Below are 56,323 nucleotides of genomic sequence, written 5' to 3'. Positions count from 1 at the left end.
GGTCTTCCGCGGCGACGACGGCCTCGACGAGCTGACCACCACCGCGACCTCGCGCGTCTGGTGGGTCCGTGACGGGAAGGTCGCCGAGCAGGCGTTCGACCCGCGCGACGTGGGCATCGGCCTGGTGGACGTGTCCGCGCTGCGCGGCGAGGACGCCTCGTACAACGCTGACGTCGCCCGCCGGCTGCTGGCCGGTGAGACGGGTCCGGTGCGCGACGCGGTCCTGCTGAACGCGGCGGCCGCCCTGGTGGCCCTCGACCCCGGTACGGGAACGCTTGAGGAGCAGATCCGGGCCGGCATCGCCCGTGCGGCGCAGGGCGTCGACTCGGGCGCGGCCCGGGGGGCCCTGGAGCGCTGGGTGGCGGCGAGCAACGCGTAGCGGCCGGGAACGCCCCGCCGGGCTGATCGTTTCGAGCCAAGACCCCGGTCCAGCATGCGGACCGGGGTCTTGCGCGCAGGGGATCATGTGGCAGGATGCTGACCAGGTCACGAGTGACAGCGTTTAGGCCCCGGCTTGCTGTCCGGCAACCCTCCTTCCGTGGCGGGGTGCCCCGGGTGATGACCAGGCCGTAGGCAGCGAGGTCTACGGCAAGCGCGGATCCCTCGACACCAGGGGTCCTGGTCTCTCGAGGAGCGTTTTCCGTGAGCAAGCGAATGCGATAGGGCGAATCCGCCCCCTCTTCACCCCTCGGAACAGGGTCACCTCCGCGTACCCGGTTCGCTGCGAGGACCTTCCCGTACCCCGGACGGCCGCAGAGCCGTACCCGCGTACGGGCACACCGAAGCCATTCACCCCTGCCTGCCGGGAGATACCGCCATGTCCGCATCCCTGAACGCCGCTGCCGCCACCACCGTTGCCGTTGCCGTCGACCCCGCCTGTGCCGAGCCGCTGCAGGTCCTCGGCCGGGACGTCACCGTCCCGCTCGTCACCGGCGGCGAGGTCACCTACGCGGCCCTCGACTACGCGGCCAGCGCCCCGGCCCTCCAGCGGGTCTGGGACGACGTGGCGGCGTACGCCCCCTACTACGGCAGCGTGCACCGCGGCGCCGGCTACCTCTCCCAGCTCTCCACCGACCTGTTCGAGCAGAGCCGGGTCACCGTCGCCGGGTTCCTCGACTGCCGCCCCTCCGACCAGGTGATCTTCACCCGGTCCACCACCGACTCCCTGAACCTGCTGGCCGCCGCGCTCCCGGCCGACTGCCAGGTCTTCGTCTTCGAGACCGAGCACCACGCCTCGCTGCTCCCGTGGACGAACGCCCGCGTCACCTACCTCAACGCCCCCCGCACCCCCGGCGAGGCCGTCGCCACCCTGGAGCGGGCGCTCGCCGGCCGCACCGCGTCCGTCGAAGAGGGCTACGGTCCGGCCCTGGTCTGCGTCACCGGCGCCTCCAACGTCACCGGCGAGCTGTGGCCGGTCAAGGAGCTCGCCGCCGCCGCGCACGCCCACGGCGCGCGGATCGTCCTGGACGCCGCCCAACTGGCCCCGCACCACCCCGTGTCCGTCCAGGAGCTGGACGTGGACTGGGTCGCCTTCTCCGGGCACAAGCTGTACGCGCCCTTCGGCTCGGGCGTGCTCGCCGGCCGCGCGGACTGGCTGCAGGAGGCGGACCCGTACCTCGCCGGCGGCGGCGCCTCCCGCAAGGTGGCCCGCCGGGAGGACGGCGGCGTGGACGTCGAGTGGCACACCACCGCCGCCCGTCACGAGGCCGGTTCCCCGAACGTCATCGGCGTCTACTCCATCGCCTCCGCCTGCAAGGCCCTGACGGAGGCCGGCTTCGACAGCCTGGTCGCCCGCGAGCGCCACCTCATCGCGAAGGTCCGCGAGGGCCTGGCCGAGGTGCCCGCGGTGCGCGTCCTGTCCCTCTTCGGCGACGACGCCCCGCGCGTCGGCGTCATCTCCTTCGTGGTCGACGGCTGGAACAGCTCGCACTTCGCCGCCGCACTGTCGGCCGAGTACGGGATCGGCGTGCGCGACGGCCTGTTCTGCGCCCACCCGCTGGTCCGCACCCTGCTGGGCAGCGAGCCGCAGGAGCCGGGCGAGTGCGGTGCGCCGGAGGCCGCTCCGGGGGAGCGCTCGCTGAACGCCATCCGCGTCAGCTTCGGCGCCGGCACCCCCGACGAGCACGTCGAGCGCTTCGTACGGGCGGTGCGGGAACTGGTCGCGGACGGCGCCAAGTGGCGGTACCGCACGGAAGAGGGCCGCTGCGTCCCGGCGGTCTGACCACCCGGCGGGGGCCGTGGAGGCGCCGCGTGCGCCGGGCCGGAGCGACCGGAGCCGCGCGCCGGAGCCGCGCGCCGGAGCCGCGCGGCCCCCGTGAACCGCGCCGCAGGCGTCAGGCGTCCAGGCCGATGGCGAAGGCGGCTTCCAGGTCGTGCTGGGAGTACGTGCGGAACGCGACGTGAGTGTCCGTTCCCTCGACGCCCGGGATCTTGCTGATGCGGCCCGGGATGATGTCCGCCAGGTTCTCGTGGCGGGCCACGCGGACCAGTGCGATCAGGTCGTACGTACCGGTGACGGAGTAGACCTCGCTGACGCTGTCCAGCGCGGCGATGGACTCGGCGATCTCGGGGATGCGGTCCACGCTGGTCTTGATGAGCACGATCGCGGTGATCACGGCTGGCTGTCTCCCTCGGTGGCCGTCGCTGGTCGCCTCACTCTAGTCGCACCCCGGTAGCGGACCCACGCGCAGAGGAAGCCGAGCGAGAAGCCCACCAGGTGGGCCAGGTAGGCGACCCCGGGGCCGCTGCCCGCGCGGTGCGCCGCCACCCACTGGAGGGCGAACCAGAACAGCAGCACGATCCAGGCGGGGAAGCGCAGCGGCAGGAAGAACAGGAACGGGAACAGGCTCGTCACCCTGGCGCGCGGGAGCAGGTAGAGGAAGGCGCCCAGGACCGCGGAGATGGCGCCGGACGCGCCGACCAGGGTCTGGGAGGACTCCGCGTTCGCCGCCGCGTACGCCGCCAGGGCCACGTACCCCGTACAGACGTAGAAGGCGAGGAAGGTGAGTCGGCCCATCCGCTCCTCCGCCATCGCGCCGAAGACGTAGAGGAAGAGCATGTTCCCCAGCAGGTGCAGCCAGCTGCCGTGGACGAACAGCGCGGTCAGCGGGGTCAGCCAGGCGCGGGGCGTGCTCGTGAAGAGCTCGTCCGGGACCACGCCCCAGCGGCGGAAGTAGTCCGTCCCGGCCGCCAGCAGCCCGTCGCCCGTCCCGTAGGAGGGGTTCAGCCCGGAGGCCGGGCTCAGTACGAACACCACACCGCAGCCCGCGATCAGCGCGTGGGTGACCACCGGTCCCCGGGCAGCCTCGCGCAGGGTCCGCCACCTTACGATCATGTGCCAGAGCATGACGCAAGGAGCCCCACCTGAGGCGGTGGCAGGCCGTAGGGTTACGAGCTGCGGTCCGGCGGCCCGCGCAGACGGCCGCGCGGACCGCTTTAATTGAAACAGCTACGAAGGAGAGAGCGGCCTGATGACGGTTCCCCTGCCGACCGACACCACCCGGTGGCGCTGCACCCTGTGCGGCAACCTCACGCGGTTCGACGTCACCCGCTCGTCGAAGGTCGTGGAGTACGTCCACCTGGACCTCGCCGGGGAGCCCAAGGTCGAGGAGCGGGAGGTGGTCAATGAGACCATCGAGTCGGTCCGCTGCCGCTGGTGCAACGCGGTGGACCAGATCGAGCTCGTGGACAGGCCGGGCGCGGACTCCTGACGGAGCCCCGCCCACAGGTAGATCACGGTAGGGGTGACGGATTGTGGAGCCAGCAAGCGGCGCTGAGCCGGCCGACGCGGCCGGCGACGCCGCCGAGGTGCTCGACCGCCCGCTGCCGGAAGGCGTGCGGCGCCGGGTCGTCGCGCTCGTCTCGGACGCCTTCGGCGGACTGACGGTCGCGGACCTCCCGGCGCAGCTGCGCCAGTACGCCCGCTTCACCCCGACCCGGCGCGCCAAGTTCGCGGGCACCGCCATGGCGGCCGCGGTCGAGACCGACGGCGTGTTCCGCGGCAGGGTCGCCGAGAAGCTGCGCGAGGCCCAGGCGGACCTGGCCGGGGCGCTGGAGTCCGGCGCCCCGCCCGCCGCCGCCGATCCGCTCGACGTGGCGGCGGCCGCCTACGTCCTGCGCCCGGCCGGCTGGGTCAAGCTGGTGGCCGCCGCGGGCGAGGAGGCGCACCGCGCCGACGCCGAGCGGGCCGACGAGGAGACCCGGCGCGAACTGGACCGGCTCCGCGAGGAGCTGTCCCACGTACGGGAGCTGCAGCGCTCGGGCGGCGAGCAGGTGCGCACCGAGCTGGAGGCCTCGCGCAAGGAAGCGGAATCGCTTCACCGCAAGCTGCGCAGTGCCCTGAGCGACGTCAAGCGCGGCGAGGCGGCCCTGCGCAAGGTGAACGCGGAGGTCGACGGGATCCGCGGCGAGGCCGCCACCCGGGTGGCCGCCGCCGAGAGCGAGACCCGGCGCCTCAAGTCCCGTCTGGCGGAGGTGGAGACGGCGCTGGAGACCTCGCGCCGGGCCACCCGCGAGGGGCGCAGCATCGAGGACATGCGGCTGCGGCTGCTGCTGGACACCGTGCTGGACGCGGCGGCCGGGCTGCGCCGCGAGCTGGCGCTGCCGCCGGTCAGCACCCGGCCGGCGGACACCGTGGACGCGGTGGAGCCGGGCCGGATGACGCCGAAGGACATCGCGGCGCGCGCACTCTCGGAGACCGATCCGGCGCTGCTGGACCAGCTGTTGGCGCTGCCCCAGGCGCATCTGGTGGTCGACGGCTACAACGTGACCAAGACGGGCTACCCGACGATGCCGCTGGAGAAGCAGCGGCTGCGGCTGCTGGGCGGGCTGTCGATGCTCGCCGCGCAGACCGGCGCGGAGATGACCTGCGTGTTCGACGGGGCGGAACTGGCGGCCCCGGTGCTGCTCGCACCGCCGCGCGGGGTGCGGGTGCTGTTCTCCAAGGCCGGGGTGACGGCGGACGAGCTGATCCGCCAGCTGGTGCGGGCGGAGCCGACGGGCCGGCCGGTCGTGGTGGTCTCCACGGACCGGGAGGTCGCCGACGGGGTGGCCAAGGCCGGGGCGCGGCCCGTGACGTCCGCCTTGTTGCTGAAGCGGCTTTCGCGCGTTTCGTAACCCCTGGGTTGAATGCCGGAATTGATGGAGGGCCGGGAGAACGTACCGTCAAGTCCTCGGCACACAGCGTGCGCTGTAGGTAAAGAAGCTGGTCGGGGACCAAGTTTTTTCTCTGCGGGATTTGAACTGATCACAGCGAGGTCACTATGGTCTGTTCAAACCTTCGTGCGGTAGGTCACTCATCCGGGGTGACGGCGGAGGCGCTGCCGAGTTGCGTCCTTCGGCGGCTCGAGGAAGAAGGAGCTCGCCTTCGTGGCGTCCCACCGTCGACCCAAGCAGCCGACCCGCGCTCGCGTGACCGTACTGACCGCCACGGCCGCCGCCGCCGTCGCCCTCTCCGCCCAGGGCGCCTCGGCCGCCCCGGCGAAGCCGGGCAAGGACGAGGTCAAGTCCCAGGTCGACGCGCTCTACGAAGAGGCGGAGCAGGCCACCGAGAAGTTCAACGGGGCCAAGGAACGCCAGGAGAAGCTCGAAAAGGAGATCGGGCAGCTCCAGGACCAGGTCGCGCGTGGACAGGGCGACCTCAACGAGCTGCGCAGCACGCTCGGTTCGATGGCCAGCGCCCAGTACCGGGGCGGCGGCATCGACCCCTCCCTCGCGCTCTTCCTCTCCGCCGACCCGGACAGCTATCTCGACAAGGCGGCCTCCCTCGACCACCTGAGCGGCAAGCAGGTCGAAGCCGTCCAGAAGATCCAGGCCAAGCAGCGCAGCCTCGCGCAGCAGCGCCAGGAGGCCTCCGGCAAGCTGGCCGACCTCGACGCGACCCGCAAGGAGCTCGGCGAGAAGAAGAAGGTCTCGACGGACAAGCTCGCCGAGGCGCAGGCCCTCCTGAACACGCTGACGGCGCAGGAGCGCACGCAGCTCAAGGAGGAGGAGACCAAGGCCAGCCGCAGCGCCGGCGAGCGCGTGGACCTCGGCGACGTGAAGCCCTCCGGCCGGGCCGGCGCCGCTCTCGCCGCCGCGAGGACCAAGCTGGGCACCGCGTACGTCATGGGCGCCACCGGCCCCAGCGCGTACGACTGCTCCGGGTTGACGCAGTGGGCCTACAAGCAGGCCGGCGTCAGCATCAGCCGCACCACGTACACGCAGGCCAACGACGGCAAGCGCGTCAGCCGCAGCGAGCTCCAGCCCGGTGACCTGGTCTTCTTCTACGGAGATCTGCACCACGTGGGCCTCTACGCGGGCAACAACATGACGCTGCACGCCTCCAACCCGCGCGGCGGCATCAAGTACGAGTCGATGGACAACATGCCGTTCCAGTTCGGCGTCCGCGTCTGACCCTCCCGGCCGGGGACGCGCCGCGGACCGCCCATCCGGGCGAATTCAGAGGTCGCCCCCCGACCGCACGCCCCGCCGGTGACCTGCGTCTCCTGCGGGGCGTCGCCATGTGCGCCCTCCGGAGGTCGTTGGCCGGTGCGTGGTCGCGCCGCTACTGTCTGCCAGCGCGGAACCCGGTACACGGCCGTCCACGGGGGGCGGACCCGGGTCCCGCTCAGCGGAAGGGAGCGGTTTCACGTGGCGTCCCATCGCCGGCCCGGCCCCAGCGGCCTCACCGGCCTCGAACGGAACACGAAGGTCACCGTCCTGACCGCCGTCGCGGCGACGGCCGCGGTCGCCCTGGCCGGAGCCCCCGCCGGCGCGGCCCCCGGCCTCCCGCACGAACCCCCGGCCGGCAGCCGCGCCCAGGTCGACCGGCTCTTCGAGGAGGCCGAGCAGGCCACCGAGCGCTTCAACGAGGCCGGGGAGAAGGCCGGCCGGCTGCGCTCCGAGGTCAACCGGGCCCAGGACGCGATCGCCCGCGGCCAGGACCGCATCAACACCATGCGGGGCGTCCTAGGCGCCTTCGCCGGGGCCCAGTACCGCGGCGGCTCCATCGACCCCGCCCTCGCGCTGATGCTCTCCGAGGACCCCGATGACTACCTCGCCCGCGCCGCCGTACTGGACCGGCTGACCGGACGTCAGGCCCGCCAGCTCGACGAACTCCGCGAGGAACAGCGGCGGCTCGGCCAGGAACGCCGGGAGGCCTCGCGCAAGCTCGGCGAGCTCGAAGGGCTGCGGGCCGACGTGGCCCGGCACAAGCGGTCCGTCACGGCGAAGCTCGCGGCCGCCCGGAGGCTGCTCAACGCCATGCCCTCCGGGGAGCGGGCCGACTTCGAGCGCGCCTCGCGCTCCGGCGGGCGCGCCGAGGGCCTGCCCGACCCGTCCTCGGCCGGCCCCTCCTCGGGCCGCGCCGCGACCGCCGTGATGGCGGCCCGGGCGGCGGTCGGCCGGCCGTACGTGTGGGGCTCCACCGGCCCCTCCGGCTTCGACTGCTCCGGGCTGATGGTGTGGTCGTACCGGCAGGCCGGGGTCTCCCTGCCGCGCACCTCGCAGGCCCAGCGGCACGCCGGCCGGCAGGTGCCGCTGTCGCAGGCGCAGCCGGGCGACCTGGTGACGTACCGCTCCGACGCCAGCCACGTCGGCATGTACGTGGGCAACGGCCAGGTGGTGCACGCCCCGTATCCCGGGGCCCGCGTGCGCTACGACCCGGTCGGCATGATGCCGGTGTCCTCGGTGACCCGCCCCTGACCGACGCCGGGCGGCCCGTGCGGGCGGTCCGTGCGTGCGAGCGGTCCGTGCGTACGATCGGCTGGTGTCCCCGGGTCCCCGCGCCGTCCGTGTGCTGCCGCTCCTGCTGTGCCTCCTGCTGTGCCTGTCGCCGGTGGCCGGGTGCGGTGGGCGGCCCCCGGCCGGCGGCGCCGAGCGGGACGTCCGGCGGGCCGTGGCCGACTGGTCGCGGGTGCCGCCGGAGCGGCTGGCCGGGATCCCGCTGGAGGGCTGGGCGTACGAGGTCCGCTCGGTGCGGCTGGACGGCGCACGGGCCCTGGTGCGGGCGGAGCTGCGCTACCGGATCTCCGGCTACGACCCGGCTCCGGACGGCTCCGCCCGTGAACTCGAACTCGCCGGGGACGGCGCGACCTGGCGGGTGCTGGCCGACCGGCCCGCCCCCGGCGCGCCGCGGCAGCTGTGGGACCAGGGGCCGGTGTCGGTGGTCCGGGGCGCGCACGCCCTGGTCCTGGGCGGCGCCGGGCAGGACGCGGACGTCCTGCGGGGGATCGCCGCCGAGGCCGACCGGGCCGTGCCCGCGGCGGGCGCGGCCTGGCCCCGGCCGTGGGCGGGGCGGGTGGTGGTGCTGGTCCCCGGCTCGCTGGAGCGGATGGCGGAGCTGCTGGGCCGGCCGGCCGACGCGTACCGCGGGCTCGGCGCCGTCACCACCGGGCGGGTGGGCGGGGGACCATCCCCCGCCGACCGGGTGGTGGTCAACCCGGAGGGGTACGCGGAGCTGAGCGCGGCCGGCCGGCGGATCGTGCTGACCCACGAGGTCACGCACGTCGCCACCCGGGCGGCGACCTCGGCCACGACCCCGCTGTGGCTCTCGGAGGGCTTCGCGGACTGGGCGGCGTACCGGGGCGGCGGCACCACCCCGGAGCAGGGCGCTCCGGCGCTGGCCCGGGAGGTGCGGCGGGGCGGGCCGCCGGGGGAGCTCCCGCCGGACGGGGCCTTCGCCTTCGGCGGCGAAGCGGAGGCGGTGGCCCGCGCGTACGAGGGCGCCTGGCTGGCCTGCCGCCTGATCGCCGGGCGGTGGGGCGACGCGGCGCTGGTCGCCCTGTACGAGCGGGCGGGGCGCGAGCCGCTGGGGACGGCCCTGCGGGAGGTGCTCGGAACGGATCCCGAAGGGCTGCTGAAGGCCTGGCGGGAGGCCCTGGACAACGAGCTCCGCCGCCCCCCGGGGAGGGTCCGGTAGGGTCGCTGGCGATGCACAAGACGCTGATCGTCACCAACGACTTCCCGCCGCGCCCGGGCGGCATCCAGGCCTTCCTGCACAACATGGCGCTGCGGCTGGATCCCGACCGGATCGTCGTCTACGCCTCGACCTGGAAGCACGGTGCGCAGGGTCGCGAGGCCACGGCCGCCTTCGACGCCGAGCAGCCCTTCCAGATGGTCCGGGACCGGACGACGATGCTGCTGCCGACCCCAGGCGTGACGCGGCGGGCCGTGGGCCTGCTGCGCGAACACGGCTGCGAGTCCGTGTGGTTCGGGGCGGCGGCGCCGCTCGGGCTGATGGGCCCGGCGCTGCGCCGGGCGGGCGCGCGGAGACTGGTCGCGACCACCCACGGGCACGAGGCGGGCTGGGCCCAGCTGCCGGCGGCGCGGCAGTTGCTGCGGCGGATCGGCGAGGGCACGGACACGCTGACCTACCTGGGGGAGTACACGCGTTCGCGGATCGCCTCGGCGGTGACGGACCGGGCGGCGTCCCGGATGGTGCAACTCCCGCCGGGGGTCGACGAGAAGACCTTCCACCCGGGCTCGGGCGGCGCGGCCGTCCGGGCCCGGCTCGGGCTGTCGGACCGGCCGGTGGTGGTGTGCGTGTCCCGGCTGGTGCCGCGCAAGGGGCAGGACACGCTGATCGAGGCGATGCCGCGGATCCTCGCGGCGGTGCCGGACGCGGTGCTGCTGATCGTGGGCGGCGGACCGTACGAGGCCGACCTGCGGAAGCTGGCCGCCTCCACCGGCGTCGCGGACTCGGTGGTCTTCACCGGGGCCGTCCCCTGGTCGGAGCTCCCGGCCCACTACGGGGCGGGGGACGTCTTCGCGATGCCGTGCCGCACCCGGCGGGGCGGGCTGGACGTGGAGGGGCTCGGCATCGTCTACCTGGAGGCCTCGGCGACGGGCCTGCCGGTGGTCGCGGGCGACTCCGGCGGGGCGCCGGACGCGGTGCTGGACGGCGAGACCGGCTGGGTGGTCCGGGGCGGCTCCGCCGAGGACTCGGCGGACCGGATCACGGCCCTGCTGCTGGATCCGGAGCTGCGGAGCCGGATGGGCGCCGCGGGCCGGGCCTGGGTCGAGGAGAAGTGGCGCTGGGACCTGCTGGCGGACCGGCTGCGGGAGCTGCTGTAGCGCTGCCGTTGCGCTGCCGCTGGGTCTGGCGGGTTTGGCGGGCGTCGGTCGGGCGGTCGCGTCCGCGGCGCCGCTGCGGGGGCTCCGCCCCCGGACCCCCACGCCTCAAACGCCGGCGGGGCTGGATCGGCCCGGGCTCCCACGCCTCAAACGCCGGCGGGGCTGGAGTTGCCCCGGGCTCCCGCGGCTCGCGCGCCGACGGGGCTGGAGTCGCCCCGGGCGCCGCGTGGTGCTGCCGGGCGGAGACGCGTCTGACTGTCTCTCAGATGGGTGGCGGCGCCGTGTATGGCCGGGCGGCCGCAATCCGCTCATGATGCGGCCATGACACCCAATCTGACGCGCCGTCACATCCTCGGACTCGGCGCCCTCCAGACCGCCGCAGCACTCGGCTTCACCCGGATCGGGGCCGCCTCCGCCACCGCCGTGGAGCCGGCCGCCGTACCGTACGCACCGGCCATCGTCGTCGGTTCCGGTTACGGCGCCGCCGTCGCCGCCCTGCGCCTGGGGCAGGCGGGCGTGCGTACCGTCGTCCTCGAAATGGGCCGCCTCTGGGACACCTCGGGGCCCGACGGCAAGGTCTTCCCCTCCACCTCCGCGCCGGACCACCGCTCCATGTGGTTCCGCACCCGCACCGAGGCCCCGCTCGCCCAGTTCCTCTGGCTCGACGTGGTCAACCGCGACATCAGCCCCTACCCCGGCGTCCTCGACCGCGTGAACTACGGCGACATGTCCGTGTACGTGGGGCGCGGGGTCGGCGGCGGATCCCTCGTCAACGGCGGGATGGCGCCGACGCCCCGCCGCTCGTACTTCTCGCAGGTGCTGCCACGGGTCGACGCCGACGAGATGTACGGCACGTACTACCCCCGGGCCCGCGCGATGCTCGGCGTCAACGACATCGACCCGGCCTGGTTCGAGTCCACCGAGTGGTACCGGTTCGCCCGGACCTCCCGCCGGCACGCCCACAACACCGGCCTGAAGACCGTGTTCGTCCCCAACGTCTACGACTTCGAGCACATGAAGCGCGAGGCGGCCGGTACCGCGCCCCGGTCCGCGCTCGCCGGGGAGGTCATCTACGGCAACAACCACGGGAAGAAGAGCGTCGACAAGACGTACCTCGCCGCCGCGCTGGGCACCGGCAACGTCACCATCGAGACCATGCAGCGCGTGGTCGCCGTACGCCCCGACCCGGCCGGCGGCTACGTCCTCACCGTCCGCACCAGCGACCTCGCCGGACGGGTCACCCAGGTCCGGGAGCTCGGCTGCCGGCAGTTGTTCCTCGGCGCCGGCAGCCTCGGCACCACGGAGATCCTGCTGCGCGCCCGCGAGACGGGGGCGCTGCCCGGGCTGGGCGCCGAGGTCGGGCGAGGCTGGGGACCCAACGGCAACGTCATGACCGCCCGCGCCAACCACCTGTGGGACACGGTCGGAGCCAACCAGGCCACCATGCCCGCCCTGGGCATCGACGACTGGGACAACGCCGCGAATCCGGTCTTCGCCGAGATCGCCCCGCTCCCCATGGGCTTCGAGCACTGGATCTCGATGTACCTGGCCATCACCAGGAACCCGGAGCGCGGCCACTTCACCTACGACGCCGCCACCGACTCGGCCCGGCTCGCCTGGCGGCGCGAGCAGAACGCGCCCTCGGTCAACGCGGCCAAGAACCTCTTCGACCGCATCAACCGGCGCAACTTCACCGTGTACCGGCACGACCTCTTCGGGGGGAACAAGGCCTTCGCCGACACCTTCACCTACCACCCGCTGGGCGGCTGCGTCCTCGGCGAGGCGACCGACGACTACGGCCGCGCCAAGGGTCACCGGGGGCTGTACGTCGTCGACAGCTCCCTGATCCCCGGCTCGCTCGGGGTCAACCCCTTCGTGACCGTCACCGCGCTCGCGGAGCGGAACATGGCGCGGATCCTCGCCGAGGACCCGCGCTAGCGAGGAGGCCTCAGCCCCGGTACAGCGCCTCGATCTCGTCCGCGAAGTCCTTCGCCACCACGTTGCGCTTGAGCTTCAGCGACGGCGTGATGTGGCCCGACTCCTCCGTGAACTGGGAGGGCAGAATGCGGAATTTCCGCACCGATTCCGCTTTGGAAACCGCCGCGTTGCCGTCGTCCACGGCCTGCTGGACGGCGGCGACCAGGTCGGCGTCCTCGCGCAGCTCCGCGGCCGTCACGCCGGCCGGCTTGCCGTGCTCGGCGGCCCACCGGCCGAGGAACTCCTCGTCGATGGTGACGAGCGCGGCCACGAACGGCCTCGCGTCGCCGACCACCATGCACTCCGCGACCAGGGCGTGCGCCCGGATCCGGTCCTCGATCACCGCGGGGGCGACGTTCTTGCCGCCCGCCGTGACGATGAGCTCCTTCTTGCGGCCGGTGATCGCGAGGTAGCCGTCCTCGTCGAGGGTGCCGACGTCACCGGTGTGGAACCAGCCGTCGGTCAGCGCCTCGGCGGTCGCCGTCTCGTTCTTCCAGTAGCCGGTGAAGATGTGCTCGCCGTGCAGCAGCACCTCGCCGTCGTCCGCGATGCGCACCACCGAGCCCGGCAGGGGCTGCCCGACCGTGCCGATCTTCTGCTTGTCCCACGGGTTGAAGGTGGTGGCCGCGCAGGACTCGGTCAGGCCGTACCCCTCCAGCACCGTGAAGCCGATGCCGCGGAAGAAGTGGCCGAGCCGCTCGCCGAGCGGGGCGCCGCCGGAGATCGCGTACTCGCCGCGCCCGCCGAGGACCGCGTGCAGCTTGCCGTAGACGAGCTTCGAGAAGAGCTTGTGCTTGAGCTTCAGCCCGAATGACGGCCCGCGCGGGGTGTCCAGCGCCCGGCTGTACGCGATCGCCGTCTCGGCGGCCGCGTCGAAGATCTTGCCCTTGCCGTCGGCCTGGGCCTTGGCGCGCGCCGAGTTGTAGACCTTCTCGAAGACGCGCGGCACACCGAGGATCAGCGTCGGGCGGAAGGACTGCAGTTCGTCGGTCAGGTTCTTGATGTCCGGTACGCAGCCCAGCCGGATCGGCGCCAGCACGGCCGCCACCTCCACCAGGCGTCCGAAGACGTGCGCGGCCGGGAGGAAGAGCAGCACCGAGCACTCGCCGGTCTTGAAGAGCGGGCTCAGCCGCTCCACCGCGTTGCCGCACTCGGCGAAGAAGTTCCGGTGGGACAGCACGCAGCCCTTGGGGCGGCCGGTGGTACCCGAGGTGTAGACGATGGTGGCCGGGTCGTCGGCGTTCGCGAGACCGCTGCGCTCGTCGGCCTCGGCGTCGGAGACGGCGGTCCCCGCGGCCTTCAGCGCGTCCAGGTCGCCCCGCTCGATCTCCCAGACTTCGCGCAGGTCCGGCAGCCGGTCGCGCAGGGAGGCCACGGCGTCGCCGTGCCCGGGGCTCTCGACGACCGCCGCGACGGCGCCGGAGTCGCCGAGGATCCACTGGATCTGCTCGGGGGAGCTGGTCTCGTACACGGGGACGGTGACGCCGCCCGCGCTCCAGATCGCGAAGTCGATCAGCACCCACTCGTAGCGGGTGCGGGAGATCAGGGCGACCCGGTCTCCCGGGCGGATGCCGGCCGCCATCAGGCCCTTGGCCGTCGCCCGGACCTCGGCGAGGAACTCGGTGGCGGTCACGTCCTGCCACCGGCCGTCGACCTTGCGGCTCATGACGGCGGTGTCGGGATGCTGAGCGGCGTTGCGGCGGATGAGATCCGTCAGGTTCCCGTCCGACGGGACCTCGTACAGGGCCGGAAGACTGAACTCGCGCAAGACTGCTGCTCCTCTGGGCGCCATCGCCACTGTGTGGACCGACCGGACGTTACCCACCGGTAGTGGGTTCCGGATAGAGGGAACCGGCCAGATGTTCCCTGCGTCACATGACGCGCACGTGTCCTGCCGACAGTAGTCGACCCCCCTGACGACTCGGAAGTAACCGCAGGTCCGGACCCTCCGCCGGTTCCCCTACCCCGCGCCCCCGGGCGCCCCTAGGGTGGCGGCATGGGTGGCAGGAAAAGCGGTACACGAGTCCACGTCGTCAGCGACGTCCACGGCAACACCGAGGCCCTCGCCCGGGCGGGGGACGGCGCCGACGCGCTGATCTGCCTCGGTGACCTCGTGCTCTTCCTCGACTACGCCGACCACTCGCGCGGCATCGTCCCCGACCTCTTCGGCGTCGAGAGCGCCGACCGGATCGTCGAGCTGCGCACCGCACGCCGCTTCGAGGAGGCCCGGGCGTTCGGCCGCGAGCTGTGGGCCGGACTGGACCGCGAACAACTGATCGAGGACGCGGTGCGCCGCCAGTACGCAGGAATGTTCGCCGCCTTCCCCACCCCCACGTACGCCACCTACGGCAATGTCGACATCCCGGGTCTGTGGCCGGAGTACGCCGACCGCCCCGGCCTCACCGTGCTCGACGGGCAGCGGGTCGAGATCGGCGGCCGCGTCTTCGGCTTCGTGGGCGGCGGGCTGCCCTCGCCGATGCGGACCCCGTACGAGGTGGACGTCGAGGAGTACGCGGTCAAGGTGGAGGCGCTGGGCGAGGTGGACGTGCTGTGCTCGCACATCCCGCCCGAGGTGCCGGAGCTCTGCTACGACACCGTCGCGCGGCGCTTCGAGCGGGGCAGCGAGGCCCTGCTGGCCGCCATCCGCCGCACCCGCCCCCGGTACGCCCTCTTCGGGCACGTGCACCAGCCCCTGGCCCGGCGGATGCGGATCGGGGGCACGGAGTGCGTGAACGTCGGCCACTTCGCGGCGACCGGGCGGCCCTGGGCCCTGGAGTGGTGAGCGGGGCCCGGGGGCGGCGAGCCGCACGGTGACCGCCGCGGCGGGTGGCCGGTAGGGGAGGTGCTGGAGTGGCGGCGCCCGCACGCGCGGTAGCCTTCGAGCGGCGGCCCGAGGCCGCACACTTCCTCGAACACTCCCCGGAGGAGCGACCGCGATGGCGGAACACACCAGCTCAAGCATCACGATCGAGGCCTCGCCGGCCGACGTGATGGCCGTGATCGCCGACTTCGCCCGCTACCCCGAGTGGACCGGCGAGGTGAAGGAGGCCGAGGTGCTGGCCACCGACGCCGAGGGCCGCGCCGAGAAGGTCCGGCTGTTGCTCGACGCCGGCGCGATCAAGGACGACCACACCCTCGCCTACACCTGGAAGGGCGCGGACGAAGTCAGCTGGACCCTCGACAAGTCGCAGATGCTGCGCCAGCTCGACGGCTCCTACCTGCTGGCCCCGGTGGACGGCGGCACGCGCACCGAGGTCACCTACCAGCTGACGGTGGACGTCAAGATCCCGATGCTGGGCATGATCAAGCGGAAGGCCGAGAAGGTCATCATCGACCGCGCGCTGGCGGGGCTGAAGAAGCGGGTCGAGTCCACCTGACCCCCTGCGGGGACGCGTCCGCCGGGGCACCGCCCCCGGGCCCGGGGCCTCCTCCGGCAGCCGGGGGCGCAGGCTCCTGGGGCTCCGCCCCAGACCCCGCGCCTCAAACGCCGGCGAGGCTGGGTGTCCCGGCCGGGGATCCATGTGCCCGCCTGGGCGGGATGTGCCGGGCGTGGGCTGGATTGCCCGCAGGGCGATTCCAGCCCCGCCGGCGCTTGAGGCGCGAAGACCACCGAACCGGAGTAGCCGCACCATGCGCACCCTGCTGATCACCGGCCCCGGCGGGGCCGGGCGGACCACCGTGGCCGCCGCCACCGCCCTCGCCGCCGCCCGGCAGGGGCAGCGGGTGCTGCTGCTGTCCGGAGACCCCGGCGACCCGGTGGCCGCCCTGGTCGGCGGGCCGGCGGGACCGTCCGCCGAGGTCGTGCCCGGACTGCGGGCGGTCCCCGTGGCCGCCGGGTTCCGCGTGGCCCGGGTGGACTCCGGCGAGGAGTTCCGCGACGAGCTCGTCGCCCTCCAGGAACGCGGCTCCGCCCTCCTCGGCATGGTCGGCGCCCGCCCCCTCGGGGCCGAGGAGCTCACCGAACTGCCCGGCGCCGAGCAGTTCGCCCTGCTCCGCGCCCTGCGCCGGGCCGCCGCCGCTCCCGGCACCGACCTGGTCGTCGTCGACATGCCGCCGCTGCACCAGACCGTGGCCACCCTCGCCCTCCCCGCCCAGCTGCGCCGCTACCTCGCCCGGCTGCTCCCCGCCGAGCGGCAGGCGGCCCGCGCCCTGCGCCCCGTACTGGCCCAGCTGGCCGGCGTCCCCATGCCCGCCCAGTGGCTCTACGAGGCCGCCGCCCGCTGGGACGAGGAGCTGGCCGCCGTCCAGGCCGTCGTCGAGGCCGGCACCACCTCCGTCCGGCTGGTCGCCGAGCCGGGTCCGGCCGCCGGCTCCGCCCTGCGCACCGGAGCCCTCGGCCTCGCCCTGCACCAGCTGGGCACCGACGACCTCGTCGCCAACCGGCTCGCCCCGGCGGACTCCGCCGACCCCTGGGCGGTGTCCGTCGCCGCCCAGCAGCAGGCGTTCCTGCGCGAGCGGGACCCGGCCGTCCCGCTCCGGGAGCTGCCCCATCTGGGCCGCGACCCGCAGGGCCCGGACGACCTGGCGGAACTCTGCGCCCTGGCCGGTGGCGGAGGCCTCGCCCCGGGGCGGCCGGGCCGGGAGCACCGGGCCTGGCCCGTGGAGGACCGGCGCGCCGAGGACGGCGTACTCGTCTGGGCCGTACGGCTGCCCCACGCCCGCAAGGACGACCTCGACCTGATCCGCCGCGGTGACGAGCTGCTGCTCACCGTGGGCCCGTACCGCAGGATCGTTCCGCTGCCGTCCGCGCTGCGCCGCTGCACCGTCTCCGGCGCCGCCCTGGCCGAGGACGTGCTCCGCGTCCGGTTCACCCCGGATCCCGGACAGTGGCCGCGTACGTCCTGAAACCCGTACCGCCGTTCGGGTAACGTCGAAGGTAACCAGTACCGCCGCCCCGCAGTCGCAGCAGGAGAGTCCGCCATGAGCGAGGCCACCGACCGCCCCACCGACGACGACGCCTGGGCCAAGGCCTGCGCCGAGGACCTCGCCGCCGAGAAGGAGCGCCTGCGCGGGCAGCACGGCACCCGCGCGGGGACCACCGGAACCGCCGCGGAGGAGCTGTTCAGGCTCTTCGACGCCGTCGCCGACAAGGTGTCCGGGCTGAACAATCCGCTCCTCGGCGTCGCCGCAACGGGTGCCGTACGGCAGTTCGTCAACCAGGCCAAGACCGCCGCCCAGCCCGTCATCGAGCGCAACCCCGAGGTCTTCGACCACCTCGCGGCCGCCGGATCCGAGCTGCTCGCCGCCTACCGCTCCGCCGTCGGGGACCACGAGGCCCGCTGGACGCGCAACGAGCCCCCGGCGCCGCGCCGCGAGCCCGACCCCCGCGACGAGGGCCCCGACGCGGGCCCGGCCGAGCGGATCGATCTCGACTGAACCTCCGCCACCCTCGGGTACCGTTGCCCGTGGCGGGGTTTGACCGGAAACCGAGGGACTAATGGGACTCACCATCGGCGTCGACATCGGCGGCACGAAGATCGCGGCGGGCGTGGTCGACGAAGAGGGCACCATCCTTGAGACGTACAAGGTGCCCACCCCGCCGACCGCGGACGGGGTGACGGACGCGATCTGCGCCGCCGTCTCCGAAGTCAGCAGCAGCCACACCATCGACGCCGTCGGCATCGGCGCCGCGGGCTACGTGGACGACAAGCGCGCGACGGTGCTCTTCGCGCCGAACATCAACTGGCGGCACGAGCCGCTCAAGGACAAGGTCGAGCAGCGCATCGGCCTGCCCGTCGTCGTCGAGAACGACGCGAACTGCGCGGCCTGGGGCGAGTACCGCTTCGGCGCCGGCCAGGGCCACGAGGACGTCATCTGCATCACCCTGGGCACCGGCCTGGGCGGCGGCATCATCATCGGCAACAAGCTGCGCCGCGGCCGCTTCGGCGTCGCCGCCGAGTTCGGGCACATCCGGGTCGTCCCCGACGGCCTGCTGTGCGGCTGCGGCAGCCAGGGCTGCTGGGAGCAGTACGCCTCCGGGCGCGCGCTCGTCCGTTACGCGAGGCAGCGCGCCAACGCCACCCCCGAGAACGCGAAGTTCCTGCTCTCCCTCGGCGACGGCACCCCCGAGGGCATCGAGGGCAAGCACATCAGCCAGGCCGCCCGGCAGGGCGACCTGGTGGCCGTCGACTCCTTCCGCGAACTGGCCCGCTGGGCCGGCGCGGGCCTGGCCGACCTGGCCTCGCTGTTCGACCCGTCGGCCTTCATCGTCGGCGGCGGCGTCTCGGACGAGGGCGACCTCGTCCTCGACCCGATCCGCAAGTCGTTCAAGCGCTGGCTGATCGGCGGCGCGTGGCGACCGCACGCGCAGGTGCTCGCCGCCCAGCTGGGCGGGAAGGCCGGCCTCGTCGGCGCGGCCGACCTCGCACGCCAGGGCTGAGCCCCTCCTTTTGCCGTGACTGCCCGCCGCGCCCCCTGGGGGAGCGGCGGGCAGCTGCGTATCTTGCGGACATGGACCTGCTGCCCGCGCTGCCCAAGTCTCTTACGGAGCCCGACGGTTCTGCCGTGATCCGGGTACTCGGCTACAACATCCGCTCGCTGCGCGACGACGAGGAGGCACTGGCCCGGGTCATCCGGGCGTGCGCGCCGGACCTGGTGTTCGTCCAGGAGGCGCCCCGGTTCTTCCGGTGGCGCAAGCACGCGGCCCGGCTGGCCGCGAAGTGCGACCTGGTGGTGCTGGGCGGCGGAGCGACGGCGGCCGGGCCGCTGCTGCTCTGCTCGCTGCGGGCCTTCGTGGAGCGTACGGACGACGTACTGCTGCCCCTGACCCCGGGCCTGCACCGCAGGGGCTTCGCCACGGCCGTCGTCCGGTTCGGGGCGGCCCGGGTCGGGCTGGTCTCCGCGCACCTGTCGCTGGACCGGGCCGAGCGGGTGGACCAGGCGGGACTGCTGATGGACCGGCTCGCGGCGATGGACGTCCCGTACGGGATCGCCGCCGGCGACGTGAACGAGACCCCCGACGGGCCGGCCTTCGGACGCCTGGCCGCGGGCCTTCGGGACTGCCGGACGGTGGCGCCGTGGGGCGGGGAGCACACGTTCCCGGCGCGGGGCGCGGAGCGGCGCATCGACGCGGTCTTCGTGACGGGGGGCGTGGAGGTGCTGGCCTGCGGGGTCCCGGCGGGGCTGCCGGGGGTGGAGGCCGCGGACCTGGCGGCCGCGACCGATCACCTGCCGGTGCTGGCGGTGCTGCGGCTGCCGGCGGTGCGGTAGCCGGGGGCCCGGCCGAGGGGTGCGGTGCCCGCGTCGGTGCCGGGGTCTGGTGCGGGGGCCGCTGCCGGGGCTCCGCCCCGGACCCCGCGCCTCAAACGCCGGCGGGGCTGGAATGGTGCGCCTCCGGGGCCACCTCGCCAACGCCGGCAGGACTGGACGGTGCACCGGCGGGGCCGGAGTGGTGCGGCTCAAACGCCGGCGGGCTCGCCTCGCACGCCGGCGGGGCTGGATGGTGCGTCGGCGCTGGAACGTGCGCCGGGGCTCGGGTGGTGGCGGGCGGGGGCGGTGTGGGTGCTGCCCTCGCCCGCCGGGGGACTAGACGACCGCGCCGCGGCCCGGGTCGTCGTCCTCGTCGTCATGCGCCATGCGCCCCACCAGCGTCGCGAAGCCGCCCAGGAAGCCGCCGATGCCCAGCGTCGTGAGCCACCAGGTCATCTCCCACTGCAGCAGCACCGCCAGGAGCAGCAGCACGGGGCCGCCGACCACCGCGAGCCACGCGAACTTCGACGTCGTGTCCGACGGCGGCAGCTCCGGCTCCGGGGGCACGAAGTGGCCCTCCCCGGCCGCCGTCAGGTCGTCGTCCCCGGGCTCCGCGAGCGAGTGGTCCCGGGGGCCCGCCCCGCCCACGCCCGGCGCGAACACCACCGAGCTGCCCAGCGACGCCGCCGCCGGGGGCTCCGCGGCCGGGCCGGGGCCCGGGTCCGCCGACGGCTCCGGCTTCGGGTCCGCCGCGGACCCGGCCGCGGACTCCGCGTTCGCGTCGGTCTTGGAGCCGGTCTTGGACTCCGTCTTCGACCCCGCCTCGGGAGGCAGCGGCTTCACGTCCTCCTCCGGCAGCAGCAGGTTCTCGATCGGCTTGAACGGCCGGGCCCCCGGCGGGTCCGGCGGCTCCTGCCCGTACCCGGCGACGATCGCCGCCCACGCCGCCTCCTCGTCCAGCGGCGGAACCCCGCCCGACTGCTCCTCGTGCTCAGCCACCCGCCTCCGCCCCCTCCCTGCCCACGCTCTTCGCCAGCCGGCCGACGAACGCAAAACTGTCCGCGAAGATCCGCTCCGCGTCATGGTCCAACGTCGCGACGTGGTAACTCTGTTCCAGCAGGGTCTCGGTGACGTCCGTCGAGGAGACCCGCGCCAGGATGCGCGCCGAGTCGGCGGGCGGTACGACGTGGTCCTGCGGGCTGTGCAGCAGCAGCAGCGGCTGCGTCACCTGCGGCAGCTCCGCGTCGACCAGCTGCAGGAACTTGCGCAGCGAGTGCGCGGCGTGCGTCGGGACGCGGTCGTACCCGACCTCCTCCGAGCCCGGCTTCGCGATGTCGCTGGCGATGCCCGGCGTCGACCGGATGAAGTGCCTGGCCACCGGCAGGGCGACGGCGAGCGGGTCGTGGACCTTGTTGGCCGGGTTGACCAGGACCAGACCGCTGATCGCGTCCCCGTGCTTGGCCGCCAGCCGCAGGCTCAGCGCGCCGCCCATCGACAGCCCGAAGACGAACACCTGCGCGCACCGGTCCAGCAGCTCCCGCAGCGCGCGGTCCACCTCGGCGTACCAGTCCTGCCAGCCGGTGAGCTGCATGTCCTGCCAGCGCGTTCCGTGCCCGGGCAGCAGCGGCAGCGACACCGTGAGGCCCCGCCCGGCGAGGTACTCGGCCCACGGGCGCAGCGACTGCGGGGAACCGGTGAAGCCGTGGCAGAGGAGGACGCCGACCTCTCCGCCCTCGTGGCGGAACGGCTCGGCTCCAGGGAGGACGGGCACCAGGGTCTCCTTGATCATGATGTACGTCGGGTGGGGGCGTTGCTCTGTGTGACTTCACCGTACGCGACGGGGGTGGTACCGACCAGGGTCGTCGGGCCGCTCCCGGCTGAGCCAAGGGATAAGGTCTGTTCGACAGACACAGGAAGGCTTTCGAGTTGATCTACGGCGCAATGAAGTTCTCCATCGGCGGTTCGCTGAAGCTCGCCTTCAGGCCGTGGGTGGAGGGCCTCGAGAACATTCCCGCGGAGGGGCCGGCGATCCTCGCGAGCAACCACCTGTCCTTCTCCGACTCCTTCTTCCTCCCGGCCGTGCTGGACCGGAAGGTCACCTTCATCGCGAAGGCGGAGTACTTCACCTCCCCGGGCGTCAAGGGCAGGCTGACGGCCGCCTTCTTCAAGGGCGTCGGGCAGCTCCCGGTGGACCGCTCCGGCGCGCGCGGGGCCGGCGAGGCCGCGATCAAGAGCGGCGTCGACGTCATCGAACGCGGGGAGCTCTTCGGTATCTACCCGGAGGGGACGCGTTCACCCGACGGCCGCCTCTACCGCGGCAAGCCCGGAGGCCTGGCCCGTGTGGCCCTGGCCACCGGAGCGCCCGTGATCCCGGTGGCGATGATCGACACCGAGAAGATCCAGCCGCCCGGCAAGGTGGTCCCCAAGCTGATGCGCCCGGGCATCCGGATCGGCAAGCCGCTGGACTTCAGCCGCTACCACGGCATGGACGGCGACCGCTTCATCCTCCGCTCGGTGACCGACGAGGTCATGTACGAGATCATGAAGCTCTCCGGCCAGGAGTACGTCGACATCTACGCGACGGCGGCCAAGCGCCAGATCGCCGACGCGGAGAAGGCCGCGAAGGGCGACAAGAACGAAAAGGGCGACAAGGGCGCGCAGCCCGAAGGCAAGACCGAGTAGCGGCGGGCGGAACCGCCCGCGGGGGGTGGGGAGATGGCGAAGCGCGAACGCGTCGTGCGCATGTCGGTCGAGCAGCCGCTGTGGCGGGCCCTGACGGCCTACCGGCTGCTGACCATGGTCTACGCGGTACTGCTGTTCGCCGCCTCGTACCGGCAGTTCACCCGCCCCGCGGTCGCCATCGGCTACCTCTGCGTCCTCGCCGTGTGGACGTTTGCCACCTCCCCGCGGGTGGCGAACGCCGCCAGCTGCACCAAGCGATTCCTCGGCGCCGACCTCACCGTCGCCCTCGCCGGGATCCTGCTCACCCCGCTCGCCGACAGCCACGAGCGGATCGCGGGCGGCGGCCCGACCCTGCCCTCCATCTGGACGGCCGGTTCCGTCCTCGCCTTCGCCATCAAGGGCGGCTGGCGCTGGGCCGGGTTCGCCTCCACCTTCGTGGCCGCGGCCAACATCGTCATCCACGGCGGCGAACCCACCCGCGACACCCTGCACAACGTCCTGCTCGTGTGGGTCGCCTCGATCGCCATCGGCTACGTCGTCGAGGTCGCCCGGGCCAGCGAGGCCACCCTCGCCCGCGCCCTGGAGATCGAGGCCGCGACCCGGGAAAGGGAGCGCCTCGCCCGCGACATCCACGACGGCGTCCTCCAGGTCCTCGCCATGGTCCAGCGCCGCGGCACCGAACTGGGCGGCGAGGCCGCCGACCTCGGCCGGATGGCGGGGGAGCAGGAGATCGCCCTGCGCACCCTGGTCTCCAGCGGGCTGGTGCACCCCTCGCGGGTCTCCCGAGACGGGGCGCTCGGCGCGCTGGTGGACACGTACGAGGTGGAGGAGCCGGGCGACGGCGGCGAGCTGGACCTGCGTACGCTCCTGGCCCCGCACGCCGGTTCGCGGGTGAGCTTCGCCGAGCCGGGCACTCCGGTGCCGCTGCCGGTCCCCGCGGCGAAGGAGCTGGCCGCGGCGGTCGGCGCCGCCCTTGACAACGTGCGCAAGCACGCGGGGGACGGGGCCCGCGCCTGGATCCTGGTCGAGGACTGGGGCGACGAGGTGGTGGTGACCGTACGGGACGACGGCCCGGGCATCCCCGCCGGGCGGCTCGACCAGGCCGAGGGCGAGGGGCGGATGGGGGTGGCCCTGTCCATCCGGGGCCGGCTGCGCGACCTCGGCGGCAGCGCCGAGCTGGTGTCCGTCCCCGGGCAGGGCACCGAAGTGGAACTGAAAGTACCCAGGGGGAGGACGGACGAGAGATGAGCGAGCGCACCGACGTGAACGAACCGAACGCACCGCACGGGATCCGGGTCATGGTGGTCGACGACCACCCGATGTGGCGGGACGCGGTCGCCCGCGACCTCGCCGCCGCGGGCTTCGACGTGGTGGCGACGGCCGGCGACGGACCCGAGGCGGTCCGCCGGGCCCGCGCCACCACGCCCGACGTGCTGGTCCTCGACCTCAACCTGCCGGGCATGCCCGGGGTGCAGGTCTGCAAGGAGCTGGTCGGCGCCAACCCGGCGCTGCGGGTCCTGGTCCTGTCGGCCAGCGGCGAGCACGCGGACGTGCTGGAGGCGGTGAAGTCCGGCGCGACCGGCTACCTGCTGAAGTCCGCCGGCGCCCAGGAGCTCATCGACGCGGTCCGCCGCACGGCCGCCGGCGACCCGGTCTTCACGCCGGGCCTGGCCGGTCTGGTGCTCGGCGAGTACCGGCGCCTGGCCACCGACCCGGCACCGACCGCCTCCGACGAGCCGAAGGCGCCCCAGCTGACCGACCGGGAGACCGAGGTGCTGCGGCTGGTGGCCAAGGGGCTCTCGTACAAGCAGATCGCGGAGCGGCTCGTCATCTCGCACCGCACGGTCCAGAACCACGTCCAGAACACCCTGGGCAAGCTCCAGCTGCACAACCGGGTGGAGCTCGTCCGGTACGCCATCGAGCGCGGCCTCGACGACGCCTGACCGCCTCGAACGGAGCACCGCACGGGGCGGCGTACGGCGTACTGGTGTCCCCGTGCGGGTGAACGGACGGCACAACGACCCTGTGTTCCACGGGAATCGACCCCTCCAGGACCCTTGCTGTGACCTGTGTCACCACTAGCGTGACCGCCATGGCGAAGGGAGAACCCATGAAGGTCGGAGTGCTGACCGGCGGCGGCGACTGCCCCGGGCTCAACGCGGTGATCCGGGCCGTCGTCCGCAAGGGCGACCAGGAGTACGGGTACCGGTTCATCGGCTTCAGGAACGGCTGGCGCGGAGCCGTCGACGGAACCGCGGTGCCGCTCGACATCCCGGCCGTCCGCGGGATCCTGCCCCGCGGCGGCACCATCCTGGGCTCCTCGCGCACCAACCCGTTCGAGACGGAGAACGGCGTGCGGGCCATCAAGGACAACCTCGCCAAGTACGAGGTGGACGCGCTCATCGCCATCGGAGGCGAGGACACCCTCGGGGTCGCGGCCCGGCTGTACGACGAGTACGGCATCCCCTGCGTCGGCGTCCCGAAGACCATCGACAACGACCTCTCCGGAACCGACTACACCTTCGGCTTCGACACCGCCGTCGGCATCGCGACCGAGGCCATCGACCGGCTGCACACCACCGCCGAGTCGCACATGAGGGTCCTGGTCTGCGAGGTCATGGGCCGGCACGCCGGCTGGATCGCCCTGCACTCCGGGCTCGCGGGCGGCGCCAACGTCATCCTCATCCCCGAGCAGCGCTTCGACGTCGACCAGGTCTGCGCCTGGGTCGCCTCGCGGTTCAAGGCCAGCTACGCGCCGATCGTCGTGGTCGCGGAGGGGGCCATGCCCAAGGACGGAGACCTGGTCCTCAAGGACGCCACCAAGGACTCCTTCGGCCACGTCCGGCTGTCGGGGGTGGGTGAGTGGCTGGCCAAGGAGATCGAGGCGCGGACCGGCAAGGAGGCCCGTACGACGGTGCTCGGGCACATCCAGCGTGGCGGCACCCCCAGCGCCTTCGACCGGTGGCTCGCGACCCGCTTCGGGCTGCACGCGATCGACGCGGTGCGCGACGGGGACTTCGGCAAGATGGTCGCGCTCCGGGGGACGGACATCGTCCGGGTCCCGATCGCCGAGGCCACGGCGAAGCTCAAGACGGTGGACCCCGAGCTGTACCGGGAGGCCGGTGTCTTCTTCGGCTGACGTGGGGCGGCGCCTGCGGATCATGGGTCGTAAAGTGACAAACGGCCCATGATTCGACGTACGGGAGCAAGCGTGGAGATCCTGGCATTCGGTGTGACCGCCGACGAGAGGCCGCTCCTGGAGCGCGCCTTCGCGGGGCAGCACGAGGTCCGCTGCCTCGACGTCTTCCTCAGCGAGGACACCGCGCCCATCGCGGCGGGGTACGAGGTCATCTCCTCCAGCGTGAACGCCGACCTGAACGGCCGGGTGCTGCGGACCCTGGCGGCGGGCGGGACGAAGCAGATCGCCCAGCGGTCCACCGGCTTCAACAACATCGACCTCGACGTCGCGCTGCAGCTGGGCATGACGGTGAGCCGCGTCTCGTACTACTCCCCGTACTCGGTGGCCGAGTTCGCCTGGACGCTGGCGATGGCCGTGAACCGCCGGATCGTCCGGGCCTCCATCCGGACCCGGGACTTCGACTTCCGGCTGAACGGGCTGATGGGCCGGGACCTGCACGGCCGTACGGTGGGCGTCCTCGGCACCGGCAAGATCGGGGAGGCGTTCACCCGGATCGCGCACGGCTTCGGGATGAACCTGCTCGGCTGGGACGTGGCGCGCAACCCCGCGTGCGTCGAGCTCGGCATGAAGTACGTCGAGAAGGAGGAGCTGCTCGCCTCCTCCGACCTGGTCAGCCTGCACGTGCCCCTGCTGGACGCCACCCACCACATCATCGACGCGGACGCGCTGCGGATGATGCGCGACGACGCGATCCTGGTGAACTCCAGCCGGGGCGGGCTGATCGACACGGACGCGCTGGTCACGGAGTTGCGCGCGGGCCGCTTCGCGGGCGTGGGGCTCGACGTGTACGAGGCCGAGGCGGGGGTCTTCTTCCTGGACAAGTCCCTGGAGGCGGTGGAGGACGACACGCTCGCCCGGCTCGTCACGTTCCCGCACGTGCTGGTGACCTCGCACCAGGCGTACTACACGAGCGACGCGGTGGGGCAGATCATCGACACCACCGTCGCCAACGTGGCCGACCACCTGGCGGGCCGCCGCTCGGAGAACACCCTCGTCGCCCCGTACTGACCGGTGTCCCGCCGCGGCGGGACACCGGCGGGTACCACCTCGCCCGCCGGGTCGGAGTGGCGCACCAGCGTCGCCCCGACCGGCACCCGTACCGTGCCGTCGGCGGGGATGTCGGCGGCAGCCGCCGGAACAGCCGCGCTCCCGGATCTGGCGGAAGGGGACGAGGGCGAGGGAGGGGAGCGTGCGCACCGGAAGGTCGGCGAGGCGGTCGACCTCGTGGACCGGGCCGAGGAGCACCTCGACGGTGTCGTGGTCGCGGCCCGGGGTCCGGCGCCTGAGCAGGGCGAAGGGCGGGCCGGAGGCGTCGAGCAGCCGGTCGAGGCCGAACGGGTCGGGGCCGGGGCCGTGGGGAGACCGGACCGGTCGGGGGCGGACCGGCGGGGGGCGGACCGGCGGAAGTCGGGTCGGCTGGGTTCCATGGCGGGGTGTCCTTCCGGTGGGCTTCCGGGAGAGGGAAGGCCCGCGTCCGCGGAACGCGGAAGGCCGCCCCTCGGGGCGGCCTTCCGCGTCGATCGCGTCGTCTCAGGTACGCGCGAGAAGTGGGCCGCCGGGAGCGGGCCACCACCAGTTCTGGTTCGCGAGTGCGTACATGCGAGGACCCTCACCCACCCCCTGCGGCGGAGGCGAAGAGTCCGCCTCCCGCCGTGTCCGGATATCCGTCTCACGTTGTGGTCGGCGGGCCGGACGCGCCGTAGGACGCCGTAATGTGTACGGGGTGACCGTGAACGCTGAACCCCAAGCCCCCGCCGCCAAGGCGACCTGGCGAGACCTTCCCGCGGCGCAGCAGCCTTCGTACCCCGATGCCGAGGCCCTGCGCGCTGTCGTCGCGGACCTCGAGTCGTATCCTCCCCTCGTCTTCGCGGGTGAGTGCGACCAGCTGCGCGCCCGTCTGGGAGCCGTCGCCAAGGGCGAGGCGTTCCTACTGCAGGGCGGCGACTGCGCAGAGGCCTTCGACGCCGTGTCCGCCGACCACATCCGCGCCAAGCTGAAGACGCTGCTCCAGATGAGCGCCGTCCTGACGTACGCGGCCTCCGTGCCCGTCGTCAAGGTCGGCCGCATCGCGGGGCAGTACTCCAAGCCGCGCTCCAAGGACACCGAGACCCGCGACGGCATCACCCTGCCGACCTACCGCGGCGACTCCGTCAACGGCTTCGCCTTCACCGAAAAGGACCGGATCCCGGACCCCGACCGGCTGAAGCGCATGTACCACGCGTCGGCCTCGACGCTGAACCTGGTGCGCGCCTTCACCACCGGCGGTTACGCCGACCTGCGCCAGGTGCACGCCTGGAACCAGGACTTCGTGCGGTCCTCACCGTCCGGACAGCGCTACGAGCAGCTCGCGCGGGAGATCGACAACGCGCTGAACTTCATGAAGGCCTGTGGCACCGACCCGGCGGAGTTCAAGGCCGTCGAGTTCTACGCCTCGCACGAGGCGCTGCTGCTCGCCTACGAGGGCGCGCTGACCCGCACGGACTCGCGGACCGGCCGGCTGTACGACACCTCGGGCCACATGGTCTGGATCGGTGAGCGCACCCGCCAGCTGGACCACGCGCACATCGAGTTCTGCTCGCAGATCGCCAACCCGATCGGCATCAAGCTCGGCCCCACCACGACGGTCGACGAGGCGCTGACGTACGTGGACCGCCTGGACCCGGACCGCGAGCCGGGCCGGCTGACGTTCGTCGTCCGCATGGGCGCCGACAAGGTCCGCGACAAGCTCCCCGCGCTGGTCGAGAAGGTCACCGCCTCCGGCGCGACCGTCGCCTGGGTCACCGACCCGATGCACGGCAACACCTTCGAGGCGGCCTCGGGCCACAAGACGCGCCGTTTCGACGACGTGCTCGACGAGGTCAAGGGCTTCTTCGAGGTCCACAAGGCCCTGGGCACCCACCCGGGCGGCATCCACGTCGAGCTCACCGGTGACGACGTCACCGAGTGCGTGGGCGGCGGCGACGAGATCTTCGTCGACGACCTGCACCAGCGCTACGAGACGGCCTGCGACCCGCGGCTCAACCGCAGCCAGTCCCTGGACCTGGCGTTCCTGGTCGCCGAGATGTACCGGGACCAGTAGACCGAGCGGATCAGTACGTCATTTCGTACGAGGATGGGGCGCGGATCGATGTGATCCGCGCCCCATCGTCATGCCGGGGGCTTTTAGGGTTGCCTAACTTTGGGTACGGTTAGGTAAGCCTCACCGAACAGGGGATGGCCGCCGAACCACTCCGTTCAGGGAGGTGAACCGCGTGTACGTCTGCTCTTGCTTCGGGATCACCGACAAGCAGGTCAAGGACCACGCGGCGGCCGGGGCCTGCACCCCGCGCCAGATCGCCTCGGCCACCAAGGCCGGCACCGACTGCGGCTCCTGCGTGCGCACCATCCAGGGCATGCTCGGACGCGGCGCGTGCCCGCGCCGGGACCTGCTGGAGAAGGGCAACGCGGCGGCCGTGCTCGCCGCCGACGTGGAGCCGGCGCTCGCGCCGAACCTCGTGGAAGCCGCCTAGCATTCCGTAAGGCCGCAGGTCAGCTGGGCTGCTCGATGAGCTGCGCGATGTAGAGCGGCTCGCCCAGGGACTCGATGAGCTCCAGCTGGGTGTCGAGGTAGTCGATGTGGTGCTCCTCGTCCTCCAGGATGTCCTCGAAGAGACGGGCGGACGTGATGTCGCCCTTCCCGCGCATGACCTCGATGCCGCGCTTGAGGCGGTCGATCGCCTCGACCTCGACCTGGCGGTCCGCCTGGAACATCTCCGTGACCGTCTGCCCGACGCGCACGTGGAAGAGGCGCTGGTAGTTCGGCAGGCCGTCGAGCATCAGGATGCGCTCGGTGATCTTGTCCGCGTGCTTCATCTCGTCGATGGATTCTTCACGCGTGTACTTGGCGAGCTTGGTCCAGCCCTTGTTTTCCTGGATGCGGTAGTGCAGCCAGTACTGGTTGATGGCCGTCAGCTCACCGGTCAGCTGCTCGTTCAGAAACTCAAGGACCTCGGGGTCGCCCTGCATCGCAGAGGCTCCTTCCAGGCAGTGTCAACTATGTGACGGGGCAGGTGCGCGCATCCTTGCACCGCTGCCGGAGGCAGTCCAGTAAGTGCCTCCTTAGTGGGAGTTGCCGCGACTTGCCCGAATCGGGCCAGACCTGGTCATGACCACCCTGTCCCGTCTGTCACCATGGAGACATGGGTCAGCCGGAAAGCCGGGAATCTCCGGGAGCAGAGCAGTCGGAGCTTCCACCGGGGCAGCGGTTGCAGCGGGGCTGGCCGGTCACCCACTACGGCCCCGTACCCAAGTTCAAGCCGGACCGCTGGGAGTTCCGCGTCTTCGGCGCGACGGCCGACGGTGACAAGCACTGCTGGAACCACGAGGAGTTCGCGGCCCTGCCGTTCGACTCGGTCGTGGCGGACCTGCACTGCGTCACGAAGTTCAGCATGCTGGGCGCCGAATGGGGCGGGGTGCTGACCCGTACGATCCTCGATCTGGCGCCCCCGGCGCCGCAGGTCACGCACGTGATGGTGTGGGCCGAGTACGGCTTCAGCTCGAACATGCGGCTGGCCGACTTCGCCTCCGACCGGACCGTCTTCGCCACCCATCAGGGCGGTGAACTCCTCACCGCCGAGCACGGGTTCCCGCTGCGGCTGGTGGTTCCGCACCTGTACGCCTGGAAGGGCCCCAAGTGGGTCCGCGGCATCGAGTACATGACCGCCGACCGGCGGGGCTTCTGGGAGGAACGGGGCTACCACAACATCGGCGACCCCTGGCGCGAGCAGCGCTACTCCTACCAGGAGGAGCCGGGGGACGGCCCCGAGCTGTAGCGGGCTCCACCCTCAGTGGCGGTAGCGGTGGACGACCGCGTGACCCTTGCCGCGGCCGGCACGGACTCCGCGAGGTGGGCGTCCCCCACCCCGGGCCACAGCGCGATCACGCCGTTGTCGATCAGCTTCTGGATGTTCCCGCGCGGGCCCGCCGATCACCCCGACCCGCGGAGCTCCTTCAGCAGCGCCACGTCCGCCGCATGCCCTTCCGGGCCGCCCGGCGTCTCGGTGATCAGCGGTACGCCCGCCATCGCGGGGTGCGTGAACAGCTCCGCGAAGGCCTCCCGGCCGATGTGGCCGCGGCCGATGTTGGCGTGCCGGTCCCGGTGCGCGCCGACGGCCGCCTCCGAGTCGTTCGCGTGCACCAGCTTCAGCCGGCCCTCACCCACCGTGTCCACCAGCAGGTCCAGCGTCAGCTTCGTCCCGCCGGGCTCCGCCAGGTCGTGCCCGGCCGCGAAGACGTGGCAGGTGTCCAGGCAGATCCCCAGCATCGGGTGCCGGTCCAGCGCCTCGAAGTACGGGCCGAACTCCTCGGCCGTCGAGCACAGCGAGGAGCCCTGCCCGGCCGTGGACTCCAGCAGCAGGAACGGGTCGTCCTCGTGCGTCAGCTCGTCGAGCAGCGGCAGCATGTGCTCCCTGATCTGCGCGTACGCCGCCTCGCGCGGGCGGCCCCCGGTGGCCGATCCGGTGTGCACCACGACCCCGAGCGCGCCGATCTCCCGGCCGCGCCGCAGCGAGTGGCGCAGGGACTCCACCGACTTCTCCACGGTCGCCGCGTTGTGCGACCCGAAGTTGATCAGGTACGGGGCGTGCACGTACGCCGGGATCGACCCGGCCGCGCACGCGGCGCGGAACCGCTCGTCCTGCACCGGGTTGCCGGTCGGGGTGGCCCAGCCGCGCGGGTTGGCGACGAAGACCTGCACCGCCTCGGCGCCCATCTCGCGCGCGTAGGCGAGCCCCACCTTGGCGAGGCCGCCGGCGACCGGGACGTGCCCGCCCACCGGGTTGCGCAGGGCGGCGCGGCCCGCCCCGTCCTCGTGCGTCACGTGCTCCACGTACCCCTACAGCCCCTTGGTCCGGATGGTGATGGTGCTGCCCTCGGGGGCGTTCTGGCCGGCGTCCACCGACTGGAGCGCCACCGTGTTGCTGAAGGAGAAGATGGGCCGCTCCACCCGCACCTTGAAGCCCGCGCCCTCCAGGGTCCGGCGGGCCGCGTCCACGTTCTGGCCGGTCACGTCCGGCACCGGGAGCTGGCGGGGGCCCTTGGAGACGGTCAGGGTGACGACGTCCCCGGCCGCGGCCTGGGTGCCGGCGCCGGCCGACTGGCCGGCGACCGTACCGGGCGGGAGGGGGGAGTTGACCTGCTCGTCGGCCGCGGCCGACCGCAGCCCGGCGCCCTCCAGGGCGGTCCGCGCCTGTTCGAGGGGCAGGCCGGCCACGCTCGGCACCTCCACCGGGCGGCCCTTGCTGACCACCAGCGCGACCGCCGTGTCGGGGGCCCGCCGCTCGCCGCCCGCCGGGTCCGAGGCGATGACGGAGCCCTGCGCGACGTCCTGGCTGAAGGCCTGGGCGACGACACCGGGGGCCAGACCGGCCCGGGTCAGCTCGGCCTTGGCCTGCTCCAGCGTCCGGCCCTTCAGGTTGGGCACCGACACGACCTCCGGGCCGCGGGAGACGGTGAGCGTCACCGCGCCGTTGCCGCGGATGCGCCGGCCGCCCGCGGGATCGGAGTTCATGACCGTCCCGCGGTCGAAGACGTCGCTGAACTTCCGGTCGACGCGCTTCACGCCGAGTCCGGCCGCCGACAGCTGCGCCTTGGCCTGCTGCTCGCTCTTGCCGAGGACGTTGGGGACCTGGGTGAACTGGCCCGCGTTGATGTACCAGACGCCCGTGCCGAGGCCGAGCGCGAGCAGCACCCCGGCGATGACGAGGAGCGTCCCGCGGCGCGGGCCCCGGCGCTGGCGCCGTTCGGGCCGGCGCGGGGCGAGCGGGGGCGCCGGGCTCTCCAGCCGCGAGGTGCGGTCCGCGGGCCGCGGCGCGTCCACCGGGCGGGCGATCACGCCGGTGCGGTCCTCGGCGGCCGACCGGCCCTCGGGGCGGGCCCGCGGCGGCAGGGCGTCCAGTTCGGCGTCGCTGAGCCGGGCCCGGGTCTCGCGGGCCAGCCCCAGCAGGGACACCGCGTCGTAGGGCCGCAGCTCCGGATTGCGGGCGGCGGCCTGCGCGACGAGCTCGTCGAGCCCGACGGGAAGCCCGGGTACGGAGGCCGAGGGCGGCGGGACGTCCTCGTGGAGGTGCAGGTAGAGCACCTGCGCGGGGGTGGCGCCGACGTGGGGCTTGGCGCCGGTGAGCATCTCGTACAGGACGACACCGCAGGCGTAGACGTCCACGCGGGTGTCGGTGACGCCGTTCTCGATCTGCTCGGGCGCCAGGTACGAGACGGTGCCGAGGACGGAGCCGGTGGTGCTGGTGACGGCGTCGACACTGCGGACCAGGCCGAAGTCGGCGACCTTGACCCGGCCGTCGTCGCCGATCAGGACGTTCTCCGGCTTCATGTCGCGGTGGACGAACCCGGCCCGGTGCGCGGCGCCGAGCGCGGCGAGGACCGGTTCGAAGATGTCGAGCGCGGCCCGCGGCTGGAGGGCGCCGCGCTCGCGCAGCACGTCGCGCAGGGTGCAGCCGGAGACGTACTCCATGGCCAGGTAGACGTACGGCCCGTCCGTGCCCTGGTCGAAGACGGCCACCACGTTCGGGTGCGCGAGGCGCGCCACGGACTTCGCCTCCCGGATGAACCGGTCGACGAAGGCACCGTCCTCGGCGAGCTGCGGATGCATCACCTTCAGGGCGAGGATGCGGTCGAGGCGGGTGTCGACGGCCCGGTAGACCGTGGCCATGCCACCGGCCGCGATGCGCGCGTCGATGCGGTAGCGGCCGTCGAGTACGCGCCCGACGAGAGGGTCATCCAGGGTCGTGTCCACGCGCCGAGTGTACGAGCGGCGCGCGGTTGCCCGGGCCGCCCGGGGCGGCTTGCAGCCCAGCTGTGACGGATCCGACTGCGGTCCGTCGCCGGGTGTGAGCCCACGGCTACGGAGTCGCGCACCGCCGCGGGGCCGGCAGCCACCGGGCGGGCGCGGCACGGCCGCGGGGCCGCGCCGCCCGTACCGGCCGCGACGAGGCGCCCGGTCAGAAGGCCGGGCGCTCCGGGTCGAGGGCGGCGCGGCCCTCCGCGGGGGACGAGGCCTCGGCGAAGCGGCGCTGCGGGATTCGGCCCGCCCGGCGGGCCAGGCGCCCCGCCGACACCGCGTCCCGCATGGCCGCGGCCATCAGCACCGGCTCCTGCGCCCGTGTCACGGCGGAGGCGAGCATCACCGCGGCGCAGCCCAGTTCCATCGCCAGCGCGACGTCGGACGCCGTGCCGGCGCCCGCGTCCAGGATCACCGGGACCCCGGCCCGCTCGGTGATCAGCTCGAAGTTGTGCGGGTTGCGGATGCCCATCCCGGAGCCGATGGGGGAGCCCAGCGGCATGATCGCCGCGCAGCCCGCGTCCTCCAGCTTCCGTGCCAGCACCGGGTCGTCGTTCGTATACGGAAGGACCGTGAAGCCCTCGTCGACCAGGATCTCGGCGGCGTCCAGCAGCTCGATCCCGTCGGGCAGCAGCGTCCGTTCGTCCGCCACCACCTCCAGCTTGATCCAGTCCGTGCCGAGCGCCTCGCGCGCCAGCCGGGCCGTCAGCACGGCCTCGCCCGCCGTGAAGCAGCCCGCCGTGTTCGGCAGCACCGCGATGCCCAGCCCGGCCAGCACCGACAGGACGGAGCCCTGGACGGTCGGGTCGAGGCGGCGCATCGCCACCGTCGTGAGCTCGGTGCCGGACGCGACGAGCGCGCGTTCCAGGACGTCCAGGCTCGGGGCTCCGCCCGTGCCCATGATCAGGCGGGAGGAGAAGGTCCGGCCGCCGAGGGTGAACAGGTCGTCAGCCATGCCGCTCAGCCCCCCTGGACCGCGGTGAGGATCTCGACCCGGTCGCCGTCGCCCACCGGGGTGGCCGTCCACTGCCCGCGCGGGACCACGGTCTCGTTGAGCGCGGCCGCCACCCCGGAGGGGGCGGCCGTCAGGATGGCGACCACCGCGTCGAGGGTGGTGCCGGCCGCGACCTCGCGCGGCTCGCCGTTGACGGAGATGGTCATGCGTACGACTCCTGACGTGCGGCGGAGAACCGGCGGGGGCTGAAGGGGCGCGCGACCGGGGGCAGTTCGCCCGTGGCCAGCAGCTCCGCCATCACGTCGCCGGTGAGGGGGGTCAGCAGCACCCCGTTGCGGTAGTGCCCGGTGGCCAGGTGCAGCCCCGGCAGATCGGTGGGGCCGAGCAGCGGGGCGTTGTCCGGGGAACCGGGCCGCAGCCCCGCGCGGGTCTCGGTGAGCGGCAGCTCGGTGATGCCGGGCACCAGCTCGTGGGCGTCGCGCAGGAGCTCGTAGACCCCGCCGGCGGTGACGGTGGTGTCCCAGCCCAGTTCCTCGCTGGTGGCGCCGATGACCAGCTCGCCGTTCTCGCGCGGCACCAGGTAGACGTGGCTGCCGCGGACGACCGCCCGTACGGTCCGGGACAGGAACGCCCCGTACACCGCGGGCACCGTGAGCCGCAGCACCTGTCCCTTGACGGGCCGCACGGGGGCCGTGACCTCCGCCGGCACGCCCTCCAGCCGGCCGCTGAACGAGCCCGCCGCCAGGACCACCTGGTCGGCGAGGAGCTCCGTGCCGTCGTCGAGCACGGCGCCCGTCGCCCGGTCGGCGCCGACCAGCAGCCGCTCGGCCCGCGCCCGGTGGACGGCCACCCCGGCCCGCTCGCAGGCGGCCAGCAGTGCGGCCGCCAGCCGGCGCGGATCGACCTGGTGGTCGCCGTCCACGCGCAGGCCGCCGCGTACGCCGGGGGCCAGCATCGGCTCCAGGCGGCGGCACTCGCGTCCGGTGAGCCACTGCGACTCCAGGCCGCAGCGGAGCTGCAGGGCGTGCAGCTCGCGCAGGTGGAGCCGGTCGTCGGAGTCGAGCGCGACGGCGAGGGTGCCGCAGGCCCGGTAGCCGATGTCCAGGCCGCCGCTCGCCTCGGCCAGTTCGGCCGCGAACTCCGGATAGCGGGCGGCGGAGGCGAGCCCGAGGCCCAGCAGCGCCTCCTCGCCGTAGTGCAGCTCGGTGACGGGGGCGAGCATGCCCGCCGCGACCTGGGCCGCGCCGCCGCCGGGCGCCGGGTCGGCGAGCACGGTGGCGAGGCCGCGGCGGGCCGCCCGCCAGGCGGTGACGAGTCCGATGACGCCGCCCCCGATGACGAGGACGTCGGATCCCTTCCGGGACGTTCGAGATGAGTGCATGGGCGTCCAGCCCCTCCCTTCGCCGGCATGACCCGGATCAGGTTCGTACGGTCGGAGGCCGCCCAGCCTCCCTCTCAGCCCGGTGCGCCCGGACTCCCGCGATAGGTACGCCTGCCAGACTAACCCCGGGCCGGACGGCGGGTAAGGCGGCACCTGTTCCTGATGGGCCGTCAGAAGATTAGGCTGGCCGCGTGAGCGAGCAGACGGAACAGACACAGAGCGGCGTCGTCATCGTCGGCGCCGGAATGGCCGGCGTGCAGACCGCGGTCGCCCTGCGGGATCAGGGCTTCACCGGCCCCGTGACCCTGCTGGGGGCCGAGCCCCACCAGCCCTACGACCGCCCCCCGCTGTCCAAGGCGGTCCTGCTTGGCAAGGCCGAGGACTCCGCCTTCGACGTCGACTTCGAAGGGCTCGGCATCCGGCTCGCGCTCGGCACCGAGGTCACCGGGCTGCGGGCCGCCGACCGCGAACTGGACACCGGGTCGGGCCCCGTCCCGTACGACACCCTCGTGCTGGCGACCGGCGCCGTCCCGCTGACCCTGCCCGGCACCGAGGGCGTCCCCGGCGTGCACCTGCTGCGCACCCTCGACGACGCCGCCCGCCTGCGGCCCGTCCTGGCCGCCGCCGACCGCGCGGTCGTCGTCGGGGCCGGCTGGATCGGCGCCGAGTTCGCCACCGCCGCCCGCGGGGCCGGCTGCGCGGTGACCGTGGTCGAGGCGGCGGACCGGGTCCTGGCCGGAGCCCTGCCCGCCGAGGTCGCCGCACCGATGGCCCGCTGGTACGAGGAGGCCGGCGCCGAGCTGCTCACCGGCGCCCGCGTCGCCGGGATCGAGGGGGGCCGGGTCCTGCTGGCGGACGGCCGCAGCCTGCCGGCCGGCGCGGTGGTCGTGGGCATCGGCGCCCGCCCGGCCACCGGGTGGCTGGCCGGAAGCGGGGTCGAACTGGGCCCCGACGGCTCGGTCACCGCCGACGCCCACCTGCGCACCTCCCTGCCCGGGGTCTACGCGGTCGGCGACTGCGCCTCCTTCCCCTCCGCGCGCTACGGCACCCGCCTCCTCGTCCACCATTGGGACAACGCCCTCCAGGGCCCCCGGGCCGTCGCGGCGAACGTCCTGGCGGGGGAGCCGGCCCAGGTCTACGACCCGGTCCCGTACTTCTGGTCGGAGCAGTTCGGCCGGTTCGTCCAGTACGCGGGCCACCACGCCGGCGCCGACACCCTGCTCTGGCGCGGCGACCCGGCCGCACCCGCCTGGTCGGTGTGCTGGCTGCGCGACGGCGCCCTGGTGGCCGTCCTGGCCGTGGGCCGCCCGCGCGACCTCGCGCAGGGCCGCAGGCTCATCGAGTCGGGCACCGTGCTCGACCCCGACCGGGTCGCCGATCCGGCCGTCCCGCTGAAGTCGACGGCCCGCTAGCGGGCGGCGCCGGTACCCGTTCGGGGCCGCTCGGGTACCGGCCGCCAGTCCGAGGTGGCAGGCTTGTACCCGTGACCGAGATTGACGCAAAGATCGATGCCCTTGTTCCCGCCTGGCTGTACCTCCCCGACATCGCGGAGAAGCTCGACATCGAGGTGACCCGGGTCCGCCAGATGGTCAAGGAAGGGCAGCTGATCGCCGTGCGCCGGGGCGAGAACCGCTCCCTGCAGGTGCCGGCCCCCTTCATCGACGGCGACAAGGTCGTCAAGGGCCTCGTGGGCCTCCTGACCGTGCTGCGCGACGACCGCTTCTCCGAGGAGGAGATCCTGGAGTGGCTCTTCACCGAGGACCCGACCCTGCCCGGCACCCCCGTGCAGGCGCTGAGCGAGAATCGCGGCACGGAGGTGAAGCGCCGCGCTCAGGCGCTCGCCCTCTGACCTGAACCGCATCCGCTCCACCGCGGCGTACGGGCCCCGTGAGGCCGCCCGTACGCCGCTTTCATCACGGGGGGTACACCCATGCAGCTGTCCGACGCCCGGCTCTACCTGTGCACGGACGCCCGCAAGCGGCAGGGAGACCTCCCGGAGTTCCTCGACGCCGTCCTGGCCGGGGGCGTGGACATCGTCCAGCTCCGGGACAAGGGCATGGAGGCCGGCGAGGAACTCGACCACCTGCGGGTGTTCGCCGAAGCCGCGCGCCGCCACGGCAAGCTCCTCGCCGTCAACGACCGCGCCGACGTCGCGCACGCCATCGGCTCCGACGTCCTGCACCTCGGCCAGGGCGACATCCCCGTACCCGCGGCCCGCGCCGTCCTCGGCGGGCAGGTGCTGATCGGCCGCTCCTGCCACGCCGAGTCCGAGGTGGGCGCGGCCGCCGCCGAGCCCGGCGTGGACTACTTCTGCACCGGCCCCTGCTGGCCCACCCCCACCAAGCCCGGCCGGCTCGCCCCCGGCCTCGGGCTCGTCCGGTACGCGGCCTCCCTGGAGCAGGACCGGCCCTGGTTCGCCATCGGCGGCATCGACCGCACCAATCTGGACGAGGTGCTGGACGCCGGGGCCACCCGTGTCGTCGTCGTCCGCGCCCTCACCGAGGCGTCCGACCCCGGTGCGGCCGCCGCGGAGCTCGCGAAGCGGGTCCGCGCCCGCCTGGGCTGACCGGCCGCGTGTCCAAAAACATGTCCAAAAGACGGACACCGCTTCGGAGTGCGCCGCAGCGCGTCTAACCTGCGGGTATGGCCTCTGGTACCGCTTCCACCTGGTCGGACCGCGCACACACGGTCCGCGAGCTCATCGCGTCCGGGCGCTCGTACTCCTTCGAGTTCTGGGCCCCGAAGACGGAGAAGGGCGAGCGCAACCTCTGGAACGCGCTGCGCCGGGTCGAGGCGGTCGGTCCGAGCTTCGTCTCCGTCACGTACGGGGCCGGCGGCTCCACCCGGGGCGGCACCGTCCGCGCCACCCAGCAGATCGCCGCGGACACCACCCTGACCCCCGTCGCCCACCTCACCGCCGTCGACCACTCGGTGGCCGAGCTGCGCAACGTCATCGGGCAGTTCGCCGACGCGGGCATCCGGAACATGCTGGTCGTGCGCGGAGACCCGCCGGGCGACCCCATGGGCGAGTGGGTGGCGCACCCCGAGGGCGTGCACTACGCCGCCGACCTGGTCCGGCTGGTCAAGGAGTCGGGCGACTTCTGCGTCGGCGTCGCCGCCTTCCCCGAGATGCACCCGCGCTCGACCGACTGGGACACGGACATCCGGCACTTCGCGGACAAGTGCCGTGCGGGCGCCGACTACGCGATCACCCAGATGTTCTTCGATCCCGAGAACTACCTCCGACTGCGCGACAGCGTCGAGAAGGCGGGCTGCGAGACCCCGATCATCCCCGAGGTCATGCCTGTTGTGGGCATCAGGCAGCTCGACCGGCTGCCGCAGCTGAGCAACGCGCTCTTCCCCGCGGCCGTGAAAGAGCGCATGCTCGCGGTCAAGGACGACCCGGCCGCTGTACGCTCCATTGGCATCGAGTTCGCCACGGAGTTCTGCGCGCGGCTGCTGTCCGAGGGTGTCCCGGGGCTGCACTTCATCACGCTGAACAACTCCACGGCGACTCTCGAAATCTACGAGAACCTGGGCCTGCACCAGCGGGCCTGATCGGCGGGCCCCGTTTCCGGGCGGTCCGCCGCACCGAGAGGGGCCATGCGTGGGAATGACGGTCCTCTACATCGCGTTCGGCATCGTCGCGCTGTGGCTGCTTGCCGAGGTCCTGATGCAGAACAAGGCCCGGCTCCGCTGGCGCCTGCTCGCGTTCACCGGCTTCCTGGGCGTGGTCGCCGGAGTCGCCCTGCCGTCGGTGCTGGTCATCGGCGCGGGCGCCGCCGCGTTCGCCCTGGGGCAGATCCTGGTGACGCTCTCCTTCCGCAAGGGCTTCGTGGCCGGCTGGGCACTGCGCAGGCGCCGCCCGGAACCCGTACGGCCGTCCGGGCGGCGCAGGTCCGGCGCTCCCCGTCCGCAGCCGGCGCTCCAGGTCACCGCCCTGGAGTACGGCTCCGCGGACGAGTCCGCCGACGGGACCGCGGAGCAGAGCGCGCGGCAGCGCTCCGGATCCGGGGACGAGGACGTCTACAGCCCGGAGCCGGTCCCCGAGGACACCGGGTCCTACGGCATCCAGAGCTTCACGTCACCCGCCGGCGCGGACCGGACGGCCGCCTTCGCCTCGCCGTTCACCACCGCGGAGCAGGACGCCCACCAGTACGCCGCCTCGTACGACCCGGTGGGCCAGTCCGACGGCTACGGGTACGACTACTCCGGCGGCTACCAGACCGGCGGGCAGCAGCAGGTCTACGCCGCCTACTCGGACCCGTACATCGGCACCGGCGGCGCCGCCCCGGCGCAGGCGTACGACTACAGCGCCTACACCCCGTACCCCGACCAGGGGCAGCAGTACTCCATGGACACCCCGCCCGGCGGGGTCTGGGTCCCGCAGCAGCGGACCACCGACCCGGGGGACGGGCCCTACCCGGGCGAGGAGCAGGCCCAGCCGCTGCAGGAGTACCCCTACCCGCAGCAGGGCGGGGAGTACGGGCAGTACCGCTACTGATCCGCGGCCGCCCGGTCACGGGGAGCCCGGTCCCCGGGAGCCACGTCACTGGGAGCCGCGGAACTCGGCGCCCTCCACGATCAGTCCGGCCACCAGGGCCCCCGTCATGCCGGCGTGCGCCAGCCCGCCGCCGGGGTGCGTCCAGCCGCCCGCGAGGTACAGCCCGGGCACGGCCGTGGTGTTCGCCGGGTACAGCAGCCGGCCGCCGGCCCCCGCGAGGGCGGGCGGCGGCACCGAGCCGCCCCGCGCCCCCGTCGCCGCCTCGACGTCGGCCGGGGTGCGCACCTCCTGCCACAGCAGCCGCTCGCGCAGCTCCGGTACGGCCGCCACGGCCAGGTCCAGCAGATCCTCCGGCCGGGGAGCCGCGCCCTCGCCCCCGGCGGGGCACACGGCGGTCACGGTGACCGCCTCGTGGTCCGCGTCGGGCCGGGTCGCCGGGTCGTCCGGCCGCAGTACCGTGGCGAGCAGCCCGGGGGAGTGCACGAGGGTGCGGTGGACCGCGTCCGCGGGGCGGGCGCCGCGCAGGGCGAGCAGGAGCGTCAGCCGGCTGGGCACGCCCTCCCCGCGGGCGGGCACCGCCTGCGGCGGCCGGGGCAGGGAACGCTCCGGGAGCAGCCTCGGGTCGACCGCGCACACCACGGAGTCGGCGGCCGCCTCGGTACCGTCCGCCAGCAGCAGCCCCGCCGCGCGGCCGCCGCGCACCAGGACCTCGCGGACCTCCGCCCCGAAGACGAACTCCACCTTCCGCTCGCGGCAGCGCTCGTACACGGCGGTGGCCAGGGCCCGCATCCCGCCGCGGACGTACCAGCTGCCGAACGTCTGCTCCATGTAGGGCAGTACGGCCGCCGAGCCGGGTGCCCCACCGGGATCGACCCCGTACGAGGCCACCAGCCCGGTCAGCAGCTCGCCCAGCCCGCCGCCGAGCTCGCGCCCGGCCACCTCGGCCAGGGTCGGCGGCCGGCGCCGCAGCAGGCCGCTCCTGCGCAGGGCGGGGTACGGGTCGGCGCCCAGGGCCTGCCGTCCGGCGCGCAGCGGTTCCTCCAGCAGCGGGCGGCGGGTGGCGTCCCAGGCGTCCCGGGCGCGGCCCAGCACGCCGTTCCAGCGCTCTCCCGCACCGGCGCCGAAGGCCCCGTCGAGGGCGGCCGCGACGCCGCCGCGCGAGGCGCCGGGCAGGGTGACGTCGATGCCGGAGGCGGGGATCAGGTGCCGGGCCGCGGGGTCGAGCTGGACCAGGTCGACGCAGGTCTCCAGCGGCCGCTTGCCGGTCTTCACGAACAGGTCGCGGTAGACGGCGGGCAGGTGCAGCAGGCCGGGCCCGGTGTCGAAGGCGAAGCCTTCGCGCTCGTGGCGCCCGACGGCTCCGCCGTACGTGGGGCCGCGCTCGTACACCGTCACCCGGTGCCCCGCCACGGCCAGCCGGGCCGCCGTCGCCATCGCGCCCATCCCGGCGCCGATCACCGCAATTCGTGCCATGCGGCCGAGCCTATCGAGCGAGGTCAGCCGGGTGGCGCGGTGGTGCGGGTACGGACCTCGGCGGCGAGCCGCTTCTCCTCGCGGCGCTGCGCGCGGCGGCGCAGGAAGCGGCGGATGCGGGTCCAGAGGAAGAACAGTATGGTCAGCCCGGCGATCAGCAGGACGGCCGCGATGATCGCGGCGGCCTGCGGGTTGAACATGGCGAAGGTGATGATGCCGGCCACGCCGAGGTCCTCGGCGGTGCTCACCACGATGTTGCTGAACGGCTCGGGCGAGGTGTTGATCGCCATCCTGGTGCCGGCCTTGACGAAATGGCTGGCCAGGGCCGTCGTACCGCCGACGGCGCCGGCGGCGATGTCGGAGAGCGAACCGCTCTGCCCGGCCAGCAGCGCGCCCACGACGGCGCCGGCCAGCGGGCGGATCACGGTATGGGCGGTGTCCCAGACGGTGTCCAGGTACGGGATCTTGTCGGCGACGGCCTCGCACGCGAACAGCACCGCCGCGACGATCAGGACGTCGGTGCGTTGCAGCGACGCGGGGACCTCGTCGGTCAGGCCGGTCGCGCCGAAGATGCCGAGCAGGAGGACCACGGCATAAGCGTTGATCCCGCTGGCCCAGCCGCTGGTGAAGACCAGGGGGAGCACACTCACCGGGTCATCATGCCGCAGAAAGCGGGGACCGGCGGGCACAACGCAGAACAGTGAGGGGACGGCCGCCCGCAGGCAGCCGTCCCCTCACCCTCGTTGTGTGCGGGGCTACTGCCCCTGCTCGTCACGGCGGCGCTGCCACCGTTCCTCGATGCGGGTCATCATCGACCGACGCTGCCGGTTCTGGCCGTGGGCCGAACCGCCTGTACTGCCGGAGACGGGCTGCTCGCCGGGCTTGGGTGCTTTGCGCCAACCGGTGACCACGAGGACCGTGCAGGCCAGCATGACGAGGAATCCCACCACGCTGATCCAGAGCACGTCCTGCCAGATCACACCGGTCATGAGGAGCGCGATACCCACCACAATGCCAGCGACTGCCTGGTACACCCGGCGACGGGTATACGTACGCAGTCCGCTTCCCTCAAGCGCTGTCGCGAACTTGGGATCTTCGGCGTACAGCGCTCGCTCCATCTGCTCGAGCATTCGCTGCTCGTGCTCCGAGAGCGGCACGGGAGTCCTCCTCATCCGTCGGTCGCGGGGGTGACGACCAGGGGTCCCTTTCAGGATAGGCGGGGAATCGCCCCCGTGATACCCGCCCTCTATGCCACGTTCTCAAAAATAGCCCAGCCGCCGCACCACTGCGCGAACGGTACCGCCGCGGGGGCGGTCACTGGGGCGCTTATTCCCCAATGGCGCGTCCACCATGCCGGTCACTGCACCCGATCATACGGGGCCTGCCGCCGGATCGGAGGGTGAGTGCCGACTCCGTCCCCGGAAGATCGCAGATCAGGCCTGCTTCTCGCCCAGGACGTGCAGTTGGGTGGCGACCGCGTGGAAGGCCGGCAGCTCCGCGGCGGCCTCCTCCAGACGCAGCAACGCCTCCACCGCGCCCGGCTCGGTGTCCACCAGGACCCCCGGCACGAGGTCGGCGAAGATCCGTACGCCGTGCACCGCGCCGACCGCCAGGCCGGTACCGCCGACGAGCTCCGAGAGCTGCTCGGCGGTGAAGCGGCGCGGTACCGGATCGCCGGAGCCCCAGCGCCCGGCCGGGTCGGTGAGGGCGGTGCGGGCCTCTGTGAAGTGCCCGGCCAGCGCGCGGGCGAGAACGGCTCCGCCGAGGCCGGCGGCGAGCAGGCTGAGGACACCGCCGGGGCGCAGGGCCGCGACCGCGTTGGCCGCGCCCTCGGCCGGGTCGTCCACGTACTCCAGCACGCCGTGGCAGAGGACCACGTCGTACGCGTCGCGGTCGACCACGTCGAGCAGGCCCTGGGCGTCGCCCTGGACCCCGCGCACCAGGTCGGCCACGCCGGCCTCGGCCACCCGGCGCTCGAGCCCGAACAGGGCGTTCGGGCTGGGGTCGACCACGGTGACCCGGTGGCCCAGGCGGGCCACCGGGACGGCGAACTTGCCGGTGCCGCCGCCGGTGTCGAGCACGTCCAGCACGTCCCGCCCGGTCGCCTTGACCCGGCGGTCGAGCGCCTCCTTGAGGACCTCCCACACCACGGCGGTGCGGAGGGAGGCACGGGGGCGGGAAGTGTCCGACACGGCTGATGGCTCCTCGGCGCGGTAAGGGTGAGCGGTCAGTGCCCCACCCTATTGCCTTCCCCGGCCGGCCAGCTCATCCCGCGTCCGGACGCTCCGGACGCGGCTGCGGCAGGGTCTGCGGGGGTGGCTGGACGGCCAGCATCCGCTCCACCAGCCGCAGGAACATCGACACCGCACGCACGAGGTCGTCCGCGTCCCGGCCGGTCGCCGCGTCCGCTATCCCCGCCTCGGCCCGGGCCCGGCGGTCGGCGCCGGACGCGAACAGGGCGCTCCACTCGGTCAGCTCCGGGGCTATCTCCGGCAGCACCTCCCACGCGCTGCGGATGCGGGGCCGCCGGCGCGGGTGCGCCGGCTCCGGCCGCCCGCGGGCGGCGAGCACGGCCGCGGCGGTGCGCAGCGCGGCGAGGTGGGCGGTGGCGTACCGCTCGTTGGGACGGGACAGCTGCACTGCCTCCGCCAGGCCGTCGCGCGCCTTGGCGAGCAGGTCGACGGCGGCCGGTGGGGCTGACGACTTGCGCAGGACGGGGTGGACAGGGGACGGGGACGGTGTGGCCATGACGAACCTCCTGTCGTTGCGTTGCCCCCATCGTGAGGGGGGCCACTGACAATCGCGCTGACCTGCGGGTACGCGAGTGACAGATCGACAACTACCCCCTGCCGCGCACCTGATGCGGAAGAAGATGCTAGTTTTTGAACTGACCGGTCAGTTCAAAATGAAGGGGGACGGCGTGGACAGCCCGCACGGCGCGTCCGTGAAAGCCGAGGACTTCGGACTCAAGGGACCCCGCGGCTGGGCCTTCCGGGGCGTAGGCGTCGACGCGGCGCCCGGCTCGCTCATCGTGGTCGAAGGCCCCTCCGGCAGCGGGCGGACCTGCCTGCTCCTCGCGCTCACCGGACGGATGAAGGCCACCGAGGGCCACGCCGAGATCGGCCGCCACCGGCTGCCGAAGAAGATGGCCGCGGTCCGCCGCATCGCCGCCCTCGGCCCGGTCCCCGGGGTCAACGACCTCGACCAGGCCCTCACCGTCGCCGAGCAGCTGCGCGAGGGCGCCCTGCTCCAGCGCCGCTACGACGGCCCGGTCCGCGCCCTGCTGCGTCCCCGGGCCGAGCGCAAGGCCCGCGCCCGGGCCCGGATCGACGACGCCCTCGCCGCCGCCGGGCTGGACCTGGCGACGCTGCCGAAGGGCCCGCGCACCTCCGTGCGGGACCTGGACCGGCTGGAGTACGTACGGCTGTCCGTGGCCATCGCCCTGCTCTGCTCGCCGCGCCTGCTGGCCCTGGACGACCTCGACCTCAAACTCTCGGACGCCGAGCGCGCCGAGGCCTGGACCCTGCTCCGCTCGATCGCCGCCCGCGGGACCACGGTCCTCGCGGTGTGCAGCGAGGCCCCGGACGACGCGGTCGTCCTGCGGACCGGCCCCGCGGAGCAGGAGGCGCCCGCCGAGCCGGCCGCCCCCGCCGAACCCGCCGCCGCGCCGCGGAGCCGCCGGGCCGCCGACGACGCCAAGGTCACGTGGGGGGCGGCTGCGAAGAGCGGCGCCGCCTCCGGCGAAGACAGCGACGACGGCGACGGCGACGACGACGGCGAGGCCGGTGCGGACAGCGAGGCCCTCGCGGACAGCGGGGACAGCGCCGACAGCGAGCCGAAGGCCGCCGAGGCCGACGCGGGCCCCGACGCCCGGAGCACCGAAACCAGCACCAGCACCAGCACCAGCACCAGCACCAGCACAAGTACCACCACTACCGGGACCGACGCCGGAAACGACGACACGAAGGGGGCGGACGATGCGATCGCCGAAGCTGGCCGCGCTTGAGCTCAAGCGGTTCGGGCGGGGGAAGCTGCCCCGCGCCGCCCTCGTCGCGCTGCTCCTGCTGCCCCTCCTCTACGGAGCCCTGTACCTGTGGTCCTTCTGGGACCCGTACAGCCGGCTCGACAAGGTGCCCGTGGCCCTCGTCAACTCCGACCGGGGCGCCACCGTCGACGGCAAGCACCTCGACGCCGGCGGCGAGATAACGAAGAAGCTCCACGACAGCAAGACCTTCGACTGGCGCGAGGTGAGTGCCGAGCAGGCGGAGAAGGGGCTGGAGGACGGGACGTACTACCTGTCCCTCACCATGCCCGCCGACTTCAGCGCGAAGATCGCCTCCAGCTCCGGCGAGGACCCCACCACCGGGGCCCTCCAGGTGCGCACCAACGACGCCAACAACTACATCGTCGGCTCGATCTCCCGCACGGTCTTCGCCGAGGTCCGCTCCGCGGCGTCCACCAACGCCTCCCGCGGCTTCCTCGACAAGATCTTCGTCTCCTTCTCCGACCTGCACGACAAGACGGCCGAGGCCGCCGACGGCGCCGACAAGCTCAAGGACGGGGCGGGCAAGGCCAAGGAGGGCGCGAAGGAGCTCGCCGACGGCCTCGACACGGCCAAGGAGAAGACCGGCGAGCTGACCGGGGGCCTGCAGAAGCTCAACACGGCCGCCGCCAAGCTGCAGACCGGCACCAAGGACGTCGCCGACGGCACCCAGAAGGTCGCCGACACGGTCAACGGCGTGTCCGAGAAGGCCAAGCCGTTCCTCAAGGACCCCAAGCAGCTCGCCGCCACCGCCGAGTTGGTCGCCGACACCGCCGGGGTGGTCAACAGCCACTTCGACAAGATCGCCGAGAAGGCCCCGCTCGCCGCCACCCGCACCAGGCAGGTCGCCTCGGGCCTGGACGCGTACTACACGAAGCGCTGCCTCACCCCCGGGGTCGACCCGCTCCTCGCGTCCTGTGCCGACCTGAAGAAGGTCAAGGACGACGCCGCGCAGGCCGCCGAGCTCAGCGGCGACCTCGACACCCTGGTCAAGGGTGCCAACGGCGACCTCAGCACCCTCAAGAAGCAGCTGACCGAACTGGAGAAGCAGGCCCGTCTCGTCGTCGAGCGGGCGCCCGCCCTCGCCAACGACATCGACGCCGCCGTCACCCAGGTGAACGCCCTCAACAAGGGCGCCCACCAGGTCGCCACCGGGATGGCCCAGCTGCACACCGGCCTCGGCTCCGCCCACACCGGCTCCGGCAAGATCGACGCCGGCGTCGGCAAGCTCGGCGACGGCGCGCACAGCCTCGACGGCGGGATCTACAAGCTCGTCGACGGCAGCGGAGAGCTCGCCGGCGGCCTGCACGACGGCGTCGGCAAGATCCCCGACTACGACGAGCAGCAGCGCGACGCCCGCACCGAGGTCATGGCCGACCCGGTCCAGCTGGCCAACCAGTCCCTGCACAAGGCGCCCAACTACGGCACCGGCTTCGCCCCCTACTTCATCCCGCTGTCCCTCTGGGTCGGCGCGATGGTCGCCTACATGCTCATCGCCCCGATGAACCGGCGGGCCCTGTCCGCCGGCGCCTCGCCCTGGCGGATCGCCCTCGCCGGCTGGCTGCCCGTGGCCGGTCTCGGCGCCGCGCAGGCGGGCCTGCTGATGGCCGTGCTCCACTGGGGCCTCGGCCTGGAGATGGCGCGGCCGGCGCTCACCGTCGGCTTCCTGTTCCTGGTCACCGGCTGCTTCGCGGCGATCGTCCAGTGGCTGAACGCCAAGTTCGGCGCCGCCGGCCGCATCCTGGTCCTGGCCGTCCTGATGCTCCAGCTGACGTCGGCGGGCGGCACCTACCCCGTTCAGACCAGTCCCGACTTCTTCAACGCGATCCACCCGTACCTGCCGATGTCGTACGTCGTCGAGAGCCTGCGCCGCCTCATCACCGGCGGGGACCTCGCCCCGGTCTGGCAGGGCTGCGCCGTGCTGACCGCCTTCACCGTGGGGGCGCTGGCCCTCACCGCACTCGCAGCCCGCGGCAAGCAGGTGTGGACCATGGACCGGCTGCACCCGGAACTGAGCCTGTAGCACCGAGCCCGTGGGGGATGTGTCGACCTGTGAGAATCAGCGCCATGGAAAGCAGCAGCACCGGTACGGGCGGCACGGTCACCGGCGGCCGACGTCAGGCCACCCGGCAGAAGCTCTACGAAGCGGCCGTGACCCTCATCGCCGAGAAGGGCTTCTCGGCGACCACGGTCGAGGAGATCGCCGAGCGGGCGGGAGTCGCCAAGGGCACCGTCTACTACAACTTCGCCAGCAAGAACGACCTGTTCGAGGAGCTGCTGCGGCACGGGGTCGGACTGCTGACCGTCTCGCTGCGGACGGCGGCGGAGGAGACCGAGGCCCGGGGCGGCACCCGGGTCGAGGCGCTCGACGCGATGATCCGGGCCGGTCTCGTCTTCATCGACCGCTACCCGGCCTTCACCCAGCTGTACGTGGCCGAGCTGTGGCGGACCAACCGGACCTGGCAGTCCACGCTCATGGTGGTCCGCCGGGAGGCGGTGGCCGTCGTCGAGACCGTGCTGCGCGAGGGCGTCGAGCGCGGTGAGCTGAGCGCCGAGATCGACGTCCCGCTCACGGCGGCCGCGATGGTCGGGATGGTGCTGGTGGCCGCCCTGGACTGGCAGTCCTTCCAGAGCGAGCGGTCGCTGGACGACGTGCACTCGGCCCTGTCCCTGCTGCTGCGGGGCCGGGTCAGCGGAAACCGCTGACCCGGCGGGCCCGGGAGACCGCCCGCGGGCCCGCGGTGCCCCCCGGTCGGCGGTGCCGTCCGGGGGCGGCAGCCCGTACAACTGGTGGGGCCCGCCGCGGCGCCTGAGTACCCGTACCCAGGCAGGAGATGAGTACGCGCGCGGATGGGCCCCCGCCTGCGCGGACGGCAGACTGGGGGCAACGGACAGGAGACCCGGTCCGCACCGCGGACACGGGGCCGCGGAGCGGACCGGGTACCTCCTCCGTGACCGGGCGGGGGACCCGGTGACGCGGTACACGGACGCGGCGGGGCTCGGGGGGATCGAGCCCCGCCGCGTCCGTGCGTTCACGCCCGGTCGCGGCGTCACGACCGGGCCCGGTGCTCCGGGAGCGGACGCCCCCGCACGGCGGCGGGAGCCGGACGCCCCCGCACGGCGGCGGGAGCCGGACGCCCCCGTACGGCTGCGGGGCCGGACCGCGTTCCGCGCGATACCGGCCCCGCCCGCCCACCCTGCGCCGCGGCCTCAGCCGCGCCCCCGCAGGGGCAGCCGCAGCCGGCCGGCCGCCAGCCGCACCGGCGCCAGCCGGGCCGCGACCGCCGAAGCCAGCGCCGCCCGGTGGGCGGACACCGCCCAGGACACCCGGGCCGCGGAGCGCGGCAGCAGCAGCGCCCGCAGCCGCCCGCCGCGGCCGGTCCCGGCCAGCAGCCCGGCCCGTGCCAGCAGCACGTCGTCCGCCAGCCCCGGGTACGGGGCCTGCGCGCCCGGCGGCGCGTACAGCTCCCGCTCCACGGCGCCCGCGACCCGGTGGGCCGCCGCGGCGGCCTCCGGCTCCAGCGCGCCCAGCTCCACGATCCGGGCCGCGGCCCGGCGCGGGGACAGCGCCCCGTCCGGGGGCACGCCCACGTCCCAGGCGGCGTCCCGCAGCTCCCGCCAGGCCGCCGGCACCTCACCGGTGCCCAGCCGGCGGGCCCGCGCCCGGGTCCGCCACAGCAGCGGGAGCAGCGGGAGCCCCAGGACCACCACCGCGGCCGCGACCCAGCCGAGGACGGCGAGCGCCGAGATCCCGCCACCGCCCGAGGAGTTCTGCCGGAGCACCGGGCCGCCGCACTCGCCGAGCCTCTTCAGCTCCGGCGGGCAGTTCTCGGACGCGGACGGCGCCGGCGCGGGCGCCGTCGCGCCCGTCGAGGGCAGCGGCGCGGGCGCCGACGGCTGGGCCACCGGGGCCTGCGGCCGGGAGTAGTCCGGCACCGAGATGCCCGACCGCGGCGTGGGCTCGAACCGGGTCCAGCCCACGCCCTCGAAGTACAGCTCCGGCCAGGCGTGCGCGTCCCGCATCGTCACGTTCACGCTGCCGTCCGACTGCCGCTCGCCGGGGGTGAAGCCGACCGCGACCCGCGCCGGGATGCCGAGCGAGCGGGACATCGCCGCCATCGAGAACGCGAAGTGGACGCAGAAGCCCTCCTTCTCGGCCAGGAAGCGGGCGACGGCCTGCGAACCCGTCCCCGAGGCGGTCTTCGTGTCGTAGCGGAAGCCACCGCTCACGGCGAAGTAGTCCTGCAGCTTCACGGCCCGCGTGTAGTCGTCCCGCGCGCCCTGCGTGACCTGGCGCGCCGTCTCCCCGACCACCGGCGGCAGCGTGTCCGGCAGCTTCGTGTACTCGGCCTGGACGGCCGGGTTCGGGGCGGGGGCGTTCTGCAGCTGCTGGGCCGTCGGCTTCAGCAGCAGGCTCCGTACGGTGTACCGCGCGCCCTGGACGTTCTGGAACCGCTCCTTGCCCAGCTGGTCCCCGACCAGGGTCCGGCCGGTGGGCTCGAAGCGCCACTTGCCGCCGATCTCGACCGCCGTCGCCGGGTACGGCATCGGAAGGTAGCGCTGGCTGTAGCCCTCGGCCGCCGAGACGCTGGTCTGCACCTCCTGCGCGCCCTGGCGGACCTGCTCGCCGAGTCCGGGCGGATTCGGCAGCCGCTCGGGCACATCGGTCAGCGCCCGGCCCGAGGCCTCCCACTTGACCCCGTTGAACTCGTCCAGCGCCAGGATCCGCAGGTACTGCTCGCCCTGCTGGGGGCTGTCCGTCCGGTACTTCAGCACCACCCGGTTGTCCTGCGCGTTCAGGCTGTTCTGCAGCGAGACCAACGGGTTGACCGCCGAGATCGTCCCGCCCGTCCCGCCGCCGCTGCCGTCACCGCCGCCCTGCGGGCCCATCAGCCCGCTGCCGAGCGCGGGCAGCAGCGCGGGCACCACCAGGGCCAGGCCCAGGGCCATCACGCCGATCCGCCGCCCGGTCCGCCCCGGGGCCGTCGCCCGGCCACCGCCCGGTCCCGCGCCGAGGCCCGAGGCGGCCGAGACCCGGCCGGGCGGGGTCCCGCCGAAGACCCGGCCCCACTGCGCCAGCCGGTCGCGGCCCTCGCTCAGCAGCATCATCAGGTACCCGCAGCCCGCCAGCAGGAAGGAGACCCAGGAGGCCCCGCCCCCGCCCGACAGGCCCGCGGCCACCGAGTACAGCGCGAGCAGCGGCAGCCCGGCCGCCGCGGCGGCGCGCATGGTCACCGCCAGCAGGTCCACCAGCAGCCCGATCAGCAGCACCCCGGCGACCAGCAGCAGCCGGATGCCGTCGGTGAGCGGGGCCGGGATCGCGTACTCGCCGACGTCGACGGCGCCCTGCCGGAACAGCGCCCCGAAGTCCGTCACCAGGTAGGCCATCGGGCCGGACCCGCCGGAACCGGCCCTGCCGCCGAAGAGGAGCGCGAGCAGCAGCAGCGACACCAGCAGCTGCGCGGCCACGGTCAGCGACCGCGCCAGCGGCACCCGCCGCGCCCCCGCGCCCACCGCGCTCTGCACCGCCAGCAGCAGCGCCGCCTGCAGCAGCCAGGTCGCAGACTCCACCAGCGGGGCCAGCGACCACGAGGTGAGCAGCGTCGCCAGTGCCGCGAACAGCGTCAGTCTCGCGCGCCCGCTCATCCCCGACCTCCGGTGGTACCCGGGCCGGACGGAGTCCTCCCGGCCTGTCTCCACAGCTCGCCGAAGGCCACCCCGGGCGGGGCGGCCAGCGCCGTCCAGCCCGCGTCGCGCAGCCTGCGCAGCCGTTCCTCCAGGGGGGGCAGCGCGTGCTCCTGCGCCGGACGGCCCGCCCAGGTGGCGGAGTCCAGCACGAAGGCGACGGCGCCCCCGGCGCGCTGGCGCATCCTGGCGGCCAGCTCCGTCTGTACGTCGTCCAGATCGCCGAGGAACGCGACGAGCAGCCCGTCCCCGGCGCCGCCGCCGAAGCCGCTGCCGCTGCCGCGCACCGCGTCGTGGGCCCGAGAGAGACCGGCGCCGTCGGAGTGCCCGACCACGGCGAGGGTGTCCATCATCAGCCCGGCGGCCGTCGCGGAGTCCTGCCCGCCGGAGGCAGAGAACCCGCCGCCGCCCTCGCCGGGCGCCGAGTCGCCGGTGTCCGTGAGGAGCCGCACCGAGAAGCCCCGCTCCAGGAGGTGCACCAGGGCCGAGGCGGCCCCGGACACCGCCCACTCGAACGCCGAGTCGGGACCCGCGCCCTCGAAGGCCAGGCGCCGGGTGTCCAGCAGGACCGTCGCCCGGCTGCGCTGCGGCTGCTCCTCGCGGCGCACCATCAGCTCGCCGTAGCGCGCGGTGGAGCGCCAGTGGACCCGGCGCAGGTCGTCGCCGCGCCGGTAGCCGCGGGGGATCACGTCGTCCTCGCCGGCCAGGGCCAGCGAGCGGCGGCTGCCGTCGCCGTAGCCGGACGCCTCGCCCGCCAGGCGGACCGGGGGCAGCGGCTCGGTGCGCGGGATGACGGTGAGGGTGTCGTACGAGGAGAACGAGCGGGTCAGCTCGACCAGCCCGAAGGGGTCGCTCAGCCGCAGCTGGAGCGGGCCCAGCGGGTAGCGGCCGCGCAGGTCGGAGCGGACCCGGTAGGACACCTCGCGGCGCCCCCCGGGCTCGACCCGGTCCAGCACGAACCGGGGGCGCGGGCCCAGCACGTACGGCACCCGGTCCTGCAGCATGAGCAGGCCGGTGGGGAGGCGGGAGACGTTGTCCAGGCGCAGCTGGACCCGTGCCTCGGCGCCCGCGGAGACCCGCCCCGGGGTGAGCCGGCGGCTGCCGGACACCCGGTAGCGGGTCCGGTGCAGCGCCAGGACGCAGATCAGCGGCAGAACGGCCAGCAGCAGCCCGACCCGGAGCAGTTCGCTCTGCCCCAGTACGTACGCACAGGCGGCGGCGGCGATCCCGGCGGCCAGGAACGAGCGGCCGCGCGTGGTCAGCCCGGACAGCGACGCGCGCAGCCCGCCGGCGCCGCGGCCTTCCTCCGCCGGGCCACCGGCGTCCATCAGAAGCCCCGGATGCCGGCGCCGGGCGGCATCTCGCTGCGGGCGTGCGCCGCGGGCACGGGGGTGCGCTGCAGGATGTCCTGGACGACCTGCTCGGCGGTGCGCCGGTTCAGCTGGGCCTGCGCGGTGGGCAGCAGCCGGTGCGCGAGCACCGGGGAGGCCAGGGCCTGCACGTCGTCGGGCAGCACGTACTCCCGGCCGGAGAGCGCGGCGGAGGCCTTCACGGCGCGCAGCAGGTGCAGGGTGGCGCGGGGGGAGGCGCCCAGGCGCAGGTCCGGGTGGCTGCGGGTGGCCGAGACCAGGTCGACGACGTAGCGCCGGACGGGCTCGGCGACGTACACCTCGCGGACGGCCTCGATCAGCTTGACGATGTCGTGGGCGTGCGCGACGGCCGTCAGGTCGTCGAGCGGGGAGAGCCCGCCGTGCACGTCGAGCATCTGGAGCTCGGCCTCGGGGCTGGGGTAGCCGACGGAGACGCGGGCCATGAAGCGGTCGCGCTGCGCCTCGGGGAGCGGGTAGGTGCCCTCCATCTCCACCGGGTTCTGGGTGGCGACGACCATGAAGGGGGTCGGCAGCGCGTACGTGGTGCCGTCGATGGTGACCTGGTGCTCCTCCATCGACTCCAGCAGCGCGGACTGGGTCTTGGGCGAGGCGCGGTTGATCTCGTCGCCGATGACGATCTGCGCGAAGATCGCGCCCGGCTTGAACTCGAACTCGCGCCGCTGCTGGTCGTAGATGCTCACGCCGGTGATGTCGGAGGGCAGCAGGTCCGGGGTGAACTGGATGCGCTGCACCGAGCAGTCGATGGACTTGGCGAGGGTCTTGGCGAGCATGGTCTTGCCGACGCCGGGGACGTCCTCGATCAGCAGGTGCCCCTCGGCGAGCAGGACGGTCAGCGCCAGGCGCACGACCTCCGGCTTGCCCTCGATCACGCTTTCGACCGACTGGCGCACACGCTCCGCCGTGCTGGTCAGATCCGCGAGGCTCGCTCGGTCGTCATACGTCGTCACCTGGTTCTCCTCGGCCCTTTCCCCGGGCCGATCGCCCTTGGCGCATGACCGGCCCACCCCGAAACACGGACACCGGTTCCGGGGGTTCCCGGAGGGCGTCTCCCCGCATTCTTGACGGCGTTACGGCCTTGTGTCACTCAGGAGCCGGGATCGATCTCCCGCAGGAGGCCGGTGTGCACGTCGAAGACGAAGCCTCGCACATCGTCCGTGTGCGGCAGGAAGGGGTTGGTCCGCACCCGCTGCATGGACTGGCGGACGTCCTGGTCGACGTCCCGGAACGCCTCCACGGCCCAGGCCGGGCGCTGGCCGACCTCGTCCTCCAGCTCGTGCCGGAAGTCCTCGGTCAGGCTTTCGAGGCCGCAGCCGGTGTGGTGGATGAGTATCACCGTGCGGGTCCCGAGGGCCCGCTGGCTGATGGTGAGGGAGCGGATGGTGTCGTCGGTGACCACGCCGCCCGCGTTGCGGATCGTGTGGCAGTCGCCGAGTTCCAGGCCGAGGGCGGCGTGCAGGTCGAGGCGGGCGTCCATACAGGCCACGACGGCCACGTGCAGGACCGGCCGGGCGTCCATGCCGGGGTCGGCGAACTCAGCCGCGTACCGCCGGTTCGCCTCGACTAGGCGGTCGGTGACGCCGGCGCCGGAGGCCTCGGATGTGGGCTTGGCGGGCAGGGATGCGGATGTCGTCATGCATACGACGTTAATGGTCACGCCCGGTCCGGGCAGTTGGTGAGGACGGACAAAGAAGGTCAACCGGCCTTGGTGTGAGCTAACCCACAGGGGCGAGGCGGAGGCGCCCGTACGGGTGATTCACGGCATTTGCCGCTTCCCCTGGAGAGGGCCGCACGGCGCGCGGGGCGGTTCGTTGACCGCGGCGACCGTTGCACTAAAGTGACGCGAACCGGCCGGAGCCCGGCCCTGACCGGCCGCCCGGCCCCCGACGAACACTCCGCGTGCGCGGCGCGTACGCACGGCCCGGCCCCCTCCCGCTCACCGGCCGGCCGGGGCCGGCTTCCCCGGTGCCGCCGGACGGGTACCGCTCCCGAGCGGATGGGGACCCGGCGGTGCGTGCGCGCGGTGCGCCGTTATCTGAGAGGGCGCTTTGACTAGCGAGTCCCGACATGTCCCGGTGATGCTCCAGCGGTGCCTGGACCTGTTGGCCCCGGCGCTGGAGAGGCCCGGGGCCGTCGTCGTCGACTGCACCCTCGGCCTCGGCGGCCACAGCGAGGCCCTGCTCACCCGCTTCCCCGAGGTGCACCTGATCGGCCTCGACCGCGACAAGGAAGCCCTGCGGCTCTCCGGCGAACGGCTCGCACCCTTCGGCGACCGGGCCACCCTCGTCCACGCGATCTACGCCGACCTCGCCGAGGTCCTGGACGGGCTGCGCATCCCGACCGTCCAGGGCGTCCTCTTCGACCTCGGCGTCTCCTCCATGCAGCTCGACGAGGCCGACCGCGGGTTCGCGTACGCCCAGGACGCGCCGCTGGACATGCGGATGGACCAGACGACGGGCATCAGCGCCGCCGAGGTGCTCAACACCTACGCGCCGGGCGAGCTCGTGCGCATCCTGCGCCAGTACGGCGAGGAGAAGCAGGCCAAGCGGATCGTGTCCGCGGTCGTCCGGGAGCGGGACAAGGAGCCCTTCACCAACAGCGCCCGGCTGGTCGAGCTGATCCGCGACTCCCTGCCCCAGGCGGTCAAGCGCACCGGCGGCAACCCCGCCAAGCGGACCTTCCAGGCGCTGAGGATCGAGGTCAACGGCGAGCTGTCGGGCCTGGAGCGGGCGATCCCGGCGGCGGTCGACCGGATCGCGGTCGGCGGCCGGATCGCGGTGCTGTCGTACCACTCGCTGGAGGACCGCCTGGTGAAGCAGGTCTTCGCGGCGGGCGCGACCTCCACGGCCCCGGCCGGACTGCCGGTGGTCCCGGAGAAGTACCAGCCGAAGCTGAAGCTGCTGACGCGCGGCGCGGAACTGCCGACCGAGGAGGAGATCGCCGAGAACCGGCGGGCCGCCCCGGCGCGCTGCCGCGGCGTCGAACGCATCCGGGAGGCGAAGCTGTGACGGCCGGGGGCGGCAAGGCGGGGAAGTTCGCCACGCTGACGCGCGGCCGGGCGGCCCGGGTCGGCAAGGCCCTCGGCGGCCGCCCCGGCGCCCGTCCCGCCGGCTCCGCCGGACAGGCGGCCCGGATGCCGTTCGTCCTGCTCGTCGTGGCCCTGCTCGGCGGCGGCCTGATCAGCCTGCTGCTGCTGAACTCGGCGCTGAACGAGGGCTCCTTCCAGCTGAGCAAGCTGAAGAAGGAGACCACGGTCCTCACCGACGAGGAGCAGGCCCTCCAGCGCGACGTGGACGCCTACTCCGCCCCCGACGCGCTGCAGCGCCGGGCGCAGGAGCTGGGCCTGGTCCCCGGCGGCAGCCCGGTCTTCATCAGCCCGGACGGCGAGGTCGCCGGCGCCGCCGCACCGGCCGAGGCCCCGCCGCCGCCGTCCCCGCCGCCGTCCCCGGCACCCTCGCAGGGCCAGGCACCGGCCCCGGACCCCTCCCAGAGCCCGGGCGCACCGCCCCAGGCCGGGTCGTCCGCCCCCTCCGCCCCGCCGGCGTCCGCGGCGGCCGCCCCGCCCGGGCAGGCCCCGGCCGCCCCCGCCGGTTCCCAGCAGCCCAGCCAGCCCCCCGGAAGGTGACGTCGTGACGCGGACCCCTGCGGGACCCACCCCCGCCCCGCCCGCCCCCGGAGCGGGGCGGAGCCCCCGGAACCCGGGCACGGACCCGCTCCGCGGCGCCCCACGCCGCCCCTCCGGGGGCGCGGCGTGAGCCCGCAGGAGCCGCCGCGCAGGCGGCTCCCCGGCCCCGGGCGGCCGCGCCCGGGGGACCGGGCCCGCGCCGCCGGCGGCGCGCGCCCCGCGTCCCGGCCCGCGACCCGCCGCCCGGCGGCCGGACCGTCCAGGCCGCACACCATCCGGCTCGGCAGCCCCAGGCCCCGGCTGCGCCTGGTCGGCGTCGGGCTGACCCTCGTCATGCTCG

Annotated in this window: 54 protein-coding genes, 1 pseudogene and 2 riboswitches (2 of these 57 running past the window's edge); of the genes and pseudogenes, 34 read left to right on the top strand and 21 right to left on the bottom strand. The window is 73.7% G+C overall.

Going from position 1 to position 56,323, the window contains the following annotated elements; genetic code table 11:
* Positions 1-379: the final stretch of an anthranilate phosphoribosyltransferase gene (gene trpD / locus ACFWTC_RS03965; protein ID WP_383922191.1), read on the top strand. It extends 686 nt beyond the left edge of the window; 379 of the gene's 1,065 nt are visible here — the last part of the coding sequence; its start codon lies beyond the left edge, outside the window; the stop codon is at positions 377-379.
* A gap of 105 nt (positions 380-484) precedes the next feature.
* Positions 485-601: riboswitch (SAM riboswitch) on the top strand.
* 216 nt (positions 602-817) lie between these two features.
* On the top strand, positions 818-2,221 hold the full coding sequence (locus tag ACFWTC_RS03960; protein WP_384025745.1) for an aminotransferase class V-fold PLP-dependent enzyme: 1,404 nt from the start codon (positions 818-820) through the stop codon (positions 2,219-2,221).
* A gap of 112 nt (positions 2,222-2,333) precedes the next feature.
* Here the strand turns inward: ACFWTC_RS03960 and ACFWTC_RS03955 are convergent, their stop codons facing one another.
* Positions 2,334-2,615, bottom strand: coding sequence for an Lrp/AsnC family transcriptional regulator (locus ACFWTC_RS03955; protein WP_267720853.1), 282 nt, complete (start codon positions 2,613-2,615; stop codon positions 2,334-2,336).
* Positions 2,612-3,346, bottom strand: coding sequence for a rhomboid family intramembrane serine protease (locus ACFWTC_RS03950; RefSeq protein ID WP_383922197.1), 735 nt, complete (start codon positions 3,344-3,346; stop codon positions 2,612-2,614). Before ACFWTC_RS03950 ends, ACFWTC_RS03955 begins: the two co-directional genes overlap by 4 nt.
* A gap of 124 nt (positions 3,347-3,470) precedes the next feature.
* Between ACFWTC_RS03950 and ACFWTC_RS03945 the strand changes: the two genes are divergently transcribed.
* The 7 genes from ACFWTC_RS03945 (at position 3,471) to ACFWTC_RS03915 (ending at position 11,991) form a co-directional block, all read left to right on the top strand.
* Positions 3,471-3,710, top strand: coding sequence for a hypothetical protein (locus tag ACFWTC_RS03945; protein ID WP_008738811.1), 240 nt, complete (start codon positions 3,471-3,473; stop codon positions 3,708-3,710).
* A 40-nt stretch (positions 3,711-3,750) separates the two neighbouring features.
* Positions 3,751-5,115 carry an NYN domain-containing protein gene (locus ACFWTC_RS03940; protein WP_383922229.1) on the top strand — a complete coding sequence of 455 codons (1,365 nt, stop codon included), beginning with the start codon at positions 3,751-3,753 and terminating at the stop codon, positions 5,113-5,115.
* A gap of 252 nt (positions 5,116-5,367) precedes the next feature.
* A complete protein-coding gene (locus tag ACFWTC_RS03935; protein WP_383922200.1) occupies positions 5,368-6,393 on the top strand; it encodes an NlpC/P60 family protein in 1,026 nt (341 codons plus the stop codon).
* A 237-nt stretch (positions 6,394-6,630) separates the two neighbouring features.
* On the top strand, positions 6,631-7,683 hold the full coding sequence (locus tag ACFWTC_RS03930; protein WP_383922202.1) for an NlpC/P60 family protein: 1,053 nt from the start codon (positions 6,631-6,633) through the stop codon (positions 7,681-7,683).
* Positions 7,684-7,747: 64 nt separating this feature from the next.
* Positions 7,748-8,899: a hypothetical protein gene (locus ACFWTC_RS03925; protein ID WP_384025742.1), complete on the top strand. Its 1,152-nt coding sequence runs from the start codon at positions 7,748-7,750 to the stop codon at positions 8,897-8,899.
* 11 nt (positions 8,900-8,910) lie between these two features.
* The gene (locus tag ACFWTC_RS03920; protein ID WP_384025739.1) at positions 8,911-10,053 is read left to right on the top strand and encodes a glycosyltransferase family 4 protein; all 1,143 of its coding nucleotides are present in this window, start codon (positions 8,911-8,913) and stop codon (positions 10,051-10,053) included.
* A 321-nt stretch (positions 10,054-10,374) separates the two neighbouring features.
* On the top strand, positions 10,375-11,991 hold the full coding sequence (locus ACFWTC_RS03915) for a GMC oxidoreductase (RefSeq protein WP_383922211.1): 1,617 nt from the start codon (positions 10,375-10,377) through the stop codon (positions 11,989-11,991).
* Between the two features lie 10 nt (positions 11,992-12,001).
* On the opposite strand, the gene ACFWTC_RS03910 is transcribed toward ACFWTC_RS03915, so the two are convergent.
* Positions 12,002-13,798, bottom strand: coding sequence for an AMP-dependent synthetase/ligase (locus ACFWTC_RS03910; protein ID WP_383922214.1), 1,797 nt, complete (start codon positions 13,796-13,798; stop codon positions 12,002-12,004).
* Positions 13,799-14,026: 228 nt separating this feature from the next.
* Between ACFWTC_RS03910 and ACFWTC_RS03905 the strand changes: the two genes are divergently transcribed.
* From ACFWTC_RS03905 to ACFWTC_RS03880, 6 genes are all read left to right on the top strand, one after another.
* Entirely contained in the window at positions 14,027-14,812 is a 786-nt protein-coding gene (locus tag ACFWTC_RS03905; protein ID WP_383922217.1) for a metallophosphoesterase, read from the top strand.
* Positions 14,813-14,966: 154 nt separating this feature from the next.
* Positions 14,967-15,407: an SRPBCC family protein gene (locus ACFWTC_RS03900; protein ID WP_383922220.1), complete on the top strand. Its 441-nt coding sequence runs from the start codon at positions 14,967-14,969 to the stop codon at positions 15,405-15,407.
* 253 nt (positions 15,408-15,660) lie between these two features.
* Entirely contained in the window at positions 15,661-16,875 is a 1,215-nt protein-coding gene (locus ACFWTC_RS03895) for an ArsA family ATPase (RefSeq protein ID WP_384025736.1), read from the top strand.
* Between the two features lie 75 nt (positions 16,876-16,950).
* Entirely contained in the window at positions 16,951-17,406 is a 456-nt protein-coding gene (locus ACFWTC_RS03890; RefSeq protein WP_383927873.1) for a DUF5304 domain-containing protein, read from the top strand.
* Positions 17,407-17,467: 61 nt separating this feature from the next.
* Positions 17,468-18,409 carry an ROK family glucokinase gene (locus ACFWTC_RS03885; protein ID WP_267720870.1) on the top strand — a complete coding sequence of 314 codons (942 nt, stop codon included), beginning with the start codon at positions 17,468-17,470 and terminating at the stop codon, positions 18,407-18,409.
* 71 nt (positions 18,410-18,480) lie between these two features.
* On the top strand, positions 18,481-19,239 hold the full coding sequence (locus ACFWTC_RS03880) for an endonuclease/exonuclease/phosphatase family protein (RefSeq protein ID WP_383927876.1): 759 nt from the start codon (positions 18,481-18,483) through the stop codon (positions 19,237-19,239).
* A gap of 315 nt (positions 19,240-19,554) precedes the next feature.
* On the opposite strand, the gene ACFWTC_RS03875 is transcribed toward ACFWTC_RS03880, so the two are convergent.
* Both ACFWTC_RS03875 and ACFWTC_RS03870 read right to left on the bottom strand, forming a co-directional pair.
* Positions 19,555-20,217 (bottom strand): hypothetical protein, encoded by a 663-nt coding sequence (locus ACFWTC_RS03875; RefSeq protein WP_383927879.1) that lies wholly within the window; start codon positions 20,215-20,217, stop codon positions 19,555-19,557.
* Entirely contained in the window at positions 20,210-20,989 is a 780-nt protein-coding gene (locus tag ACFWTC_RS03870; protein ID WP_383927967.1) for an alpha/beta hydrolase, read from the bottom strand. Before ACFWTC_RS03870 ends, ACFWTC_RS03875 begins: the two co-directional genes overlap by 8 nt.
* Positions 20,990-21,144: 155 nt before the next feature.
* Between ACFWTC_RS03870 and ACFWTC_RS03865 the strand changes: the two genes are divergently transcribed.
* The 5 genes from ACFWTC_RS03865 (at position 21,145) to ACFWTC_RS03845 (ending at position 26,107) form a co-directional block, all read left to right on the top strand.
* Positions 21,145-21,900 carry a lysophospholipid acyltransferase family protein gene (locus ACFWTC_RS03865; RefSeq protein WP_383927882.1) on the top strand — a complete coding sequence of 252 codons (756 nt, stop codon included), beginning with the start codon at positions 21,145-21,147 and terminating at the stop codon, positions 21,898-21,900.
* A gap of 33 nt (positions 21,901-21,933) precedes the next feature.
* Entirely contained in the window at positions 21,934-23,148 is a 1,215-nt protein-coding gene (gene macS / locus ACFWTC_RS03860) for a MacS family sensor histidine kinase (protein ID WP_383927885.1), read from the top strand.
* Entirely contained in the window at positions 23,145-23,843 is a 699-nt protein-coding gene (locus ACFWTC_RS03855; protein WP_383927887.1) for a response regulator, read from the top strand. The genes macS and ACFWTC_RS03855 overlap by 4 nt, the downstream gene beginning before the upstream one ends.
* Before the next feature lie 167 nt (positions 23,844-24,010).
* The gene (locus tag ACFWTC_RS03850; protein ID WP_383927970.1) at positions 24,011-25,039 is read left to right on the top strand and encodes a 6-phosphofructokinase; all 1,029 of its coding nucleotides are present in this window, start codon (positions 24,011-24,013) and stop codon (positions 25,037-25,039) included.
* A gap of 72 nt (positions 25,040-25,111) precedes the next feature.
* Positions 25,112-26,107 carry a 2-hydroxyacid dehydrogenase gene (locus tag ACFWTC_RS03845; protein WP_383927890.1) on the top strand — a complete coding sequence of 332 codons (996 nt, stop codon included), beginning with the start codon at positions 25,112-25,114 and terminating at the stop codon, positions 26,105-26,107.
* A 132-nt stretch (positions 26,108-26,239) separates the two neighbouring features.
* Here ACFWTC_RS03845 and ACFWTC_RS03840 read toward each other — a convergent pair.
* Positions 26,240-26,428 (bottom strand): annotated as a pseudogene (locus ACFWTC_RS03840) (phenazine-specific anthranilate synthase component I); the annotation flags it as partial.
* A 394-nt stretch (positions 26,429-26,822) separates the two neighbouring features.
* Between ACFWTC_RS03840 and ACFWTC_RS03835 the strand changes: the two are divergent.
* Positions 26,823-28,178, top strand: a complete 1,356-nt coding sequence (locus ACFWTC_RS03835; protein WP_383927893.1) for a class II 3-deoxy-7-phosphoheptulonate synthase — start codon at positions 26,823-26,825, stop codon at positions 28,176-28,178.
* A gap of 172 nt (positions 28,179-28,350) precedes the next feature.
* The gene (locus ACFWTC_RS03830) at positions 28,351-28,608 is read left to right on the top strand and encodes a bacterioferritin-associated ferredoxin (RefSeq protein ID WP_383927896.1); all 258 of its coding nucleotides are present in this window, start codon (positions 28,351-28,353) and stop codon (positions 28,606-28,608) included.
* Between the two features lie 19 nt (positions 28,609-28,627).
* On the opposite strand, the gene bfr is transcribed toward ACFWTC_RS03830, so the two are convergent.
* A complete protein-coding gene (bfr, locus tag ACFWTC_RS03825) occupies positions 28,628-29,104 on the bottom strand; it encodes a bacterioferritin (RefSeq protein ID WP_383927899.1) in 477 nt (158 codons plus the stop codon).
* 173 nt (positions 29,105-29,277) lie between these two features.
* On the opposite strand from bfr, the gene ACFWTC_RS03820 reads away from it, so the two are divergent.
* Positions 29,278-29,910: a sulfite oxidase-like oxidoreductase gene (locus tag ACFWTC_RS03820; protein ID WP_383927902.1), complete on the top strand. Its 633-nt coding sequence runs from the start codon at positions 29,278-29,280 to the stop codon at positions 29,908-29,910.
* Positions 29,911-30,065: 155 nt separating this feature from the next.
* Here ACFWTC_RS03820 and ACFWTC_RS03815 read toward each other — a convergent pair whose 3' ends face one another.
* The 5 genes from ACFWTC_RS03815 to thiO all read right to left on the bottom strand — a co-directional run bounded on the left by ACFWTC_RS03815 (position 30,066) and on the right by thiO (position 35,266).
* Positions 30,066-30,923 (bottom strand): deoxyribonuclease IV, encoded by an 858-nt coding sequence (locus ACFWTC_RS03815; protein WP_383927973.1) that lies wholly within the window; start codon positions 30,921-30,923, stop codon positions 30,066-30,068.
* A gap of 48 nt (positions 30,924-30,971) precedes the next feature.
* Entirely contained in the window at positions 30,972-32,885 is a 1,914-nt protein-coding gene (gene pknB / locus ACFWTC_RS03810; RefSeq protein ID WP_383927905.1) for a Stk1 family PASTA domain-containing Ser/Thr kinase, read from the bottom strand.
* Between the two features lie 205 nt (positions 32,886-33,090).
* Positions 33,091-33,885: a thiazole synthase gene (locus ACFWTC_RS03805; protein WP_383927908.1), complete on the bottom strand. Its 795-nt coding sequence runs from the start codon at positions 33,883-33,885 to the stop codon at positions 33,091-33,093.
* Between the two features lie 5 nt (positions 33,886-33,890).
* Positions 33,891-34,091: a sulfur carrier protein ThiS gene (gene thiS / locus ACFWTC_RS03800; protein ID WP_383927911.1), complete on the bottom strand. Its 201-nt coding sequence runs from the start codon at positions 34,089-34,091 to the stop codon at positions 33,891-33,893.
* Entirely contained in the window at positions 34,088-35,266 is a 1,179-nt protein-coding gene (gene thiO / locus ACFWTC_RS03795; RefSeq protein WP_383927914.1) for a glycine oxidase ThiO, read from the bottom strand. Before thiO ends, thiS begins: the two co-directional genes overlap by 4 nt.
* Positions 35,264-35,376: riboswitch (TPP riboswitch) on the bottom strand. Its footprint overlaps the gene before it by 3 nt.
* An 81-nt stretch (positions 35,377-35,457) precedes the next feature.
* Between thiO and ACFWTC_RS03790 the strand changes: the two genes are divergently transcribed.
* The 5 genes from ACFWTC_RS03790 (at position 35,458) to ACFWTC_RS03770 (ending at position 39,770) form a co-directional block, all read left to right on the top strand.
* Entirely contained in the window at positions 35,458-36,678 is a 1,221-nt protein-coding gene (locus ACFWTC_RS03790; protein WP_384025733.1) for an NAD(P)/FAD-dependent oxidoreductase, read from the top strand.
* 71 nt (positions 36,679-36,749) lie between these two features.
* The gene (locus ACFWTC_RS03785; protein WP_383927920.1) at positions 36,750-37,115 is read left to right on the top strand and encodes an Rv2175c family DNA-binding protein; all 366 of its coding nucleotides are present in this window, start codon (positions 36,750-36,752) and stop codon (positions 37,113-37,115) included.
* 81 nt (positions 37,116-37,196) lie between these two features.
* Complete coding sequence (gene thiE / locus ACFWTC_RS03780; protein ID WP_384025730.1) at positions 37,197-37,832, top strand: thiamine phosphate synthase; 636 nt, start codon at positions 37,197-37,199, stop codon at positions 37,830-37,832.
* 77 nt (positions 37,833-37,909) lie between these two features.
* Positions 37,910-38,824, top strand: coding sequence for a methylenetetrahydrofolate reductase [NAD(P)H] (metF, locus tag ACFWTC_RS03775; RefSeq protein ID WP_383927926.1), 915 nt, complete (start codon positions 37,910-37,912; stop codon positions 38,822-38,824).
* Positions 38,825-38,879: 55 nt separating this feature from the next.
* Entirely contained in the window at positions 38,880-39,770 is an 891-nt protein-coding gene (locus tag ACFWTC_RS03770; protein ID WP_384025787.1) for a hypothetical protein, read from the top strand.
* A gap of 45 nt (positions 39,771-39,815) precedes the next feature.
* Here ACFWTC_RS03770 and ACFWTC_RS03765 read toward each other — a convergent pair whose 3' ends face one another.
* From ACFWTC_RS03765 to ACFWTC_RS03745, 5 genes are all read right to left on the bottom strand, one after another.
* The gene (locus tag ACFWTC_RS03765) at positions 39,816-41,243 is read right to left on the bottom strand and encodes a phytoene desaturase family protein (protein ID WP_384025727.1); all 1,428 of its coding nucleotides are present in this window, start codon (positions 41,241-41,243) and stop codon (positions 39,816-39,818) included.
* Positions 41,244-41,266: 23 nt separating this feature from the next.
* Positions 41,267-41,893, bottom strand: a complete 627-nt coding sequence (locus ACFWTC_RS03760; protein WP_383927935.1) for a DUF4126 domain-containing protein — start codon at positions 41,891-41,893, stop codon at positions 41,267-41,269.
* 105 nt (positions 41,894-41,998) lie between these two features.
* Positions 41,999-42,400: a DUF3040 domain-containing protein gene (locus tag ACFWTC_RS03755; RefSeq protein WP_383807562.1), complete on the bottom strand. Its 402-nt coding sequence runs from the start codon at positions 42,398-42,400 to the stop codon at positions 41,999-42,001.
* 276 nt (positions 42,401-42,676) lie between these two features.
* Complete coding sequence (locus ACFWTC_RS03750; protein WP_383927938.1) at positions 42,677-43,435, bottom strand: methyltransferase; 759 nt, start codon at positions 43,433-43,435, stop codon at positions 42,677-42,679.
* Between the two features lie 73 nt (positions 43,436-43,508).
* Complete coding sequence (locus ACFWTC_RS03745) at positions 43,509-43,991, bottom strand: SAV_6107 family HEPN domain-containing protein (RefSeq protein ID WP_383927940.1); 483 nt, start codon at positions 43,989-43,991, stop codon at positions 43,509-43,511.
* Positions 43,992-44,163: 172 nt separating this feature from the next.
* Between ACFWTC_RS03745 and ACFWTC_RS03740 the strand changes: the two genes are divergently transcribed.
* From ACFWTC_RS03740 to ACFWTC_RS03730, 3 genes are read left to right on the top strand one after another with little or no spacing between them, the layout of a single operon-like run.
* The gene (locus ACFWTC_RS03740) at positions 44,164-45,249 is read left to right on the top strand and encodes an ATP-binding cassette domain-containing protein (protein ID WP_384025724.1); all 1,086 of its coding nucleotides are present in this window, start codon (positions 44,164-44,166) and stop codon (positions 45,247-45,249) included.
* Positions 45,221-47,308 (top strand): YhgE/Pip family protein, encoded by a 2,088-nt coding sequence (locus tag ACFWTC_RS03735; RefSeq protein ID WP_384025721.1) that lies wholly within the window; start codon positions 45,221-45,223, stop codon positions 47,306-47,308. The genes ACFWTC_RS03740 and ACFWTC_RS03735 overlap by 29 nt, the downstream gene beginning before the upstream one ends.
* 44 nt (positions 47,309-47,352) lie before the next feature.
* Positions 47,353-47,991 carry a TetR/AcrR family transcriptional regulator gene (locus ACFWTC_RS03730; protein ID WP_383900358.1) on the top strand — a complete coding sequence of 213 codons (639 nt, stop codon included), beginning with the start codon at positions 47,353-47,355 and terminating at the stop codon, positions 47,989-47,991.
* Between the two features lie 504 nt (positions 47,992-48,495).
* Here the strand turns inward: ACFWTC_RS03730 and ACFWTC_RS03725 are convergent.
* From ACFWTC_RS03725 to ACFWTC_RS03710, 4 genes are all read right to left on the bottom strand, one after another.
* A complete protein-coding gene (locus ACFWTC_RS03725; RefSeq protein ID WP_384025718.1) occupies positions 48,496-50,931 on the bottom strand; it encodes a transglutaminaseTgpA domain-containing protein in 2,436 nt (811 codons plus the stop codon).
* Entirely contained in the window at positions 50,928-52,298 is a 1,371-nt protein-coding gene (locus tag ACFWTC_RS03720; RefSeq protein WP_383927952.1) for a DUF58 domain-containing protein, read from the bottom strand. The genes ACFWTC_RS03725 and ACFWTC_RS03720 overlap by 4 nt, the downstream gene beginning before the upstream one ends.
* Positions 52,298-53,308, bottom strand: coding sequence for an AAA family ATPase (locus ACFWTC_RS03715; RefSeq protein WP_384025715.1), 1,011 nt, complete (start codon positions 53,306-53,308; stop codon positions 52,298-52,300). The genes ACFWTC_RS03720 and ACFWTC_RS03715 overlap by 1 nt, the downstream gene beginning before the upstream one ends.
* A gap of 137 nt (positions 53,309-53,445) precedes the next feature.
* Positions 53,446-54,057, bottom strand: coding sequence for a beta-class carbonic anhydrase (locus ACFWTC_RS03710; RefSeq protein ID WP_383927958.1), 612 nt, complete (start codon positions 54,055-54,057; stop codon positions 53,446-53,448).
* 349 nt (positions 54,058-54,406) lie between these two features.
* On the opposite strand from ACFWTC_RS03710, the gene rsmH reads away from it, so the two are divergent.
* The 3 genes from rsmH to ACFWTC_RS03695 form a co-directional block, all read left to right on the top strand.
* Complete coding sequence (gene rsmH / locus ACFWTC_RS03705; protein ID WP_383927961.1) at positions 54,407-55,366, top strand: 16S rRNA (cytosine(1402)-N(4))-methyltransferase RsmH; 960 nt, start codon at positions 54,407-54,409, stop codon at positions 55,364-55,366.
* Complete coding sequence (locus ACFWTC_RS03700; RefSeq protein ID WP_383927964.1) at positions 55,363-55,983, top strand: hypothetical protein; 621 nt, start codon at positions 55,363-55,365, stop codon at positions 55,981-55,983. The genes rsmH and ACFWTC_RS03700 overlap by 4 nt, the downstream gene beginning before the upstream one ends.
* A gap of 126 nt (positions 55,984-56,109) precedes the next feature.
* Positions 56,110-56,323 carry the beginning of a peptidoglycan D,D-transpeptidase FtsI family protein gene (locus ACFWTC_RS03695; RefSeq protein ID WP_384025712.1) on the top strand. It continues 1,802 nt past the right edge of the window, so the window shows 214 of its 2,016 coding nt (coding positions 1-214); its start codon is at positions 56,110-56,112; its stop codon lies off the right edge, out of view.

This window comes from Streptomyces sp. NPDC058619, assembly GCF_042717785.1.
Classification (GTDB): domain Bacteria; phylum Actinomycetota; class Actinomycetes; order Streptomycetales; family Streptomycetaceae; genus Streptomyces.
Note: the sequence above shows the minus strand (reverse complement) of the source record. Positions and strands in the feature narration are given on the sequence as shown.

Bases quoted from the DNA above. Each gene is read 5' to 3' on its own strand.
- ACFWTC_RS03900 (WP_383922220.1), top strand. From the start codon at position 14,967: ATGGCGGAACACACCAGCTCAAGCATCACGATCGAGGCCTCGCCGGCC.
- metF (WP_383927926.1), top strand. From the start codon at position 37,910: ATGGCCTCTGGTACCGCTTCCACCTGGTCGGACCGCGCACACACGGTC.
- ACFWTC_RS03945 (WP_008738811.1), top strand. From the start codon at position 3,471: ATGACGGTTCCCCTGCCGACCGACACCACCCGGTGGCGCTGCACCCTG.
- ACFWTC_RS03770 (WP_384025787.1), top strand. From the start codon at position 38,880: ATGACGGTCCTCTACATCGCGTTCGGCATCGTCGCGCTGTGGCTGCTT.
- ACFWTC_RS03730 (WP_383900358.1), top strand. From the start codon at position 47,353: ATGGAAAGCAGCAGCACCGGTACGGGCGGCACGGTCACCGGCGGCCGA.
- ACFWTC_RS03765 (WP_384025727.1), bottom strand. From the start codon at position 41,243: ATGGCACGAATTGCGGTGATCGGCGCCGGGATGGGCGCGATGGCGACG.
- ACFWTC_RS03805 (WP_383927908.1), bottom strand. From the start codon at position 33,885: ATGGCTGACGACCTGTTCACCCTCGGCGGCCGGACCTTCTCCTCCCGC.
- ACFWTC_RS03735 (WP_384025721.1), top strand. From the start codon at position 45,221: ATGCGATCGCCGAAGCTGGCCGCGCTTGAGCTCAAGCGGTTCGGGCGG.
- ACFWTC_RS03880 (WP_383927876.1), top strand. From the start codon at position 18,481: ATGGACCTGCTGCCCGCGCTGCCCAAGTCTCTTACGGAGCCCGACGGT.
- ACFWTC_RS03820 (WP_383927902.1), top strand. From the start codon at position 29,278: ATGGGTCAGCCGGAAAGCCGGGAATCTCCGGGAGCAGAGCAGTCGGAG.
- bfr (WP_383927899.1), bottom strand. From the start codon at position 29,104: ATGCAGGGCGACCCCGAGGTCCTTGAGTTTCTGAACGAGCAGCTGACC.
- ACFWTC_RS03920 (WP_384025739.1), top strand. From the start codon at position 8,911: ATGCACAAGACGCTGATCGTCACCAACGACTTCCCGCCGCGCCCGGGC.
- thiE (WP_384025730.1), top strand. From the start codon at position 37,197: ATGCAGCTGTCCGACGCCCGGCTCTACCTGTGCACGGACGCCCGCAAG.
- ACFWTC_RS03720 (WP_383927952.1), bottom strand. From the start codon at position 52,298: ATGGACGCCGGTGGCCCGGCGGAGGAAGGCCGCGGCGCCGGCGGGCTG.
- ACFWTC_RS03960 (WP_384025745.1), top strand. From the start codon at position 818: ATGTCCGCATCCCTGAACGCCGCTGCCGCCACCACCGTTGCCGTTGCC.
- ACFWTC_RS03725 (WP_384025718.1), bottom strand. From the start codon at position 50,931: ATGAGCGGGCGCGCGAGACTGACGCTGTTCGCGGCACTGGCGACGCTG.
- ACFWTC_RS03850 (WP_383927970.1), top strand. From the start codon at position 24,011: ATGAAGGTCGGAGTGCTGACCGGCGGCGGCGACTGCCCCGGGCTCAAC.
- ACFWTC_RS03950 (WP_383922197.1), bottom strand. From the start codon at position 3,346: ATGCTCTGGCACATGATCGTAAGGTGGCGGACCCTGCGCGAGGCTGCC.
- macS (WP_383927885.1), top strand. From the start codon at position 21,934: ATGGCGAAGCGCGAACGCGTCGTGCGCATGTCGGTCGAGCAGCCGCTG.
- ACFWTC_RS03855 (WP_383927887.1), top strand. From the start codon at position 23,145: ATGAGCGAGCGCACCGACGTGAACGAACCGAACGCACCGCACGGGATC.
- ACFWTC_RS03890 (WP_383927873.1), top strand. From the start codon at position 16,951: ATGAGCGAGGCCACCGACCGCCCCACCGACGACGACGCCTGGGCCAAG.
- ACFWTC_RS03905 (WP_383922217.1), top strand. From the start codon at position 14,027: ATGGGTGGCAGGAAAAGCGGTACACGAGTCCACGTCGTCAGCGACGTC.
- ACFWTC_RS03915 (WP_383922211.1), top strand. From the start codon at position 10,375: ATGACACCCAATCTGACGCGCCGTCACATCCTCGGACTCGGCGCCCTC.
- thiS (WP_383927911.1), bottom strand. From the start codon at position 34,091: ATGACCATCTCCGTCAACGGCGAGCCGCGCGAGGTCGCGGCCGGCACC.
- thiO (WP_383927914.1), bottom strand. From the start codon at position 35,266: ATGCACTCATCTCGAACGTCCCGGAAGGGATCCGACGTCCTCGTCATC.
- ACFWTC_RS03885 (WP_267720870.1), top strand. From the start codon at position 17,468: ATGGGACTCACCATCGGCGTCGACATCGGCGGCACGAAGATCGCGGCG.
- ACFWTC_RS03745 (WP_383927940.1), bottom strand. From the start codon at position 43,991: ATGGCCACACCGTCCCCGTCCCCTGTCCACCCCGTCCTGCGCAAGTCG.
- ACFWTC_RS03895 (WP_384025736.1), top strand. From the start codon at position 15,661: ATGCGCACCCTGCTGATCACCGGCCCCGGCGGGGCCGGGCGGACCACC.